This is a genomic window from Siphonobacter sp. SORGH_AS_0500 (assembly GCF_002838835.1).
Lineage (GTDB): Bacteria > Bacteroidota > Bacteroidia > Cytophagales > Spirosomataceae > Siphonobacter.
In genome coordinates this window covers 57,672-115,342 of the sequence record NZ_NHPP01000014.1, presented here as the reverse complement: position 1 = coordinate 115,342, position 57,671 = coordinate 57,672, and the positions used below count along the sequence as shown (strand labels likewise).

General features: G+C 45.8%; 45 protein-coding genes, 1 tRNA gene, 2 pseudogenes and 1 CRISPR repeat array (2 of these 49 cut by a window edge). Of the genes and pseudogenes, 21 read left to right on the top strand and 27 right to left on the bottom strand.

Annotated elements, in window-relative coordinates:
- From BWI96_RS16235 to BWI96_RS16195, 8 genes are all read right to left on the bottom strand, one after another.
- Nucleotides 1-641: the start of a M56 family metallopeptidase gene (locus BWI96_RS16235; protein WP_106637594.1), read on the bottom strand. It extends 724 nt beyond the left edge of the window; 641 of the gene's 1,365 nt are visible here — the first part of the coding sequence; it begins with the start codon at nucleotides 639-641; the stop codon falls past the left edge of the window.
- 11 nt (nucleotides 642-652) lie between these two features.
- A complete protein-coding gene (locus BWI96_RS16230; protein WP_106637605.1) occupies nucleotides 653-1,009 on the bottom strand; it encodes a BlaI/MecI/CopY family transcriptional regulator in 357 nt (118 codons plus the stop codon).
- Between the two features lie 430 nt (nucleotides 1,010-1,439).
- Nucleotides 1,440-1,886, bottom strand: coding sequence for a hypothetical protein (locus tag BWI96_RS16220; protein ID WP_157830399.1), 447 nt, complete (start codon nucleotides 1,884-1,886; stop codon nucleotides 1,440-1,442).
- Nucleotides 1,871-3,340 carry a M1 family metallopeptidase gene (locus BWI96_RS16215; protein ID WP_157830398.1) on the bottom strand — a complete coding sequence of 490 codons (1,470 nt, stop codon included), beginning with the start codon at nucleotides 3,338-3,340 and terminating at the stop codon, nucleotides 1,871-1,873. The genes BWI96_RS16220 and BWI96_RS16215 overlap by 16 nt, the downstream gene beginning before the upstream one ends.
- A gap of 231 nt (nucleotides 3,341-3,571) precedes the next feature.
- Complete coding sequence (locus BWI96_RS16210) at nucleotides 3,572-5,893, bottom strand: TonB-dependent siderophore receptor (protein WP_369804194.1); 2,322 nt, start codon at nucleotides 5,891-5,893, stop codon at nucleotides 3,572-3,574.
- A 133-nt stretch (nucleotides 5,894-6,026) separates the two neighbouring features.
- Nucleotides 6,027-7,532, bottom strand: a complete 1,506-nt coding sequence (locus BWI96_RS16205) for an oligosaccharide flippase family protein (RefSeq protein ID WP_106637589.1) — start codon at nucleotides 7,530-7,532, stop codon at nucleotides 6,027-6,029.
- A 292-nt stretch (nucleotides 7,533-7,824) separates the two neighbouring features.
- Nucleotides 7,825-8,772, bottom strand: a complete 948-nt coding sequence (locus BWI96_RS16200; RefSeq protein ID WP_106637588.1) for a glycosyltransferase — start codon at nucleotides 8,770-8,772, stop codon at nucleotides 7,825-7,827.
- Nucleotides 8,765-9,706 (bottom strand): glycosyltransferase family 2 protein, encoded by a 942-nt coding sequence (locus tag BWI96_RS16195; protein ID WP_106637587.1) that lies wholly within the window; start codon nucleotides 9,704-9,706, stop codon nucleotides 8,765-8,767. Before BWI96_RS16195 ends, BWI96_RS16200 begins: the two co-directional genes overlap by 8 nt.
- A gap of 358 nt (nucleotides 9,707-10,064) precedes the next feature.
- Here BWI96_RS16195 and BWI96_RS16190 point away from each other — a divergent pair, with 358 nt between their 5' ends.
- The 5 genes and pseudogenes from BWI96_RS16190 (at nucleotide 10,065) to BWI96_RS16165 (ending at nucleotide 15,110) form a co-directional block, all read left to right on the top strand.
- The gene (locus BWI96_RS16190; RefSeq protein WP_106637586.1) at nucleotides 10,065-10,442 is read left to right on the top strand and encodes a hypothetical protein; all 378 of its coding nucleotides are present in this window, start codon (nucleotides 10,065-10,067) and stop codon (nucleotides 10,440-10,442) included.
- The gene (locus tag BWI96_RS16185; protein WP_106637585.1) at nucleotides 10,397-10,849 is read left to right on the top strand and encodes a TylF/MycF/NovP-related O-methyltransferase; all 453 of its coding nucleotides are present in this window, start codon (nucleotides 10,397-10,399) and stop codon (nucleotides 10,847-10,849) included. Before BWI96_RS16190 ends, BWI96_RS16185 begins: the two co-directional genes overlap by 46 nt.
- Nucleotides 10,850-10,943: 94 nt before the next feature.
- Nucleotides 10,944-11,831 carry a glycosyltransferase gene (locus BWI96_RS16180; protein WP_106637584.1) on the top strand — a complete coding sequence of 296 codons (888 nt, stop codon included), beginning with the start codon at nucleotides 10,944-10,946 and terminating at the stop codon, nucleotides 11,829-11,831.
- Nucleotides 11,832-11,929: 98 nt separating this feature from the next.
- Nucleotides 11,930-13,183: pseudogene (locus BWI96_RS16175) on the top strand (glycosyltransferase family 4 protein); the annotation flags it as partial.
- A gap of 157 nt (nucleotides 13,184-13,340) precedes the next feature.
- Nucleotides 13,341-15,110 (top strand): DNA mismatch repair protein, encoded by a 1,770-nt coding sequence (locus BWI96_RS16165; RefSeq protein WP_106637581.1) that lies wholly within the window; start codon nucleotides 13,341-13,343, stop codon nucleotides 15,108-15,110.
- A gap of 253 nt (nucleotides 15,111-15,363) precedes the next feature.
- Here the strand turns inward: BWI96_RS16165 and BWI96_RS16160 are convergent, their stop codons facing one another.
- Together BWI96_RS16160 and BWI96_RS16155 are read right to left on the bottom strand one after the other, a co-directional pair.
- On the bottom strand, nucleotides 15,364-16,230 hold the full coding sequence (locus tag BWI96_RS16160) for a serine hydrolase (RefSeq protein ID WP_106637580.1): 867 nt from the start codon (nucleotides 16,228-16,230) through the stop codon (nucleotides 15,364-15,366).
- A gap of 63 nt (nucleotides 16,231-16,293) precedes the next feature.
- Nucleotides 16,294-17,103: an enoyl-ACP reductase gene (locus BWI96_RS16155; RefSeq protein WP_106637579.1), complete on the bottom strand. Its 810-nt coding sequence runs from the start codon at nucleotides 17,101-17,103 to the stop codon at nucleotides 16,294-16,296.
- 122 nt (nucleotides 17,104-17,225) lie between these two features.
- Between BWI96_RS16155 and BWI96_RS16150 the strand changes: the two genes are divergently transcribed.
- Nucleotides 17,226-17,684 carry a GNAT family N-acetyltransferase gene (locus BWI96_RS16150; protein ID WP_198555271.1) on the top strand — a complete coding sequence of 153 codons (459 nt, stop codon included), beginning with the start codon at nucleotides 17,226-17,228 and terminating at the stop codon, nucleotides 17,682-17,684.
- Nucleotides 17,685-17,687: 3 nt separating this feature from the next.
- Here BWI96_RS16150 and BWI96_RS16145 read toward each other — a convergent pair whose 3' ends face one another.
- From BWI96_RS16145 to BWI96_RS21675, 5 genes are all read right to left on the bottom strand, one after another.
- On the bottom strand, nucleotides 17,688-18,593 hold the full coding sequence (locus BWI96_RS16145; RefSeq protein ID WP_106637577.1) for a sterol desaturase family protein: 906 nt from the start codon (nucleotides 18,591-18,593) through the stop codon (nucleotides 17,688-17,690).
- 147 nt (nucleotides 18,594-18,740) lie between these two features.
- Entirely contained in the window at nucleotides 18,741-19,532 is a 792-nt protein-coding gene (locus BWI96_RS16140) for a DUF1080 domain-containing protein (protein ID WP_106637576.1), read from the bottom strand.
- A 48-nt stretch (nucleotides 19,533-19,580) separates the two neighbouring features.
- Entirely contained in the window at nucleotides 19,581-20,366 is a 786-nt protein-coding gene (locus BWI96_RS16135) for a bifunctional 2-polyprenyl-6-hydroxyphenol methylase/3-demethylubiquinol 3-O-methyltransferase UbiG (protein WP_106637575.1), read from the bottom strand.
- Nucleotides 20,367-20,611: 245 nt separating this feature from the next.
- Nucleotides 20,612-22,078 carry a DUF6345 domain-containing protein gene (locus tag BWI96_RS16130; RefSeq protein WP_232793768.1) on the bottom strand — a complete coding sequence of 489 codons (1,467 nt, stop codon included), beginning with the start codon at nucleotides 22,076-22,078 and terminating at the stop codon, nucleotides 20,612-20,614.
- Nucleotides 22,066-22,257 carry a hypothetical protein gene (locus BWI96_RS21675; RefSeq protein WP_157830396.1) on the bottom strand — a complete coding sequence of 64 codons (192 nt, stop codon included), beginning with the start codon at nucleotides 22,255-22,257 and terminating at the stop codon, nucleotides 22,066-22,068. The genes BWI96_RS16130 and BWI96_RS21675 overlap by 13 nt, the downstream gene beginning before the upstream one ends.
- Before the next feature lie 304 nt (nucleotides 22,258-22,561).
- On the opposite strand from BWI96_RS21675, the gene BWI96_RS16125 reads away from it, so the two are divergent.
- Nucleotides 22,562-23,437, top strand: a complete 876-nt coding sequence (locus BWI96_RS16125) for an aldo/keto reductase family oxidoreductase (protein WP_106637573.1) — start codon at nucleotides 22,562-22,564, stop codon at nucleotides 23,435-23,437.
- A gap of 134 nt (nucleotides 23,438-23,571) precedes the next feature.
- Complete coding sequence (locus BWI96_RS16120) at nucleotides 23,572-24,246, top strand: HAD family hydrolase (RefSeq protein ID WP_106637572.1); 675 nt, start codon at nucleotides 23,572-23,574, stop codon at nucleotides 24,244-24,246.
- Between the two features lie 212 nt (nucleotides 24,247-24,458).
- Nucleotides 24,459-25,995: direct repeats of the CRISPR family, unit length 30 nt; unit sequence GTTGTAATCGTACCTAGTTGGAATTGAAAT.
- A 58-nt stretch (nucleotides 25,996-26,053) separates the two neighbouring features.
- Here the strand turns inward: BWI96_RS16120 and BWI96_RS16115 are convergent.
- Genes BWI96_RS16115 through BWI96_RS16100 form a run of 4 tightly spaced genes read right to left on the bottom strand, consistent with a single transcriptional unit; the run spans nucleotide 26,054 to nucleotide 33,032 of the window.
- Nucleotides 26,054-28,348 (bottom strand): hypothetical protein, encoded by a 2,295-nt coding sequence (locus BWI96_RS16115; RefSeq protein ID WP_106637571.1) that lies wholly within the window; start codon nucleotides 28,346-28,348, stop codon nucleotides 26,054-26,056.
- A gap of 12 nt (nucleotides 28,349-28,360) precedes the next feature.
- Complete coding sequence (locus BWI96_RS16110; protein WP_106637570.1) at nucleotides 28,361-29,497, bottom strand: DUF4249 domain-containing protein; 1,137 nt, start codon at nucleotides 29,495-29,497, stop codon at nucleotides 28,361-28,363.
- Nucleotides 29,498-29,547: 50 nt separating this feature from the next.
- Nucleotides 29,548-32,313 carry a TonB-dependent receptor gene (locus BWI96_RS16105; protein WP_106637569.1) on the bottom strand — a complete coding sequence of 922 codons (2,766 nt, stop codon included), beginning with the start codon at nucleotides 32,311-32,313 and terminating at the stop codon, nucleotides 29,548-29,550.
- Entirely contained in the window at nucleotides 32,310-33,032 is a 723-nt protein-coding gene (locus tag BWI96_RS16100; protein WP_106637568.1) for a hypothetical protein, read from the bottom strand. The genes BWI96_RS16105 and BWI96_RS16100 overlap by 4 nt, the downstream gene beginning before the upstream one ends.
- A gap of 345 nt (nucleotides 33,033-33,377) precedes the next feature.
- Here BWI96_RS16100 and BWI96_RS22975 point away from each other — a divergent pair, with 345 nt between their 5' ends.
- The 3 genes from BWI96_RS22975 (at nucleotide 33,378) to BWI96_RS16090 (ending at nucleotide 37,758) form a co-directional block, all read left to right on the top strand.
- Nucleotides 33,378-34,835, top strand: a complete 1,458-nt coding sequence (locus tag BWI96_RS22975) for a ThuA domain-containing protein (protein ID WP_255400704.1) — start codon at nucleotides 33,378-33,380, stop codon at nucleotides 34,833-34,835.
- Nucleotides 34,832-36,766 carry a PKD domain-containing protein gene (locus BWI96_RS22970; RefSeq protein WP_255400703.1) on the top strand — a complete coding sequence of 645 codons (1,935 nt, stop codon included), beginning with the start codon at nucleotides 34,832-34,834 and terminating at the stop codon, nucleotides 36,764-36,766. Before BWI96_RS22975 ends, BWI96_RS22970 begins: the two co-directional genes overlap by 4 nt.
- A gap of 296 nt (nucleotides 36,767-37,062) precedes the next feature.
- Complete coding sequence (locus BWI96_RS16090) at nucleotides 37,063-37,758, top strand: porin family protein (RefSeq protein ID WP_106637567.1); 696 nt, start codon at nucleotides 37,063-37,065, stop codon at nucleotides 37,756-37,758.
- Nucleotides 37,759-38,149: 391 nt separating this feature from the next.
- Here the strand turns inward: BWI96_RS16090 and BWI96_RS16085 are convergent.
- The 5 genes and pseudogenes from BWI96_RS16085 to BWI96_RS16065 all read right to left on the bottom strand — a co-directional run bounded on the left by BWI96_RS16085 (nucleotide 38,150) and on the right by BWI96_RS16065 (nucleotide 43,717).
- Nucleotides 38,150-38,223 (bottom strand) — tRNA-Asp (locus tag BWI96_RS16085).
- Between the two features lie 158 nt (nucleotides 38,224-38,381).
- Nucleotides 38,382-39,359: a Gfo/Idh/MocA family protein gene (locus BWI96_RS16080; protein WP_106637566.1), complete on the bottom strand. Its 978-nt coding sequence runs from the start codon at nucleotides 39,357-39,359 to the stop codon at nucleotides 38,382-38,384.
- Between the two features lie 186 nt (nucleotides 39,360-39,545).
- Complete coding sequence (locus BWI96_RS16075; RefSeq protein ID WP_106637565.1) at nucleotides 39,546-40,667, bottom strand: aminotransferase class V-fold PLP-dependent enzyme; 1,122 nt, start codon at nucleotides 40,665-40,667, stop codon at nucleotides 39,546-39,548.
- A 69-nt stretch (nucleotides 40,668-40,736) separates the two neighbouring features.
- A pseudogene (gene serA / locus BWI96_RS16070) lies at nucleotides 40,737-42,640 on the bottom strand (phosphoglycerate dehydrogenase).
- 93 nt (nucleotides 42,641-42,733) lie between these two features.
- Entirely contained in the window at nucleotides 42,734-43,717 is a 984-nt protein-coding gene (locus BWI96_RS16065; RefSeq protein ID WP_106637604.1) for a YheT family hydrolase, read from the bottom strand.
- A 125-nt stretch (nucleotides 43,718-43,842) separates the two neighbouring features.
- Here BWI96_RS16065 and BWI96_RS16060 point away from each other — a divergent pair, with 125 nt between their 5' ends.
- Both BWI96_RS16060 and BWI96_RS16055 read left to right on the top strand, forming a co-directional pair.
- Nucleotides 43,843-44,415, top strand: a complete 573-nt coding sequence (locus BWI96_RS16060) for a hypothetical protein (protein ID WP_106637564.1) — start codon at nucleotides 43,843-43,845, stop codon at nucleotides 44,413-44,415.
- A gap of 34 nt (nucleotides 44,416-44,449) precedes the next feature.
- Entirely contained in the window at nucleotides 44,450-45,058 is a 609-nt protein-coding gene (locus tag BWI96_RS16055) for a trimeric intracellular cation channel family protein (protein ID WP_106637563.1), read from the top strand.
- Between the two features lie 424 nt (nucleotides 45,059-45,482).
- On the opposite strand, the gene BWI96_RS16050 is transcribed toward BWI96_RS16055, so the two are convergent.
- Genes BWI96_RS16050 through BWI96_RS16040 form a run of 3 tightly spaced genes read right to left on the bottom strand, consistent with a single transcriptional unit; the run spans nucleotide 45,483 to nucleotide 49,271 of the window.
- Nucleotides 45,483-46,820, bottom strand: a complete 1,338-nt coding sequence (locus BWI96_RS16050; RefSeq protein ID WP_106637562.1) for a PAS domain-containing sensor histidine kinase — start codon at nucleotides 46,818-46,820, stop codon at nucleotides 45,483-45,485.
- 24 nt (nucleotides 46,821-46,844) lie between these two features.
- Complete coding sequence (locus BWI96_RS16045) at nucleotides 46,845-47,846, bottom strand: phosphotransferase enzyme family protein (RefSeq protein ID WP_106637561.1); 1,002 nt, start codon at nucleotides 47,844-47,846, stop codon at nucleotides 46,845-46,847.
- A gap of 30 nt (nucleotides 47,847-47,876) precedes the next feature.
- Nucleotides 47,877-49,271: a sigma-54 dependent transcriptional regulator gene (locus tag BWI96_RS16040; protein WP_106637560.1), complete on the bottom strand. Its 1,395-nt coding sequence runs from the start codon at nucleotides 49,269-49,271 to the stop codon at nucleotides 47,877-47,879.
- A 196-nt stretch (nucleotides 49,272-49,467) separates the two neighbouring features.
- Between BWI96_RS16040 and BWI96_RS16035 the strand changes: the two genes are divergently transcribed.
- The 8 genes from BWI96_RS16035 to BWI96_RS16005 form a co-directional block, all read left to right on the top strand.
- On the top strand, nucleotides 49,468-50,100 hold the full coding sequence (locus BWI96_RS16035) for an RNA polymerase sigma factor (RefSeq protein WP_369804193.1): 633 nt from the start codon (nucleotides 49,468-49,470) through the stop codon (nucleotides 50,098-50,100).
- A 100-nt stretch (nucleotides 50,101-50,200) separates the two neighbouring features.
- The gene (locus BWI96_RS22535; RefSeq protein ID WP_232793766.1) at nucleotides 50,201-50,617 is read left to right on the top strand and encodes a biotin/lipoyl-binding protein; all 417 of its coding nucleotides are present in this window, start codon (nucleotides 50,201-50,203) and stop codon (nucleotides 50,615-50,617) included.
- Nucleotides 50,618-50,673: 56 nt separating this feature from the next.
- Nucleotides 50,674-51,465, top strand: a complete 792-nt coding sequence (locus tag BWI96_RS22530; protein ID WP_232793765.1) for an efflux RND transporter periplasmic adaptor subunit — start codon at nucleotides 50,674-50,676, stop codon at nucleotides 51,463-51,465.
- Nucleotides 51,466-51,721: 256 nt separating this feature from the next.
- Complete coding sequence (locus tag BWI96_RS16025; protein ID WP_094813994.1) at nucleotides 51,722-52,411, top strand: ABC transporter ATP-binding protein; 690 nt, start codon at nucleotides 51,722-51,724, stop codon at nucleotides 52,409-52,411.
- A gap of 116 nt (nucleotides 52,412-52,527) precedes the next feature.
- Nucleotides 52,528-54,900 carry an ABC transporter permease gene (locus BWI96_RS16020; RefSeq protein WP_106637559.1) on the top strand — a complete coding sequence of 791 codons (2,373 nt, stop codon included), beginning with the start codon at nucleotides 52,528-52,530 and terminating at the stop codon, nucleotides 54,898-54,900.
- Nucleotides 54,901-55,037: 137 nt separating this feature from the next.
- Nucleotides 55,038-56,237, top strand: a complete 1,200-nt coding sequence (locus BWI96_RS16015; protein ID WP_106637558.1) for an ABC transporter permease — start codon at nucleotides 55,038-55,040, stop codon at nucleotides 56,235-56,237.
- A complete protein-coding gene (locus BWI96_RS16010) occupies nucleotides 56,153-57,442 on the top strand; it encodes an ABC transporter permease (protein WP_369804196.1) in 1,290 nt (429 codons plus the stop codon). Before BWI96_RS16015 ends, BWI96_RS16010 begins: the two co-directional genes overlap by 85 nt.
- Before the next feature lie 122 nt (nucleotides 57,443-57,564).
- Nucleotides 57,565-57,671 carry the 5' portion of an ABC transporter permease gene (locus BWI96_RS16005; protein WP_106637602.1) on the top strand. It continues 2,311 nt past the right edge of the window, so 107 of the gene's 2,418 nt are visible here — the first part of the coding sequence; the start codon lies at nucleotides 57,565-57,567; the stop codon falls past the right edge of the window.

Here is a 57,671-nt window from a genome sequence, read left to right as displayed (position 1 = left end):
GCATACGGTTTGGCTCCGTATTGATGAGCCAGCGACGCATCTACTTCGTATTCATGAATCTGGATCAACGAACGACGTAACCAGTATACGACCGGGTGAAACCACAAGAAGCAGCGAACGATTTCCACCAACAGCAAATCCAGCGAATGCAAGCGACGGAAATGTTCGTATTCATGCGTGAGTACGATTTCCTTTTCTTTAGGTGATACTATAGAGTCATCCACAAACACCCAATGAAAGAAAGAAGCCGTCGTATACCCGGTCGGCAATACGTGTAGTTGCTTCCAGCGGATGGCCTTTGCGTTGCGTATTCGCAGGGATACGCGGATGATTCCCCCCAGCAACTGCAACAGAAACAACCCCACTCCTATTCCATATGCATAACCCACCGTTTTGAGCCATTTAGCTGTAGTGAATCCCATAAAGGTTTCAGGTTCAACTTGTTCCATTGGCAAAAGGAACGAATCGTTGATTACGCTGGCAACCGGAACTCCGGGCATAACCGGAATCACGATACTGGCGATCAGGGCAAATAGCAGATAAAATCGATTGTACGTATGAAACGTGAGTGTTCGCAAACAGAACCAGTACACGGCATAAAAACTAATCAGCATGACGGAGGAATACAGCAAATGAGTCATGGCCTGAGTGATTAGTTTTCGTCAATTAGTTTCCGTAATTGCTCGATTTGTTCGGGCGTAATCTGCTCCTCTTTCGCCATAAATGACAATAATCCCATAGCCGAGCCATCGAAATAGTCGCTCAGCAATTTCTGAAATCCGCTTTTTCGATAGTCAGCTTTCGCGATTTTCGGGAAATATTCATACGTCCGTCCGTACGCCTTGTATCCCAGAAATCCTTTCGATTCCAGAATACGCACCACTGACGCGATGGTATTATACGGCGGTTTTTCGGGCATCCGCTCCACCAGATCTTTCACAAAAAAAGGCTCCTTCAGCTCCCAAATCGCCTGCATCACACGTTCTTCCGTTCGGGTTAATTCTTCCATCGGTTTCGTATTAATATTTTCATTTCCCTGACTTCCCAACAAAGATTAAACGTATTTTTCAATTATACAACTGATAAATACGTTTAATAACTAATTTTTTAATTTTAAATAATAAAAGTCAAGTAATAGGAAACAAGAGTTTAGCTGTTTGTTGAAAGAAAAGTGCTCGTCTGCGTCGCAGGCGAGCACTTTTCTTTCTTTATCTTCCTGAACGAAGAGCGGGATTTGCTCTCGGTTGAAGCGGAGTTTGCCGTTGGGCTCTTGGGCTTCGGCGGGTTTGCATTTCCAAGTGAGGCTCCTCTCTGCATTCGGAATGACCATAGGAAGTGGGTGTGTTACTCCCCTATGAAGCAGTAACTAAAAACTGCCAACCAAAAGAAAGCCCCGACTGGAAATTCCAGTCGGGGCTTTCTTTTGATGAACAATGGAGTTACTTCCCAGCTTCCCAAACGTTATCCTTGCGGTTTACGTCAGGAATCATCAAGCCACTCAGGGTAATTTTCTGAATGGGCTTGCTGAATTTCTTTTCTACTTCAAAAGTCTTCGCTCCGTTCTTCCAGTAACGTGCCGTTTCGTTGATTTCCTCCGTAGAGTTATCCGTAAACAGTACAATCAGGCGAATCGGAATGGGTAATGAGCCTTTTTGCGTAACTACGATTTTGGCCTTGCCTTTTTTGTCAATCGCTACTTCTGAAAGAGCCAGATCAGGATACCCCTTTTCGAAGAACCAAGGCTTCCAATACCAGGACAAATCTTCTTTCAACGCATCATTGAAAGAGAAGAAGAAATCATAAGGCATGGGGTGTTTGCCATTCCAGCGAGCCATATACTCCTGTAACGTTGCTTTGAACTTCTCCTGCCCTAGCATATCCCGCAAAAGGTATACGCCTGCGAAGGACGCATGTAGGTGGCAAACGTGTAAGCCGTTCCCGTTAACAGGTTTGTGGGAACCATCATGGGTTGCTCCTGCTCTTTTCCGGCAAACTGATCAAAATACGCGGCATTGGTTTGTTGAGGCATAAACTTCTTCGGCATGCCGTCAATCTGAAATTCCATCCAGTTTGGTAAGGTCTGAGCCCAGCCTTCATCCATCCAGGCGTATTTACGCTCATTGATTCCCATGTAAAACGGGAAATACGTGTGAGCAATCTCATGAGCCGTTACCTCAGCCGCAAAAGCCGGAGGATACGAGCCATCATTCACAAACATTGGGAATTCCATTCCACCCGATCCGTTAAATACGGTTTCGTTGGGGTAAGGAAAAGGCACACCGGGCAGGTATGTAGAGAAGTATTCAACGCACTGTTTGGCATAACGGCATACATCGTAAAAGTCTTTGCTGCTCGGATGATACACCGCAGCTACCGCCGTGCGACGGCCCGTTTTACTGTCAGCAACCGCACTGGAACCGTCCCAGAGATAGGTATCCGAAGAAGCAAACACGAAATCAGGAACGTGTTCGGCTTTGAAGTGATAGGTATGTTTACCCGATTTTGCAATGGTAATTCCACCCTTTTCGCGGTCCTCAGCAGTGACAATTCTCACCACCTGATCAGAAGTACGAGAGCCCTTGTAACGATCCAGAATTTCAGGAGAAAGAATTTTCTCAGGGTTCTGCCATTCGCCCGTAGCCCACACCAGATGACTGGCCGGAACGGTAATGTCCACGTCGTAATTATTGAAATCGTTATAAAACTCTTTCTGTCCGGTATAATCCTGTCTATCCCAGCCGTCGATATCATCATACACGGCAATTTGGGGATACCAGTACGCCACCATGTATGAAGACTTAAAGTATAAGCCTTCCCGGATATGCGTTTTGGCTGGAATCAGGTAACTCCATTTCACGTCCAGCGTTAACTTCTGCCCCGTTTCCAAACCACTTTTCAACGTTACGAACATATTTGTTCCGTTGCGTTGGGTCTTTACTTCATTTCCATTAACGGTTACGCTTTCAATCGTTACGCCTTCATCGTTCAGATCGGAAGGATCAATTTCCCGCTCATCCCGGTTGGCATCTTTCTTGAAAATGTCAGGATATAACCGGATTACCAGGCTTGACAAACGGTTAGGGCTGTTGTTAGTGTAAACGACCTGTTCCGTGCCGCTCAACTGACGCGTAGCCGGGTTGAGTTCGACCTGAATTTTATAATCGGAATGGTTCTGCCAGTATTTCGCACCGGGTTTGCCATTGGTCGCCCGGGTTTCATTGGAATACGCTTTCTGAATTTCCAGAGGTACGGGTAAGTTCTGGATATTCTGACTCATTCCCGCAAAAGAAGCCAGCAATGCCGCCGTCAGTAAGCCGGATTTTTTACTCAATAAACGCATGATGAAGGATTTAATGTGAAAATCTGATCCTAATGTACACAAGTAAGTTAATAGTTTACAAGTTTTCAGTTTTCCGTTTTTCGTTTTCAATTATTGTTACAAAGGCTCTCGGTTTTAGCTGATCTTTAGTTCTTTCTTTTGCACAAAGACTCTATGTTACCAAGGCTCACAACGGAAAAAGAAAAGGCTCCTGGTTTCCCAAGAGCCTTTCTAATACCTAACAACCAGTAACTAGAACTTATACGTTACACCGATCCGCGAATTGCGGCCAGGCTCTGCCTGCCAGTAATAATAAGTCCCGTAAGCTGCACCCGTATACAAGTACGTATCCAGAACGTTGAAGACGTTAGCGGTTACGTTAAAGCGATCATTTTCCCAATAGATACCGCCGTCAAGCTTGAAATAATTAGGTAATTCTCCATAACTCGTAGCTGACCAGTTCCAAGTAGTACGATTTCCCTGATAATTGAAGCCCGCGGAGAAACCCGTGCCCTTCAGTACACCTTTCTGAATTTTGTAGGTTACCCATGCATTGGCGTTGTGTTTGGCATACCCTGGAATCTTATCACCCACTTTCGCGTCCGACGTTTCTTTCGTCACTTTTGAATCCGTTAAAGCATAGTTGGCAATCAGGCTTAAACCGGGAGCAATCTCACCACGTAAGTCAAACTCAATGCCTTGGGTCTGCGTTTGTCCTAACTGTAACACAAAGTTTTGACCAGCCGCATTGCTTGGATCGGGCGAAAGTTGGTTGTTTTTCAGGATGCGATAAATCGCCAGCGTTGTATTCCACTTACCACCAAACCAGTCACGTTTAAAACCTACTTCAAGGTTATTACCTGAAATGGGTTTGATGCGACCTCCACTACGGAGAATACCCGTTTGAGGAAGGAATGTCTGATCATACAATGCGTAAACGCTTGTATTCTTATCAATTGAGCCACTCAACCCAAACCGGGGTGTTACTTTCTTATCAGACGTGATGGTATTGTACTGGTTGTCTTTCGCATAAGTAAAGCGACCCGCAATGGTCAGGCGTAAACGATTTTCGAAGAATCCTAACTCGTCCTGTAAGTACAGCCCCGTATAGCTCTGAGAAAGCGTTCCGTAAATTCCCGCCCGTTCAGCCAGAGGTTTTGAACGATCAAAATTTGGATATCCATTCGCAGGCGAACCGTAAGTAGGACGGTAGATATTAAAAGATTTCGATGTATCCAGGTTATGAGACTGATTCCAGTCGGCCAGGTATTGTTTGCTACCCAAGTCCAGACCAGCCAGAATGCGGTGGTGAACTTTTCCGGTTTGTTCTTCACCATTCAGGAATAACTGACCGAATTTGGAAACATTGGAAGCATCCCAAAGACTAACGCTACGGATAATATTACCAGCGGCATCAGGTTCGCCTACTCCATAAGCAGGCCACATTGAGCTGCCCTTCTGCATATAATTGAAATAGGCTACCTGAGCAGTTAATTTCCAACGATCATTCAGCTGATGCTGAAGATTGACTGTCAAGTTATGATCATCAATGTTGGTAGGTTCCAACCCAGGATCAGATAGTGTAAAGTTGCGGGGTAATACCGCATAGCCGTCTTTCGCAAATACATAATAACTACCTACGTTTGACATTTTGGCGTGCTGATACACGTACTCTGTAGTCAAAGTAGTTTTATCATCAAGTTTATACGTGATAACGGGGGCAATGCTGAAACGGTTGTTATACTCGTAAGGACGGAAGGAGTTTTTAGTCTGACCCATGACGTTAAAACGGTACAGCACTTTATCCGAGAATTTTCCATCCAGATCCAGCGAGGTCCGGTAAAAATCATAACTGCCCAAGAGCAGGCTCGCTTCGCCTTTAGTTACCCCGGTGGGACGTTTGGTTACCACGTTGTACATACCGGCAGGCTCGCCGTTTGACATCATAAATCCCGCAGGACCTTTCACAAATTCAATGTGATCCACGAAGCTCATGTCTTCGGTTAAAGGTCCCCAGGTAGACGTAATGTTCATGCCATTCCGAAATGCCGAAGCCCGTGAGCCACGCATGTTTACCCGAGCATAGGTATCTCCCCAGTGTTCCAGACGAGTGGCCCCGCTGACGTTACGGATCAACCCGTCGCTTAGGCTTGTAATTTGCTGAATACCTAATACTTTACCCGTAATCACCTGAATGTTCTGAGGAGCTTCCAGAATAGGTTCACTGATGCGTAAGGTCGAAGAAACCTGATTGCTATGGTAAGGATTCTGAGCCGAACGGACCACTACTTCCTGAAGTTCATTAGATGATTCATGAAGCATGAAAGAAACAGTAGTCGTTTCATTTTCAAGCACTTCAATAGCCTGCTCCTGGGATTTCAACCCAACGAAACTAGCCACAAGCGTATATTTCCCAGCCCGTACTTTGGGAATAGTGAAATTACCCTGCTCATCCGTCATGGCACCAATGGCCCGACCTTTCAGGCTTACGGTAACACTAAAAGCGGGTTTGTTATCGGAAGTAAGTACCTGTCCGGTGATTTTGCCATTCTGAGCGAAGGCACAGATGCTCAATAGAAGAAGAAAGCTAGTGTGTAGAAACCTCACGGCCATATTTTTAAATATTGGGAAACAAACATAGAATGGCCGCAAATCTAAGTCTATTTAGATTAATTAAAAATAAATTATTTCTTTTTTTAATCTTATCTTAAGGATTGGTTTTCCTGACCTTTTTGATCACATTATCCACGATTCCATTAATCTCTGGAGAAATACGTAAGCCTACCACCAGAGAAGCAAAAACGACGGTGGTCACCGTTCCGCGAAGAGCGATGTTAATTACCTGGCTAAGAAAAGATTCACCAAAATCAGGAATGGCCCAGGTAATGAGATAGGTTACCAAACCAATGCCAAACGCTCCCAGTGTTTGCTGCGTGAAGGGTAATATTTTAAATTTCCAATAAACAAAAGCCGCCCGCATGGTGCTGTAAATCAGAATAGTAATGGTAGTAGCCATCGCGGAGCCGTTGATACCGAAGCGAGGGATTAGCAGATGGTTCGTCCAGATGGTTAAGCCCCCTAAAATCAGTACGAAAACCGTTGAAACGCGGTAATACTGGGAATAACCCATAATCTCGCTACTCATCCCTCCCGCCATGTCCAGCAGGCGAGTAATCAGGAATAGAAAAACGACCGTTGTCCCCGAAGCAAATTCGGCTCCTTTGGGTAAAATCTTGAAGAGATCATCAATGTTTGACCAGATACCAATGAATAGAAAAAGTCCCGCAAGTAACTGGTGCAGAGCCACTTTCTGGTGCATTTGCTGAACGGTTTCGTACTTCTTCTCCCGCAGCGACTGAGCTACTAATGGAATTGCAATCTGCGTTAATGATTTTTTTGGAATCTCAATGAGCGAGGCAATGAGGGTGGCCGTAGCAAAAATTCCGGCCCAACTCTGGCCTTTATAGGAGCCAATTAATAGAATATCCAGGTAGGTACAAAGGGTCGTTCCGATGGCTCCGATGGAGGCAACAAAGCCGAATCTCATCATCTCACCGATCACCGGGTTTACCAGTTTCCAGGAAATGGGGGCCAGATAGAGCTTGCCCATGTATCGCAGATAAATCAGCAAACCAATGCCTACAAAAGCATTGGAAAATACAAACAACTGCACGAACTGATCGAGCGTCACAAGCTTGAATCCATACAGCAGAATCACCGCCATATTGGCCAGTTTCAGTCCTACTTCGCGTAAAAAAGCAGGGATGGCAATGCGTTGCAAATTGCGACAGTACGCCTCCAGAATGCCCTGTAACAGGTTAAAGCCCGTCAGCCAAATCAACAGGTAATAGTACCTCACTAACTCCGGCGATTGGTCTTCGTAGAAATCAGTAAACCAGGGCTTGGCAGCCAGGAATACCGCGATAAAGACTACGAAATAAAAGGCGGCATACCCCAGCAGAAAGGTTAGGAAACCGTTATGCTTTAATTCTTCATTTCGGAAATGACTGAAGAATCGATCGGCGATGGCTGGGCCGCCGAAGGTGAAAATGCCGTAAAGTAATAAACTGAAACTCAATAATGAACGAGTCAATCCGATTTCCTGGGTTTCCAGAAAATACAGGGCAACGACCATCTGATTGAGCGTGCCGATCACAACGCCCAGATAGGTTACCCCCGTGGCTTTCAAACTCTGCCGAATAACTATTCCCAAGGTATAATGCTGTTTATTTTTTTATTTGATTATAGGGTGTTTGAGTTTTGTCTGATGTATGAGAGTTTGAATGTTTGATTAGCCATCTGCGGGGAATGTATAAAATTTCCGATTTGCTCTTTCGGATTTGTAATCCGAAAGCCATCTGTAAGGGATTTATAATCCCCAATCCACCCTTTCCCCCGGATTTCATCCGGGGCTATCCAGCCCGGGGCTATTCATATTCAACCCCTCCGGGGTTGATTTCTTCCTCAAGCTTTTCAAACCCTAATCAAACATTCAAACTCTCCATCTACTTCAAACCATCTTTCCCATGCTGAATGCTTTCATCCGAAAAGCCTTTCAGGTACGCCAGCGTTTGTCGGTATTTAATCCATTCCGTTTTTCTGAGGTTTTTACTGGAAATCAAGGCCTGCATGAAGCGAAACGTTGATTTCACTCCGAAAGCCATCACCCGCCAATATCCCACAGAAAAAGGTTTTACTCCCATCATCCAGGCCCTGGCAGCTCCGCTGGCGTGACTGCGTTGCATTCGGTACGGCACCTGCCAGTTTCGGGCGGGTGTCCAGTGTTGAATGCGGGCCGCTGGTTCAAACCAGAAAATTCGGTCGGCCTCGGCCTGATGATCTTTATAAATTCGGAAAAACAAATCGGTTTCTTCTCCCATACGGGGCATATGATCGCCCCCACCCCCTAGTTCTTCCTGAAAACCTTTGTATTTTTCAAGTAAGCTTCTGGCAATTCCCATGTTACCCCCGGCAAAACCAAACGGAGCTCGATGAGCCGGAATGTAACCCGCTTTTTCTCCCCAACTCCGTAACTCAAATTCGGGAATGAACCATTTGGGAGGCGTTTCCGCGTACCAGGGTTCTACCAGTCCCCCCACGGCCAGGGGCTGTGGCTGTTGTCGCAAAGCTCCTAACATGGCCATCGCCCATTGGGGATCTACCCGAATATCATCATCCAGATAAGCCACAAAGGTGCCTTTGGCTTCCCGCCAACCCCGGTTTCGGGCAATGCTACGACCGGGTTTACCTTCAAAAAAATAATGAATATGCGGATACTTTTCCGTAAAGATTCGAACGACTTCGGAGGTATTATCTTTGGAGTTATTATCAATGACTATAATCTCAAACTGACTGGTTTCCAGGGTCTGTTTTGTTAGATCTTCCAAAGCCAGACCAATCAGGTCGGCCCGGTTATAGGTACAGATGACGACCGAAAGGGGTAACTCATTCATGTAAATCCTTTCGTTTGAGTTTCAGGATACGATACTTCACGAACATTACCAGTTTGATATAGCGATGACGCATGCCGTACTTCCAGGAACTTCGGATAACCGCTTCGGTGCCCTTCGGTAATGGACCCACATAACCCGCTTTTCTAATTTCATCCACTGTTTTGACCTTCAGTCGCCAGCACCAGTAACCGTACGCTCCGGCATAGGGTTCTCGACGGAGGTCAATACCAAATTTTTCGGCTACCGTAAAGTATTCAAACAGTAATAAGTTCTTGTTTTTGGTAACCGAAGCGGTGACCTGCTTTTCATGAATGGCGACTCCCACTAACGCTTCAGGGATGTAAGCCGCCACCGGACAGTATCGCAGACAACGCACGTAAAAGTCTACATCAACGAGCCATTTCAGTTGAGAATCAAAGAAAATCCCCGTTGATTTTCGGAACATAACGGTACTGGGCACCCCAACAAAATCTGCCGTAATTAATACTTCCGGCTCGGTTTTAAGTTCCTCTAACTGCTTTTCTGAAGGTCGATTGAGGCGAATGCGTTCATCGGTTTCCAACCGGCGAATATCCGTATTGGCGAAAGCAAAAACGGCTTCCGGCTGATCGTCGAGAGCTTTTACGAATAAAGCCAGACTATCGGGACGTAGTAACCAGTCGTCGTGATGATGAACGAGGACATACTCGCCCTGAGCCAACCGCAGCCCCGCATTCCAGTTTTCGGGTGTTCCTAGTGAAGGTCGGTGCGACTGGTAGGTAATGGGTAATCGATCCTGCCAGAGTTCCGCCAGTTTCCGAACGGAATCATCGGGGGTGTCGTCCGTCAGGATTAGTTCAAAATCGCGAAACGTTTGTGTTTCCAGTGCCCGCAGTGCTTTTTCCAGCAAGTCAGGTTCTTTATACGCAGGAATACAAACCGAAAGTTTCGGCATAAATCAGGGACTTTTTTGACCACGAAGGTAAGGCCACTTCGGTAGTTTTCTGTTTCCGGTTTTCAGTTTTCAATGGAGCGATTGTGGTTTAGAGGGTTACGTTTTGAGTTTTGAGTTTCGGGTTTTGAGTTTTTGACCTATTTCGTCTTGCTGTTATTTACTAGTAATCAGTCAGTTACCTGCTTCATCTACCCTTCTATTTTCGTTCAGTATTCATTAACCCTCCATCATTTTCAAGAACGAAATCGAAAGTAATCCTGATGAAGTGGTTATTTTACATGAATTTTGCAGTCAAAAGTCAGTTTGGATTTTCGGTAATAAACTGAAAACTACCCACTGTCAACAGTCAACTCAAAAAATGGCATTAACCTTTCTATCAAAAGTTGTCCCCGAATCCTGGATTCCTTACCTGAAGTTTGTTCGGGCTCCGTGGAATTTTCACCTGCTCCAGAAAGACAAGTTTCACTACGCCACGGACAAGCTTTATACCGAAGTCAATACAGAATTTAAGCAAGACCCTCGTTTCGCCAGAGCTTACCAGTGGGTTACCAAACTCGGCGGTTCGCTGGTGCCTAAAAACGGCATGGAGTGGCGAATTTATATGCTTTGCTGGGCGGCAGATCAGGTTAAAAACCTCCCCGGCGACTTTGTGCCTGCGGCGTATTCAGTGGTTTCTGCGACCGGGCCATTATGGAATACATCGACTTCCAGAAAACAGATAAGCGGTATTACCTGATGGATACCTTTCAGGGCCTGGACCCACGGTACAGTTCTGATTACGAAATCAAGCGAAACCATACGATGGGTTACGAGAAAAGTCAGAATTTATACGAGCAGGTCAAGCAGACTTTTCAGGGTTTCAACGTTCGTATTATCAAAGGAGCTATTCCAGATACCTTACCCCAGGCCGACACCGAGCAGATCTGCTTTCTATCCATTGATATGAATGCTGTCGTTCCCGAAGTCGCAGCACTGGAATATTTCTGGCCCAAACTGGTCAAAGGAGCCGTGGTTATTTTCGATGATTACGGATTCCCCACTTGCGAAGCCCAGAAACACGGCCACGACGCTTTCGCCCAAAAGGTAGGTCACAGCATTTTCACCTCCCCCACGGGACAGGGTATTTTGATTAAACAATTTTAATACAGTTTTCAGTGGTTAGTTTACAGTTTTCAGTTAGGATAAAATTTAAACTAACGGCAAACTGAAAACTGAAGACTGGAAACTGGAAACTATCATGTTTGCACCGATTGCTTTGTTTTGTTACAATCGTCCGGAACACCTCCGACAAACGGTTCGAAGTTTGCTTCGCTGTCCTGAATCGGAGTTTAGTCCTCTGTATATTTTTTCGGACGGCCCTCGAACGGCGGAAGATGAGGAAAAGGTAAAGGCCGTTCGGGAATTTGCCCAAAGCATTCGAGGGTTTGGAAGTATTGAACTGAATTTCAGTGAAAATAATCGAGGACTGGCCGCTTCGATCATTCGGGGCGTTACGCAGGTCTTGTCCATGCATGATAAAATCATCGTGATGGAAGACGATCTGCTCTGCACCCGGGACTACCTGCGATTCATGAACGAATCGCTGCAATATTACCGGAATGACGTAAGAGTCTTTTCTGTTTCGGGGTACCTCTATCCCATTACCATTCCCGACGAATATCCGCACGAGGTGTTATTACTCGCACGAGGCTGTTCATACGGCTGGGGGACCTGGCCCGATCGCTGGCAAAAGGTAGACTGGGAGGTAAAGGACTTCCCGGAATTCATGAAGAACAAACCCGCTCAACGGGAATTTATGCGGGGCGGGGAAGATTTGTTACCCATGCTGAAGAAGCAGCAAGTGGGCGATCTGAATTCCTGGGCCATCCGCTGGACCTACGCTCATTACAAACATCAGGCGTATAACCTGCACCCGCGATTTTCAAAACTGGAGAGTACAGGTATGGACGGCTCAGGCACCAATTTTGGGAAAGGAACGCACCGCTGGGATGTGCAACGCGTGGAACGATTAACCCGCCTGACCAAGGCCGTTTCTCCCGACGAAGCCATTCATAAAAACCTTCGCCGGCACTTCCGCCTCAGCCTGATTCGAAAGCTTATTAATCGATTTAAATACGGAATTTGATTAGTTTTCAGTTTCCTGTTTACCGTTTTCAGTTACTCTTTCATTAGATATGAGCGTTTGTCCAATTTGAAAACTACCCACTGAAAACTACGAGAGTTATGCCTACATCCGTTACGCTTTTTAGTACTTCTGATAACATGGGCGGAGCTTCTATGGGAGCTCTCCGTCTGCAGCAGGCCTTAAGTCGGTATACTCCTTTATTTTCCCAGATTCTAGTCCAGCAAAAACAGACTTCCAGCGAAGCAGTAGTAGCGTATGATGACTCCTGGTGGGGAAAGAAAAAGGCCCTGACCCGCTTTGCGGGCGAGCGATTATATCTGAAAGCATACGAAAAATCTAAAGAGCAGCACTGGGCTTTCGACCCGGCCTTATTCGGAGAAGATGTAACCGATCATCCATTTGTGCAAAAAGCTCATATTCTGCATTTACACTGGATTAATCATGGTTTTCTTTCTACCAAATCATTTCAGAAACTAGCTGATTTAAAGAAACCTATCGTCTGGACGATGCATGACATGTGGCCCTTCACGGGCGGTTGTCATCACAGCGGCGACTGTAATCATTACCAGGTAGCGTGTGGCAATTGTAAATTTTTACGATACCCTTCCGAAATCGACTTGTCCCACGAAATTTGGGAACGTAAGAAAAAAGTGATGGACCCGGCTGCGTTAACGATGGTAGCCTGTAGCGACTGGCTCGCCGATCGGGCTCGTCAAAGCAGTTTACTGAAAGACCATACCGTAGTCAGCATTCCGAACCCCATTGATACGGACGTTTTCAAACCGATTGACAAAAAAGAAGCTCGCTGGAAATTGAACGTCCCGCAACATAAACATCTCATTCTCTTCGCAGCCATGCGGGTAGATGCTCCGATGAAGGGCTTTTCTTACTTTAAGGAAGCTCTGGAAAAAATGGCGGCACTGTACCCGGAAACGAAAGACCAGGTTGAGTTATTAATCTTTGGACAAACGCAGGGATTGCCTGCTCTGCCCTATCGGTCGCATCATCTCGGTCGCCTGTCCGATCCTGAACGTATTGCCCGGGCCTATTCGGCAGCTTCCGTTTTCGTGATTCCTTCGCTGGAAGAAAACCTGCCTTATACCATCATGGAGCTATGTCTTGCGGCACCCCTTCGGTAGGTTTTCGCATTGGTGGCATTCCAGAGTTAATTGATGATGGCATTAATGGAGCTCTGGCTGACTATCGTTCTTCCGATGATCTCATGCGGGCGATGCATCAGACCCTTTACGCCCCCAACGCGAAACAACTTCAGCAAAACGCCCGAACCAAGGTACTGGAAAATTACGCGGAACCTGTCATTGCCCGGCGTTATGAAGACTTATATAAACATCTAAAAATGTAGAGACGCGACTTCATCGCGTCTGGCTGGCGAATGGAGATCATTGGAATGGGGACCTAAACAGTCTCTACCCAGACGCGATTGATCGCGTCTCTACTTTATTTCGTCCAGCCGTTGATTACTGAGATAACGGCCAACTGAAAATTACCATGTCCTTTTATAATCAACGTTTAGTCCATTTTCAGGAAGAATTAACGAATCTGAATCGTCGTTATAACCTCGTTGGAACCTTTCGATTTTTAACAGTTCTATTAGCAGGATTTATCATTTACCTGACGCAAACATCCACCGAAGGCTGGATCTGGTTTTTACTCATTATTCCCCTAGGGCTGTTTCGTTACTTGATGAGTCTGCATGAAAAACTGTCCAGTCAAATGGCCATTACCCAAAGACTCATCCAGATCAATCAAAATGAAATTGATTATTTAACTGGAGGGAAACTTCCCTTCGCAAACGGCATTCAACACCAGCAAGTCTCCCATCCCTACGCTTTTGACCTGGATTTATTCGGAGAAAAATCGCTCTATCAACACCTGAACCGAACCGCCACTTCCATTGGACAGGAAGCTTTAGCTCAACAATTATTAAACCGACTACCAGACCATAAAATTAACGCCCGACAAAGGGCTATTCAGGAGTTGGCAGGCTGTGCGGAGTGGCGACAGGAGTTTTACGCTCTGGCTCAAATTGGTCAGGATACTTCGGAAGAATACCGGGCTATTCTGGACTGGGCTGAGCGAAAAAGTCCGCCCGTCAAACCCATTTTTAGAGTTTTGGCTTTTGCGGTTCCTGCCTTATTAGTCATTTGCCTGCTCTTTTTCGTATTAACCTGGGACACTGATTTATTAACCCTCGCCGGAATTGTAGGAGTTATTAACCTATTCCTGGTTTCCAGAAACTTAAAACAGATTCAATCGGAAACCGTTGATTCGGAACGCATCGGCATTATTATAAAAAAATACAGTACGCTCATTCAATCCATTGAAAAACAGGATTTTAAAAGCGAAGAATTACAAGCCTTAAAACAGATTTACCAGTCCCAAAATCAGGCGGCCAGTTTGAGCGTTCGACAACTTTCCTCGTTATTAGCGGCCATGAATGGTATTAATCATGCCTTAGCTGCAATTATTACTAATGGTTTCTACCAATCGCACGTTCATACCCTGCATCAGTTATTAAACTGGAAAGCCAAATACGCCGCTTCGATCAAAGACTGGCTAGCTACTTTAGGTACTTTCGAAACCCTGAACAGCTTTGCCAATTTCGCCTATAATAATCCCGATTTTGCCTACCCGACCCTAAGCCAATCCGGCGAAGTTTCATTCAAAAGCCTGGCTCACCCTTTGTTACGTCGGGAGAAACGGGTGGCTAATGACGTAACTTTTCATCCGCAATTCATTATCCTTACGGGTTCGAATATGTCAGGAAAAAGTACGTTTTTACGGACGCTCGGAATCAATCTTTTGTTAACCAATGTAGGCTCCTGCGTATGTGCAACGGCAGCTACCGTTCAGCCCATGGATATTCTGGTTTCCATGCGATTAAGTGATTCGCTGGCGGATAGTGAATCGTATTTTTTCGCCGAAGTAAAGCGTTTGAAAGAGATCATCACTACTCTGAATGAAAAGGTATGTTTTGTCTTACTGGACGAAATTTTCCGGGGAACGAATTCCGACGATAAACGCAGCGGAACGATTGAAGTAATTAAAAAACTGATCGAAAAACGAGCGATTGGCGTCATTGCTACGCACGATCTGGAAGTCTGTGATATTACTGCCGATTATCCCGAAATGCTGAGTAACAAGTGCTTCGAAGCCGAGATTATTAACGATGAACTTTTCTTCAGTTATCAATTACTAGAAGGCATCTGCCAAAACCGAAGTGCGACGTTCCTGATGCGAAAGATGGGCGTTATTTAGTGCCGTTTGTAAACGTTTGATTTTTTGTTTGAGTAAGTTTCTACTATCTGTTATACGGTAGAGACGCGACTTCATCGCGTCTGGGTAGAGGCTGCTTTAGTTAGGATTTCCCCTGTCATGGCTGGTGTCTCACCAGCCATTTGTACGCAAACAGTGGTTGGTGAGACACCAACCACGGCGTAAGAACCGCTCTTTCGGATTTGCAATCCGAAAGACCTCTGTCAGGGATTTGTAATCCCAATCAGCAACGATTCTACCTTTTCAAACCCTGATAAACCATTTCAGAAATCGTTGCCATCGTTTGAATGGCATTTTCGCGGGTATCCCAATCCCGGGAGAGTAAGACGATTACATATGAACGACCGTCGGGGAGATAGACAATGCCCGAGTCGTGGTAAATGTTGGTGATAGAGCCGGTTTTGTGAGCAACCTTCGTTCCAGCAGGGAGTTTAGCAGGAATAATATCGTTGAATTTCTGATCCAGTAGAATCTGAATCATGGCCTTTGAAGACTCTTTATTAACTGCTTTTCCTTTGGCTATCTTCTCGAATAACTCCGCTAAATCATAAGCCGTTACTTCATTATTCAGTCCTTTCTGATACGCCTTCTGATCTTCCACCCCACGTCTGATCTGACTATTCTTTGCTCCTAATTGATGAAAAGTTTTGGTAACCTTTTCCGCACCAACCAGATCAATAATAATATTCGTAGCCAGGTTACTGCTTACGATAATCATCTGATACATCAAATCATAAATCGACTTTTTCTGATCCACTTCGGTATATAACTTCTGTTCGCTATCCGTTTCGGGAGTTAAGCGGTACGTACTTCCATCTACAATACTCTTAAACTCATTCTTTACCAGAATGGAATCCCTTACAGCAAACTTCCCGGCTGCTGCCTGTTTGTATACTTCCACCATCACTGGCGTTTTCATGGTACTGGCCGCGTGGAACAACTCGTGTTCATTGATATACACGGTCTGCTTCGATTGCAGATTTTTAAATGCAACCGCATAGGTTCCTTTTTTATCAGCGAGGTACTGCGTAATCTGATCTTTTAAGGTCATTTGCTGGGCGGAACTGATCAGCGGAAAAAGAAGGCAAAAGAACCATTTCATAGCGTTTGGGAAAGAAGCATGTTTTTGCCAAGTTACGCTTGGATACGTTAGAAATCAATAGCGTCACTTGATTCGGTCCATTAGTTCAGGTGTCATTCCAACAGCGGAAAAACCACCGTCGTGGTACAGATTCTGCATGGTAACTGAACGCGTCAAATCCGAGAAAAGCGTAACGATATAATCGGCACAGGCTTCTGCGGAAGCGTTACCTAACGGTGACAGGTGTTCAGCGTATGCAAAGAACGCATCGAAGTCTCCTACACCCGTTCCCGCAGTAGTTTTGGTCGGCGATTGCGAAACCGTATTCACCCGAACTTTTCTAAGTTTCCCGTATCGGTAGCCATAACTTCGGGCGATGCTTTCGAGCATGGCCTTGGCCTGCGACATGTCTGTGTATTCAGGAAAAGATCGTTGGGCAGCGATGTAACTCAGGGCTACAACGGAGCCGTATTCGGCAATAGCATCCTGTTTTTCAGCCGTTTGAAGGAGTTTATGAAAAGATAATGCCGAAATATCCAGCGTCTTCAGAAACCAGTCGTAATTCAAATCTCCGTAAGAACGGCCTTTGCGAATATTGGGACTCATCCCGATGGAATGAAGCACAAAATCGATCTTCCCTCCCAACACCCTTTGCGATTCGCTCCAGAGGTTTTCCAGATCGTTTACGTTGGTAGCATCCGCAGCGATAATCGGAGCCTGGCAAGCCTCCGATAACCTTGGCATGTCGCCCACTCGCAGAGCAACGGGAGCATTCGTCAACACCAATGTGGCTCCTTCTTCGTAACATTTCAACGCTACTTTCCAGGCGATAGAATGTTCATCTAAGGCTCCAGAAATAATTCCTCGTTTTCCTTTTAATAAACCGTAAGCCATTCGTTTTTTGTGACGGAGTGAAGGGCCAAAGTAACTGAAAGATTAGCGGTCTTTGCTAAGTGAGGGCTGCTTTTCCCATTCGTTCCAGCAAATACTCATTCATTTACCAGAATCTAATCCTCATGAAACGTATGCACACCTTATTACCCGAGATCAGACCAGCCGTATCGAATGACCTTTTTTCGATTTTATTACTGTATAAAGATGCTTTGCAGGACGATAAAATTTTGTCGGAAGCAGAGGCTATGCACATTTTCAAAACCATGCAGAGCTACCCTTCTTATACTATATACGTGGCCTTGGTACAGGGGAGAATCATCGGAACGTTTGCCTTACTCATCATGGACAATCTGGGTCATAACGGAGCCAAATCAGCCGTTATAGAAGATGTGGCCGTAGGTTCAGAATTTCAGGGACAGGGCATTGGCAAACGCATGATGCAGTTTGCCATGGAGAAATGTCGGGAAGAAAAGTGCTATAAAGTGAGTCTTTCCAGCAACCTTATTCGCGAAAAAACCCATGCTTTTTACGAATCGCTGGGATTTCGAAAGCATGGGTTTAGTTTCTGGGTTGACCTCTAATGATCAGTGAAATACCTCTTTCCCCATCGATGATTTTTCACCGATTTGCCGAAGCTGATTTGAGGTTAACGTACTGCCATCATGCGACCAGCCGGGTGGAGCAAAGATGTAGTTGAATTTATCCTTCCAGTCCAGTCCGGGTTTGCTCAGGTCTTCGGCGAGGTGTCGCCATTCATCAAAAGCAACGTCCGTAAATTTCTGGCTGGGCAGGGGTTTGGTTAGTCCAAAATACGTTGGATCGTTAGGATCTTCTTCGGCATATGTTCCGAAGATTTTATCCCAGATAATGAGCACCTGACCCATGTTTTTGTCGAGGTAATTCACATTGGAGGCGTGATGTACGCGGTGATGCGATGGGGTTACCATGAATTTTTCCAGGAAGCCAAGCTTTCCTACCGTTTCGGTATGCAGAAAAAACTGATAGGTCTGATTTACTGCATAGATGAACATGATATGCAGGGCATCAAAACCCAGCAAAGCCGCCGGGACATAAAACAAGTACCGGTAAAGGGGTTGAAACATTGACGAACGCAGGGCTACCGTCAGGTTATACCGTTCGGCGGAATGGTGCGTAGAATGCACCGCCCACAAGACGCGGCAGTAATGTTCGGCCCGGTGTAACCAGTAAAAGCAAAAGTCCTGAGCAAAGAAAACGCCTGCCCAGGCCGCCAGGGGATGTTGCTGCCAGAAATCCCAAAGTGGAGAAAACCGGGCCAGCCCATCAAGCACAAAAAAGGTAAGCCCTTTCATGAGCACGTCCATGAGCAAACCGCCCAGGCCCAGCAGCAGACTATTACGGGTTTCCTTGAAATTATACAATCCAAGGCGTTCGCGATGCGAGATGTAAAGCTCCAGTACAATAAAAATAATGTACACTGGAGTAGTGATGAAGGTAAATATACGTTCCATGGCAATCAAGGTGTTACTCTAAGCACCTTGCAAAAATGCAACAAATCGTTTTTATTTTTCCTTCAAAATATTAAAACGGAATTAGAATTAAGAACGATGCCCGCTTTCTATTTCCGTTTTAATGCAACTTGACTATATCCTGAATCCTTACTTGCGTTTGGCTTTCGCAGGAGTTAAATCCATGATTTCTACCTTCCTGAAGTCAATAGGCTGCCCTTCGCTTTGCAGAGCGATAAAACCCGAACTCAAGATTTTACCATCTATTTTCTGCTTGGGATCATATCGATTAGCTACGTCGCCGCCAATCTGGGGCTTGGAATACTCCAAAACGACTTTCCCATTGATGATGTGCTGAATCAACGAGTCTCCAAGCACAATCAACTCCGCCCGAACCCACTCATCTTTACCATAGGTCTTAGAGTCAGAATCGATGCAGTGGCGGGTATCCAGCTTGCCTTTGTAGACAATGTTAGTTCCGGGCGAACACATATTACCCGTAGGACGGGCTTTGCCGTCACCTAAGCCTGCAAGAAATTGCATTTCAATGGAAATGGGCCAGTCCTGCTCTTTGGGCATGGTTCGGGGGTCTTGCGAATGGAACATCACTCCACTGTTTAATTCCGTATACGAGGGAGCATCCTTCCGCCAGGGATCAACAAAACGATACTCAACCACCAGATGGTAATGCGAGAATGGCGTCTTGTAATACAGGTGACCATACTGTTCGTTGAATTTGTCGTACTGATCGTAACGAACTTTGATCACCCCATCTTCCACCCGAAAGGTATTCCCGTAATTCACCCCCACATCGTGATGGTGAATCTTTACGATCCAGTCCTTAATGTCTTTGCCATTGAACAGAGGAACCCATTTTTTCTGCTGAGCCTGCGTGGACTGTAGGGCAAGCAGAAGGAATAAACCAACTAGAAAACGCTTCATTTACTGGGGATTAAGAGGTAAAAAGGAGTATTTAAAACAGAAAAGTCGTTAGATTTTAATCGCTTTCAGAGCATAAACCAGCGGAATTTTTCCTTCATAAGGCTGAATCTGAAACTTTCCGGGTTCTACTTCAACGGTTTCAGAGAAGCAGTTATAAGGGGAATAATCAAACTCTTCAAAAGACTGAATTTGCAGCCCATGCTTCAGCAGGTTTCCCATCACTTCCGATAAGGAATGATTCCAGCCCACAGTTTCGGTGGTAATGGGAGCTTCGGGATCGGCATAAGTGCCGGAAATGACTTCCTCGATGGCTTCTTTATTGAAGTAAGAATATTGCAGGTAACGAAAGTTCTCATTGAACATCCAGACAACGGGATGAAATTCAACAAAAACGAGCTTGCCGCCGGGTTTTAAATGTCGGGCAATGACCTCAGCCCAACGATCCATATCAGGTAACCAGCCAATGACACCATAACTGGTAAAAACTACATCAAATTGCTGATTAAGCCGCAAATCGTACACATCAGAACAGATGAATTCGGCATTGAGCAGGTTCATTTGAACAGCCAGCGACTGAGCCGAATAAATGGCTATATCTGATAAATCTACGCCCGTAACCCAGGCTCCCATGCGGGCTAAGGAGAGCGAATCCTGTCCGAAATGACACTGTAGATGCAAAATACTCTGGTCCTGAACGTCGCCTAAAAGATCAAGTTCAATGGATTTTAGCGAGGAGGCTCCCTTCAAAAAACCTTCTAAATCGTAAAAATCAGACTTCAGATGATACAGGGTTCGCTGGTTCCAGCTATTTCGGTTTTTCTCCAGATAATCCATTGGAATCGGTCATTTGAAAAATCAAGTTAGGAAAAAACTGGATAAAGCAGTTCTTCAGATGTATTAAGTAGTTAATAGTTTAGGGTGGTCCATTGATCGACTGATGTTCAGTATTTTTCAACTGAACCATCTATTGTTAACTAATGACAAGTACTTACCTCTTTTTTTAGCGATTCCTATACCCATAAAAAATTCCCGAAAGCCTTGAGCCTTCGGGAAATAAAGCGTAAGTATTATTCTGATAATCAAGCAAAAAGAGGCACCCGAACTTTATACCTTTTAGCGGTTAACGTACCGCTGGCTCTTTCATAATCCCGTTGTACAACGATTCCGGCGGATTGAGCACCCGAGAAATCGTATCCCGTTTTAGACTCCAGTAAGGTCGCATCCAGCGTCTTGCTGGTTTCACGCAGCACTCCTTCCGAAGTTAGTTTTTGCTGGAACTGTTGGTTCAGTAAGGCTTCGTCAGACCATAAGGCAGAAGCAGCGTTTTTAGGAATCCCGGGCATCAAACGTGGCACGGAAGACGTTCCTTCCACCACTCGGGTGGAGTTATGCAGGTGCGTCACCGTTCCGTCATTATCAACGGTCACCATCACAAGTCCATGATTCGCATTTACGCTATCCAGACCATTGGCTGTCTGACGAAAAACCACCGTTGTATCCGAGACAAAGGGCTCTTCCAGCCGACCACTTCCTTCCCGCGTACCGGCCTGCATCATTGTAGGTCGAAGACTGTCAAATTTCAGCGTAATCCCCTCCCGCTCAAAGTTTAAGTCCTTGATCCATTTTTGGGCAATCGTTATGGCCCTGTCTTTTGCTATGGCTCTGGTATTTCCCAGATTTGCCGTGGCTAGGGTCGCCTGGAAACGGCCTTCCTCGTCCACCAGCAATCGGCCTTTCCCATTCAGAACGGCTAAACTACCATCCTTGAGAAAACCCATATTTTCTACTTCTTTCCGGGAAAAGCCTAGTTCCGAAGCCAGTGCTGCGACTCTTTTTTCATCAAACTGACGGGCTCCCAATAGTAATACCTCCAGTTGCGTGGGCTTCTGTAATTCAGCCATCATCGGAAAGGGCTGGGTAAAGCCTCCGGTCCAACTCCAGGCCCACCAGTTTCGGGCCACAGACGACCATTGAAACAAACGTTCCGTGTTCAGACGCTGGAGAGCTTCCTGCTGATTACTGCCCGAAGTAGCAACCGTTGCAATCTGATTATGAGCGATGGCCCAGGAAGCATTAATCCAGGCATTTCGGAAGGTTTGTCCTGCATTGTAATTTTTACCAAAGTTTTTCCCGTAGTCTGCGTGATCGTAACTGTTGGTATGAAACCCAAAAATCATCCGCAACCCCTGATTGGTGGGACTATCCCAGGTACTCCAGGGAGCCAGGTGATTCGGATTGTCGGGAACTACATCGGGCACCTTCAGGGACTGGCAGGTAGACCAGAATAAATATTTAGCCGTTTCATTCCCCACCCGCATCCGGGTAGAGGCCGCCTCATTCCGATTGTCCCACGTGCCACCCATCGGCACAAAGTAGTTACCATTGCTGAAATCCATCCCGCCATGTCCCGAATGATAGAAGATCAATACCGCATCCTGACCATACGTATCCTGCCAGTTATCAAAGGTTTCCTCGTAGGCCCAAACGTTGACACCCCCATCTTGATACCAGAAATTTCCCCGATTCCAGGTGCCTAACCAGTCCAGAAAACCTCTGCGTCGGCGTGGGTGCGAGTAAGATTGGCATTTTGAACGCCGCTGGCATCCACATATTGCGGAAAAATCTGGATGCTGTTCGCTCCATATACATCATCAGAACCGCCCAGGTTGAGGCTCTGGAAATGCTCGGCCAAGGGGGTAGGTAATTGCATTCTAACTAATTTCATTGAAGTCGGTCTTAAAGGTTGAATCTTTGGTTAAACCCCATGCTTTTGTTTCTGCATCAAGGGTCAGTCAAAGTTCGCTGCCCTCCTCCGACTGATCAATCCCTTATTTAGGTGATCACCGAGCCGTGGTCTAGTCTTTTTCGGGCCTTCTTACGTTCACTTCGTTACCGCTCCGGCAAAAGCCCGAAGGTTTGCCGGAGTAATATGCTTTCTACATTGTTCTCTTTTGAGAAAATACTACTTTTGACATTATGACCTGGCGTATACCCCACGCCAGGCCCATCCAATCAATTTCGACCACAGTATGCAAAGAGTTTATTTAAGTGATTCTGGCCCGAAGGTTTCCGAAGCGATTTACGGATTCTGGCGTTGGGAAGACCAGGGAAATGAAACCCTCAAAACGATGGAGCAGGTCGTAAACCTGTGTCTGGAGTTAGGTATCAATACATTCGATCACGCGGACCGCTACGGTAACTATACCAGCGAGGAATACTTCGGTAAGATTATTCAGCAAAAATCGGTTAAACGCGAAGACCTCGTTTTGTTTAGTAAATGTGGCATTCGCCGTTCCAATCGTGGTTTTTCATATTTCGATAACTCTCGGGATTACATCATAGAAAGCGTAGAAAACTCGCTTCGCCGCCTGAAAACAGATTACCTCGATATTTTCCTGCTGGATCAGTTGGATCGCTTAGGCCATCCTGAAGAAACCGCCCGTTTATTAATGGAACTGGCTAAATCTGGCAAAATCAAGCATATTGGGGTCAGTAACTTCACGGTTTTTCAGCATCAGTTACTGGAATCAAACCTGAAACGTCCCATTGTGACGAATCACATTGAACTCAGTCTCTCGAACACTTCAGCCATCGAAGACGGACGGCTGGATTTCATCAAACAACGTTTCAGTAAACCACTGGTTTGGGCTCCGCTGGCGGGTGGGGAAATCCTGAACGGAACGGATCATAAATCGGCAGTATTACGGGCGAAACTGGAAGAAATTGGTCGGAAATACGACGCCAACATCGAGCAAATAGCCGTAGCCTGGTTGTATCAACTGGGAACGCTGCCCATTATTGGCTCACTATCCGAAGCCCGGATTCGTAATGCCGTAAGTGCCTCGGCTATCAAGCTTTCGCACGAAGACTGGTATGAGCTTTACAACACAACGCTGTTGAAATAACTATTCCGGTGGCTCAGGGTAACCTGGCCACCTTTTTTGTGCCCATTGCTTTTTAAAATCATTTATACCGCCGACATTTTAATCTCTAGATTCTACGGTTTCTATCCTTAAACCTTTCTTCTCTTTCCCTTACTATGAAACCCTATTCCCTCATTTTATTTGATTATGACGGTACCCTTTGCGACTCACGTGAGGCTATTTTAGCGACGTTTGAGCGTACATTCCAATACTACCAGGAGCCTACTCCCCCGCTGGAAAAATTACATCAGGTGGTAAGTCATGGACTCATTATGCCCGAAGCTTTTAAAGTTTTAAAGCCAGAATTAACTCCTGAGGGCATTACGGAGTGGGTAAAATCTTACCGGGATCTTTACGATCAGAATGCGTATCATTTAGTGAAGCCTTTTCCGGGAGCCAAAGCGTTATTAATGAATTTAAAAGCACGCGGAAAAACTTTATTGGTGATGAGTAATAAGGGCATTCGTTCCATCGAAATGTCGCTGGATTATCTGGGCTTTACGCCCTACATTACCCTTTCGCTGGGAGATGGTAGTCCTTTATTGGCCGGACTGGATAAAAAGCCTAATCCCATTAGTTATACGAAGGTCATTCAGCCTGCTTTTGCCCATACTACCTCCGCTCAGACGTTGATGGTAGGCGATACGACGATGGACATTCAATACGCTCATAACTGCGAAATTGATTCCTGCTGGGCTGCTTACGGATTTGGTTCTGCCGAGGCCATTCGCCCGCTAAAACCCACGTACGAAGTGAACGCATTGAGTGAACTGGAGAAGATTATTGAGTAATTCAAAAGCGTCGATCGGTTCATTACCAGCGTCAAGTAATGACTAAAACAGTCCAAATGGTCTTCTAAATGCTGATTTCCAGCCTTAAAGACAGTCGTCGATCGCCCAGCAAAATCTTATCATTACAGATCGACGATTTTTAAAGCTTATTTCTGAGAGAATACCCTCTTTTACTTAGCTTGGAAGGCCGTTTTTTGAGTAGCTTACGATGGGTTGTAATCGTACCTAGTTGGAATTGAAATAATAGTATGTTTTCCTAGTGAGGTGACACATGAAAAGTTGTAATCGTACCTAGTTGGAATTGAAATGTTTATTCATTTGAATTTTTCAGGAAAAAGAACGCGTTGTAATCGTACCTAGTTGGAATTGAAATGGAATTCAATCAGGAAGTACTTTCTGAAGTCCAAAAGTTGTAATCGTACCTAGTTGGAATTGAAATAAGTTTCTGATCTGACGATAAACGATGCCGGTTCGTGTTGTAATCGTACCTAGTTGGAATTGAAATTCAACTCATTCAATCATTCAACTCAAGTTAACTTTTGTTGTAATCGTACCTAGTTGGAATTGAAATTCGCCGGAATGGCTACCCAGGCCGTGCAGTTTTTAGTTGTAATCGTACCTAGTTGGAATTGAAATATGCCGCCCAGCCAAATGACCGGCTTTGCTTTTTGTTGTAATCGTACCTAGTTGGAATTGAAATCCGTGTCCCCCAGGTGAGTGGCTGACTCTTGGTTAGTTGTAATCGTACCTAGTTGGAATTGAAATTGAGCCTCTAAAACAGCAGCGAATAATTCGTACATGGGTTGTAATCGTACCTAGTTGGAATTGAAATAGATAGGCGAGGCACTAGGAATACCTACGGACGCAAGTTGTAATCGTACCTAGTTGGAATTGAAATGCATTATACGTAACAGGTACTTTAGCGGGGAGTGTTGTTGTAATCGTACCTAGTTGGAATTGAAATTGGATATGCTGCGTGAACTAACGTATGTACAATCGTTGTAATCGTACCTAGTTGGAATTGAAATTTAGAGAGCTTACATTCTCAGTGTTATCAACGATTTGTTGTAATCGTACCTAGTTGGAATTGAAATATCCTAATCTTGGCGTCAGCGTGAAAGCGGCCTATGTTGTAATCGTACCTAGTTGGAATTGAAATACGGCAACTTACTTGCTTTGGGCACGAATGGTGCAGGTTGTAATCGTACCTAGTTGGAATTGAAATATAACTTTTCAGAGAACATCAAGGCCCTGATCGGCGTTGTAATCGTACCTAGTTGGAATTGAAATAACATCCCTCTGAGAGCAGATTACGCTGGTGTTCGGTTGTAATCGTACCTAGTTGGAATTGAAATGCAAAAAGGGGTTTGGCTAACTGATGCTCTTGTTATGGTTGTAATCGTACCTAGTTGGAATTGAAATGAGGATGATGCAAGGGTGTCGAAAATTCGGATTATGTTGTAATCGTACCTAGTTGGAATTGAAATGAAATCGCTTGAAGTAGGCTACCTGCCTAGTTCCGGTTGTAATCGTACCTAGTTGGAATTGAAATCTATCCACATACGGTTCCGGTTGGGCTGGTTTATAAGTTGTAATCGTACCTAGTTGGAATTGAAATTAATGAAAACGTAGATGCGGGCCAACACTGCCCCAGTTGTAATCGTACCTAGTTGGAATTGAAATAAGCAGAGCGGGTGGGTTCTGGCTTTAAGAACGGATTTATAATAGCACCTGGCAGGGAATTGAAATAATAACCAAGTCAAAGCCCCTAGTTTTTACTACGCCCCATCTCTACTTTACCCCTGCCCTAATTAACCTCATTTTTCTTCACCTCGAACGTATACGTCTGGCTACCGCTTAGGCCAGACTGGCTGATGCCCTGTACGACCACGCGGTAATGCCCCGACAGATCGGAAGTGAAGAACTGTAACTTTTGCTGGCCGTGGGCCTGCGGTTCCCAGAAGAGTAAGGAACGAAAATCGGCGATGCGGCTCTCGCGTTGGGCGGGCGTGTCGTAACGGGGTGAGTAAAAATCTCTTCCGGCCTGAACCCCTTCGTACGAAGTGACCAGTCCTTCGGGCTGATAGCCAGCAATATCGCCTTTGTAGCTCATGAAACTAACGATTCCACTAAATACCGCAGAACCTAATACATACCGCTTGTTGACAATGTCCAGCCGCTTGATTTTCAATGGGTCGATAGCCAATAACTTGTTCAGGTCGAACATGGGTACGCCATCGAGCAGTACCATCGGCGGCGTGGTAAAGTTATATTCCGTACGCCCCACCATCAGGAAACGGAAACGTCCCTGCGAGCGTCGCACGTCCACTTCGGGCACGTATTCCCGCATGACTTCTTCCAGCACTGGAAACCGCGTGTAGGCATCGAGGTAATAGGTACGATCTGCTTTGCCATAAAAATAAGCGGTGTCGGAAGCAACGGCATTGGTATAAATCGGCATATAGGCATTGCGAACCTGCATGTCGATACTACGATTCAGTAAGGATTCCTGCTCTTTAGGATTGAAGGCAAAGCCGGGTAAGCTCCGGGAAGAATACTGATCCGAAAACGAACTTTCCAGTTCCACCTGATGCAGACTATCCGCTGGTTGAACAACGACTTCGTTCAGGCCCGAAAAATGACGCATTTCAAAAAATACCCGCCCTGCGGAGTCACTAATGGCGGGATAAAGCCACAAATCCCGACCCGGAGCATTCATAAACACTGCCGCTCCCTTCACGGGGTTTCGGTTCATATCCGTTACTTTTCCAAAAACAATATGTTCCTCATGTTCAGGAACGTACTTCATCTGCGGCCCCTGAACAATAGTTTCCCAGCGGAATCGGCTCCAGCCATGCGTCAACATCACCAGATCAGTCTCGGCGGCGGGATTATTCACGTAATAGGCCGGAGATTCAACCGTTCCTTTCAAATCCGAACTGAGCCAGAGGTAACTATACACGTCTTCGGATTCGCCCTGATCCAACGAATCCAGTCGATAAACTGATACCGATAAATCACTGGAATCAGCGGCTTGCAAGGCCAATGAAACTGCCTGACGAGTGGCATACACCGGCTTATCCGTCTGCACCTGAATGGCTAGTTTCTGCTTCGGACGTTTGAAGTAAAGTCGCTCGCAAACGGGCTGCTGCTGGGCGTTAAATAGGGTAATGTGCGAAATGCCTTCGTCTAACTGAGCCAGCGGCACCTGAAAACGAGCTTTCCCATTTTGTAACCGCTGACGTTCGCTGAATTTCACGGATTGCCGCGTATGAACCAATGCATACACGGACTCTTCCATTCCTGAAGACTCCACCTCAAGGGTTAAGTCCTGATTTTGAGAGTGCTGAACGTGGAGAACGTATCCTTTTTCCTGAACCGCAGGGAGGGAAACGGACTGCTCATTTTTTCCGGCATACGTCAACACGGCGTGGTAACTCTCTCCCGCTTTCGGGGTAAACTCAAACGTTCCCATTCCCATTTGTCGCGGCTGAAAGCGAACAATCGTGTCATTACGCTCATTCACAAGGGCTCCCGAAAAATGTACGCCCTTCCCCGACTCATTAATCCCCCGAAAGGCAACGGTACTTTTCAGATTCTGAACCAGATGCCCGCCTTCTGGAAAAAACTGAAGATCCAGCTCGGACGTACCCGCTTCAGCAGGAATTTTAGTGAAGGTATTAACAATGCTAATCGTCTTCTCGAAGTAAAGTTCCGGGCTGAAATTCTTCATCCAGTGGGTATAAGCCCGCAGGGTATAATGCCCCGACTGAATGGTGGCTGGTAATACCAGCATGCCATTACCCGATCCTTTTTTCAGCGAAACTTTGCTTTGCAGAACAACGCCGTGACTTAAATCCAGCAGCTCCACGTAGGCCACTTTACTTAAATCCATTGACTGATGCGTTTGCCCATTCAGGGCGTACACTTTAAACCATACACTTTCGCCCACGACGTAATATGAACGGTCGGTATGAACGTATAATTTTTCCTGAACGGCCTGACGGTTGTACGCATCGAAAGCCTGACGTACAGATTCCTGAGCCAGAAGCTGTGGAGCCCAAAGCCCCATACCAAGCAAAATAAATAATCGTAGCTTCATCGAATAAGGATATTAAAACCAGACAGGCTTTTTCAGTCCGCCACCCAGAAACCGACAATCCGCACAGGTAGCAGGAGCCATAATATAGGATAAAGGCGTACCGGGTTCGTCAATGATTTGAATCAGTTTCTGGCTTAAATCAGAAGTCATCATGACCTCCGTGGCATCCAGCGTATCGAAAGGAGCACTACAGCTAGGGTACGTTCCGGGATACCAGCCACCCAACTGATAAGGAGTAACCGTGAGCCGTTTTTGCTGCTCGGTACCGGCACTAAAGAAACCGAACACCAACTCGCTGGCATCGTTAGTGCAATGAATATTGCCCGTTAACACCGAAGGTTGCGGGTCGAAGAGGCCCCCTGTCGTCTCGGTTGTTCGGGCCAGCATATCCCAATATTCATAAGCCTCCTGCGATAAGGCATATTGTTTCACCAACAAACTATACTTGATTAACAACTTGTCACTAGCGTTATCAACCAAAACCAAATTCTGATTCATGATCCGATCCTGAGCCAGCTTCGCCGAGGTTCCAATGAAAATTTTCGACGAAAGATCCGTTCGCCAGCAACGGTAAGGGATCAGTACCCGGGGATTGATTTTCTTTAATCCCCCCGCAACTGAATCCTTACTGTACAAAGCACTCGTGTACTCCCAGGTTTCCTCCGTCTTCCAGCGGTAGAACCAGGTATTGTTATTCGGGTCATGCGTATTCACTCGAAAACGCATGATTCTATTGGCCCGATCGGCCTGAAAGGTAATACTGTCAATGGCCGGAGCCTGCTTCACCTGTACCAAATCCGAGGCGTATTCCTTCCCATCGCGGGTGTTAATCTGAAGACTAAATTTCTCGGAAGTAAGGTAATTCCGTGGGGCCAGGGTATAACGTCCCGGCTTAACTTCATTCAATTGTAGCGTTGTTCCCTTGTCACCCACGATGCGAACCCTTGCTCCCGTTTCGTTCGTAGAAGATTCCAAACTATTCAGCGACTGTGTGCGTGACAACAGAATCGTAGTCGTGTCGCTACCCACATTGAGGAAGCCGCTGACGACCAGATAACGGCCATCGGCGAAATCCTGAGATGGCTTGAACGGATCGATACACCCAGCTACCAGTAATCCCAGAAAAAAGAGTAAAAGCCCGTATTTCATTTGAATATCGTCAAGATTTACACCCTGCTAACCAGCGTAAAATCTGTGTTTTAGAATTTAAAATTGTAAGTAATGCTCGGAATGGGCTGACCGAAAATGGAAAGCTTATAGCCTTTTATCTGCCTGCCTTCGGTTAAGAAAAACACCGAATACGGATTCTTGCGACCCAGCAGGTTATACACCGAGAACGTCCAGGAACTGTGAGCCAGCTTTCTGACCTTATGATTGCCTTCAATGTTAATACCCACGTCCGCCCGAATGTAATCTGGAATGCGAGCCTGATTTCGTTCGGCGTAGTAAATCCGTAGCACGCCATCCATGTAATACTGCCCGCGAGGCGGCGTGTAGGGTCGGCCCGTGCTATAGGTGAAATTCATGGAAAAGCTCAGCCGACGATTGACCCGGTAGTTACTGATCAAGGAAAAATCGTGCGGTTTATCGTAGTTGGCAGGATAATAATTACCATGGTTCGGAGCATCCGCAAGCGTCGGATCGCTGGCTTTCAGTAAGGTTCGGGAATAGGTATAACTGGCCCAACCATTGAGTTTCCCGGTTAACTTTTTCAGTAATACTTCCACGCCATAAGCCTTACCAATGGCAGAAATAACAGCCGTTTCAATCTGCTTATTCAGGATTAATGAATCTCCACTTTTATAATCCAGCACGTTACGTAAGTGCTTGTAATAACCTTCCACCGAAAGTTCAATTGAACCCGAACGCAGGTTTTTATACAAGCCTAAAGAAAACTGCTGTCCTACTTGCGGTTTCAGGTAAGGATCGCTCAATTTCCAAACGTCCGTGGGCGAAATAGCCGCGGTATTGGAAAGCATCTGAATGTATTGGCGGGTGGTATTAAATCCAGCCTTGACCGATAACGTAGACGAAGCCATATACCGGAGCGATAAACGATATTCCGGTCCCATGTAATTCTGAATAACATTACCCGAACCATAGGAGCGGAAACCAGTCGTATATAACTTATCAATAGGTAATCCTTCGGCGTATTGAGCTACGTTTCTAGGACCTAAATATTGAAACATGGAAAGGCGAATACCACCGGTAATAGCGAGGGCTCGATTGACATCATACCGCTCCGAAAAGTACACCGCACTTTCTACGCCTTGCTCCGGTTCCATCAATTCTGGTTTTACAAGAGATCCTTCGCCTCGGGGGTAAAAAGAACCCGGCTGAACCTTGTAGTGAATCGAACTAATCCCAAAATCCATGGTATGCTTTGTATTCGGGATGTAACTAAAATCAGCTTTTATATTCGCCTGATTAATACCAAACTTCAGGTTATACGCATTAATGGGGAATTGCTCTCCCTGAATATCATACCGATAACGGGTATAAGCTCCGGTAAAGGTTCCGAATAATTTAGGATTAAAGATTCGCTTCCATTTAATCGAGGCTAACTGGCTTTCGTACCGATAGGTAGTATCTGAATTAAACTTGAAGTGATCGTTACTGATATATCCCATAATCATCAGACTACTTTTCTGATTGATTTCGTGATTCACCTGAACATTCACGTCATAAAAAGAGGCCCGGCTTTTGTTGTAGCGTTCGTCGGTTACCTGCTTTAAAATCCAGTTGGAGTAAGACGAGCGGCCACTCACCATAATCGACGTCCGGTCTTTGATAATCGGTCCTTCAAGCGTTAATCGCCCGGTTAATAATCCGATGCCACCCGATCCCGAAAATTTCTTTTTATTCCCTTCCCGAGTTGTTATATCCAGCACCGACGATAAGCGACCGCCCAGTCGAGCCGGAATATCGCTTTTGTATAATTCAATTTCCTTTAGAATATCAGGATTAAAGGCTGAGAAAAAGCCGAATAAGTGCGAAGGATTATAGACGGTCGCATCGTTAAATAAAATCAGGTTCTGATCGGTAGAGCCACCCCGTACGTTCAGCCCCGTGCTGCTCTCCCCTACTGATTTCACGCCGGGCAGAGTTAATACTACCCGCAAGGCATCCGTTTCGCCAAAGGCCGTCGGTACCTGCTTCATCGTCTTAATGGTCAGTTTTGACACGCCCATCTGGTTACTCGAAACGCTGGCATCCAGGTCTGATTTGACCAGAATTTCCTTCAAAGCGGTAATACTTTCAACCATTTCGATATTTAGCGTACCATTAGAATACAACACAATCTGCCGTTGCGATTCCCGCATTCCAATGCTTCGCACCCTGAGCGTATGGCGACCTCGCGGCAGGGTTAGACTGTAATTGCCAAAGGCATCCGTAGAGGTTCCGGCTGTAGATTTTTCTACCGTAATGTAAGCCCCAATCACGGGTTCACCCGTAACGATATTTCGGACGGAACCGCTAACGGTCGCGTTGCCGGGTTTGATTCGGTACGTTTTTATGCCAATATCATACACCTTGCTTTCAGCCGTTGAAAGCAGTCGGGCGGTTAATTCTTTATCGTGAAAATCGTAGGAAATGGTAGTATCTAATTCTCGATTGGCATCAAAAACACCCTTGGGTAAGGTCGTGATAATGGGTCGATCTTTGGTAATAAAAATATGATGCTGAGCATCAATCGCATATTTCAAATCGGTATCCTGAAAAACCTGATTCAAAAAAGCGGGTAAAGACTTTTGGGTGACGGATGCGGTCACAAATACACTATCCGTATCGGTCTGATTATAATAGAAGTAGTAGTCAGAGTTACTTTCAATCACTTTTACGAAGTTCCGAAAGCTTAATCCGGTTACGCTTCCGCTCACGGTTTTTCCATCAAAAGAAAGTTGAGCCGAAACCTGAAAACTAAATAAACCTGACAAAAAGAAAAGAAGGAGAAGTTTTTTCATCTGATTTGATCGTAGTATGCCGCCATTTCACCGATAGACTTTTCCCGGTTTTCTTTGTATAATTTGCCTCGCATAAATCGCCTGACTTCCCGTTTTTTATCACCCAATAGTTGAAGTACCGATTTTTTACTTTTGACCTGATGGTATTTCTGATCTTTAAGAATGTAATACCGATCATCAATATTGTAGATAATCTGAACGGTCCTGTCCGAAAGGTCTTCCGTACGGGTTTTGAATCGCTTGCAGTATACTTTCGTTTTTCCGTCGTAAATAACTTCGTAATAACCCGGATTGATTCCTTTGCTAAGTCTGGTAAAACGATGTCCATGAATGGTGAAACCCGATAAGTCTTCTGGACTTAACATGATTCGATTTAGCCCGTCATGATTCTGAATGACATAAATATCCCGATGAATATCATAGACTGCATGTACGCCATCGTAAGAATATCCATTGTAAACAATAGAGGTAGTATCCCAGTCTAATGATTCAAAAAACTGGTGACCTATAGGACGGAATTCCTGAATCGTATATTCTCTACCGTTAAAGTAACGGGCATTCAGGAACGTAGCTTTGTGGTAGTGTTGAATGGCAGATTCTTGAGGTGTTAATACGGCTAGTGAATCCGTCTTTTGTGCAGATGCTAAAGTAATACCCCCGAACAAATAAATGAAGTACAGAAACCTGAATAGGCTTTTTCGGAGGGGTACGAGCGACATAATTTTCAGATAGGCTTTAAATAGATGGAAGTATATTCAGAATTCGAAGGTATAAAAATAAAAGTCAATTCAATGGGTTTACTACTTCTTTGAGATATAGATTTCTTTTTTAGCGACCAGCTTCAACGTTAAGCCTACTGATTTTCGAGAAACATACCCTTTTTTCTAAATCAAGTCCATGCTGGGCAGGGGTTCGTGGTTTTCCTGCGGCTAAAACAAATCTGCCTTCCTGATGGTCTATTCGAAATATTCGGTTCATTTTTATAGTCCAGAACCAGCTTAAATTGTCAACTATACACTTAAAACTCCTTATCTTTGAGTACGATCTCTAAACTATTAATTCTTATGCGTCTCTCCGCGTGGCAACGAGCCCTCTGGCTTTGCCTCTTGCTATTGCCAGCTCTGGTTAAAGCTCAGGTTACCGAAAATCCCCTGAAGGGTAAAAAAGTATTAGTCTTTTCAAAAACGGTTAAGTTCCGACACAGCTCCATTCCGCAGGGTATTCGCTGCATTGAAGCCTTAGGTCGCAAGCACGATTTTACGGTAGATGCCACCGAAAATTCCGCAGCCTTTACCGAGGACAACCTTAAAAAATACAAGGCAGTCATTTTCCTCAGCACGACGGGAGATGTTCTGAACGATAGCCAGCAGGCAGCCTTCGAACGTTACATTCAGGCTGGTGGGGGCTATGTAGGCATCCACGCCGCCGCCGATACCGAATACGACTGGCCCTGGTACGGGAAGCTGGTGGGTGGCTGGTTTCTCTCCCACCCCGGTAATCCCAACGTTCGGACAGGAGACATGACTGTTCGCGACAAGAACCATCCCGCAACGGCAGAATTACCCACGACTTTCAAGCGTACCGACGAATTCTACGACTATAAGAATGTAAATCCTGACATTAAGGTGCTCATTACCGTCGATGAAAAGTCATACGGCGATTCAAAAATGAACGCTGGCGAAAACCACCCGATGGTCTGGTATCATGAATTTGATGGCGGTCGGATGTTCTACACGGCTTATGGTCACACCGATGAGACGTTCATGGAACCGCTTTTCCTGCAACACCTTTGGGGAGGTTTACGCTGGGCCTCAGCCGGAGCATCGCTCGACTACAAAAAAGCTAAAACGCAACGGGCACCCGAAGAGAACCGTTTTTCTCGTCAAACCATCGACGAAAAATTATACGAACCTACGGAGTTAGCCGTTCGGGACGGGAAGGTTTTTTATACCCAGCGTCGCGGTGAAATTCGGTATTACGATCCAAAGAAAAGCTCGAAAGTAAAGTCGCTGGATACGGTTAAGGTTTACAAGGAATTTGAATATGGTTTGATGGGCATTAACCTGGATCCGAAATTTGAAGATAATCACTGGATGTATTTGTATTATTCTCCTTCCGCGGCGAAATACGGAGCAGACACGGCCAACCGACTGGTGCGGGTGAAGTTTGATCCAGCGAACGAAAAGATTAACTGGAACACCGAACAGGTTTTACTTCGTGTACCTGTCAAACGCGACGGTTGCTGCCATACCGGTGGTTCAATTGAGTTCGACAAAGCAGGTAACTTATACCTTTCTACGGGTGACGACACCAATCCTTTCGACTCGGAAGGCTTCTCGCCAAGCGATGGCCGGGAAGGCCGCCGGGGGTATGATGCCCGGGCTACCTCCTCAAACACCAATGATTATCGGGGTAAAATTTTAAGAATTAACCTAACGATGACGGAACGGCGGGTTACAGCATTCCCGAGGGAAACCTCTTCAAAAAAGGAACGGCCAAGGCCTTACCCGAAATTTACGTGATGGGTAACCGCAACCCTTACCGCATTTCGGTCGATCAGCACAACGGTTACCTGTACTGGGGCGAAGTAGGCCCGGATGCCGGTAATGACATTGAAGGTCGCGGGCCACGCGGACACGATGAGGTAAACCAGGCCCGGCAGGCGGGTTATTTTGGCTGGCCCTTGTTTGTGGCGGATAACCGGGCGTATAACAGATACGATTTCGAAAAGAAGAAATCAGGTGAAAAATACGATCCGGCGAAGCCCATTAACGACTCGCCTCATAACACGGGTTTGAAGGAGTTACCCCCGGCTCAGAAACCAATGATTTATTACCCCTACGCCGATTCGCCAGAGTTTGGGGAAATCGTGGGTAAAGGTGGACGTAATGCCATGGCAGGGCCCGTTTATTACTGGGAAGATTATGACGCCGATTCGAAGGTGAAATTTCCGGAATTCTATCAGGGTAAATTTTTCAGTTACGACTGGATTCGGGATTACATCAATATCGTAACGATGAAGCCTAACGGCGATTTACAGAGTATTGAACGCTTCCTGCCCGATTGGAAATTCTCGCACCCCATTGATATGCAATTTGATCGGGATGGATCGCTGTACATGCTTGAATACGGACCGAATTGGTTCGCTCAAAACGACGAGGCCCGCCTGACTCGCATTACGTATAATGCCGGAAATCGTCCGCCGGTAGCGGTAGCCCAGGCAAACAAAGAAGCCGGAGCGGTTCCTCTACAGGTAACGTTTTCGTCCAAAGGTTCGATGGATTATGAAGGTGATGCCTTGAGTTATGAATGGACCATTGCGGGTAAAAAATTCAAAACGCCAACGGCGACTTATACCTTCACCAAGCCCGGTACCTATAAGGCGACCCTGAAAGTTACGGACGCGGCAGGCCATACTAGCCAGCAAGCCTTGGAAGTAACGGCAGGCAATGAGTTACCCAAAGTGGAACTGGCCGTTAAAGGCAATCAGACTTTCTACTTTAATAACCAGCCCGTTACTTACGAAGTGAAGGTTTCGGATAAAGAAGACGGTTCGCTGGCTACGAAGAAAATCCCCGAAGAAGATGTAATGGTAAATATCAACTTCCTGGAAGGTTTCGATAAAACCATTATCGCTCAGGGGCACCAGATGAATACGAGCTTCTCGACGGGCAAACGCCTCATGGAACTTTCGGATTGTAAAGCCTGCCACTCCATCGATAAGAAATCCATTGGGCCTTCTTACCGCGACGTCGCGAAAAAGTACAAAGGCCAGGATGTACAGAACCGGCTGATTACAAAGGTCATTAACGGCGGAGCGGGCGTTTGGGGTGAACAGCCCATGAGTGCTCACCCCCAACTCAGCAGAGCTGACGTCGGCGAAATGGTGAAGTACATTCTAAGCCTGAGCGACCAGAAGAAAATGAGCCAGCCCGTGAAAGGTAATTACGTTCCGCAGGATAATGGCAAGAATGGAACGTACATTTTTGCGGCCAGCTATACCGACCGGGGAAAAGGTGCCATTGCTCCTCAAACGGTTCAGAAGACGGCTACGTTGCGTAGCTCTAAAGTTCCGGCGTTGAGTAACGATGTGTCGAAATACATTCAGACGATGAACTCCCGGGAACTGAAGAAAAACCTGGCAGTAGCTACTACTACTGGCAGTTACATCGGCTTTAAAGCAATTGACCTGACCAATATTGGGGCATTAGTTTTCAACGCCGTAACGGTTCCTGGCAAAGCCGCAGGGGGCACAGTGGAAGTTCGTTTGGGCTCTCCGACCGGAAAAGTCATTGGTCAGGCGACCATTCGTGAAACGGGTGAAACAAAGGCTACCCTTGCTAGTATCCCAGTCACTCGTTCCAGCGATCTTTATCTGGTATTCATCAATCCAGAGGTTAAGGATAATCAGGATTTATTTGCACTGGATACCATCGAATTCCAGAAAAAATAAATTCAAATCTGTATTTCATTACTCAAAAATCCGGGCCTTTACAGACCCGGATTTTTATTTGGGTTACGGATCTGATTTTTCCTAATCAGGCTTGTTCGCTTTAAACGCGAACGCATTTCCAGGCCATACGCGATGAATCGCATCTCCACATGGAAAATTTGAAAGTCTATTTAACCCTAGTATGACCGTTATTCTTCCGTCGAAATAATCATAAGTACTTACCATCACAAAATACTTATTTATCAAACCTTTTGGCATTATTTTTTAAGTACAATGAGTTTTAAAACAACTCACGTATGAAACGCTTATCCATTGTACTTGCCCTTTTACTGGGAATTGTCGCTACAAGTCAGGCTCAGTATCGTTACTATCGCTATCCTAGCTCGTCCAAAAAATCTACTCATCGATATAATCATCACGATGAGTTCAAACGTCAAAGCTATTTGGGTTTTAAAGTTGGCGGCACACACACGGCATTAATCAACAACAACCGTCCGATTGAACTAGGACTTGCTCCCGACTTTCAGGGAGGTCTGGCCGCTAAACTAGCCTTAGGTGGTTTTTTAGCCTTACAACCTGAGATTCTTTATACCCAAAGTACAACCAAGTATTTCGGGCAAAATCAGAATTCCAGAATAACCCGTTCCAGTGTAGATGTACCGATTCTTTTTCGTTTTTCATTCGGTAACACGACGCAGTTTTTTATCAATGCCGGTGCCCAGGCGAGTTATGCCCTAGATACCAAAACCAAATATCCTGGACAGCCCGAAGAAACGCTGGAATATGAAAAAGACGACTTCAACCATCGTACGGGTTATGGAGCTGCGGGAGGCATGGGTGTAGCCATTAACAGTCATTATGGTCAATTCTTGATTGAAGCCCGGGGATATTACCCCATGGGTGACTTCGCCAACGGCTGGTTAAATCAACCCGAAAATCGAATGCTAAATGTAGGTTTATCGATTGGGTACTTGGGAAGATTAGGACGGTAACTCACTTATCTGTTAAAAAAGCTTCTGGGTAGTCCAGAAGCTTTTTTTATTGACCTATCATTCCGCGGCATGGTAAAGGAAAGTACTCCTAAGCCTAGGCAAGGTCCTTCGCTTCGCTCTGGATGACAGAAGAGGAGAATAAAAGCCTATTCTAGAAGTAAAAAAAGACCTCGCCTCTGTCATTTCGAACGCAGTGAGAAACCTTACTAGGTAATGCGTACTAGTTTGAAGTAAGCAGTTATTTTTTGATTGAGAAAGTTTTCTTAAAGTCAAGCAAGTTCCTTCGCTCTCGATAGAATAAGGAAAAGAACTAAACTAATAATAATCCTAGAAAGAATGCTGCTAAAGCCCTAATGCAAAAAGCCTGATAACTTGCGTTACCAGGCTTTTGCGGTCCGGACGGGGCTCGAACCCGCGACCCCCTGCGTGACAGGCAGGTATTCTAACCAACTGAACTACCGGACCATTCTCTTTGTTCTGACGACTTATCCGTCGAACTGGGTTGCAAATATAGGGGTTTAAAAACGCCTTTGGCAAGTCCCAGAGCAAAGAAAATTCATTTTTTACGATATTTTTTTCACCAGGATTGATTACCAATCACTTACCAGCGAAAAATTTTTTAACTATTTTTCGTCACCAGGATACACAACTCCAATTTGTCTTCGAATGTCAACCAGACTCTCCATTAATTCAATACTAAACGAATGCGGTAATAAGGGACTTTCGGTTAATCCTTCGCTGATGCAATTTTGCACGTGCTCGGCTTCATACGCATAACCCCAGCCTATACGTTCCGTAGAGATACTTTGTGGCATGGCATCTTCAGGGTATAACGTCAGCCCGGTCGTTTCGTGAAAACGGCTTTGAATGAATAACTGACCTTTAGTCCCGTAGATCGTACAGGTCGTATCCGTCTTTGCTGCAAACGTAGAGAACAGGCTGGCGGTAGCTCCTGAGTCGTAACGCAGGGCCATCGAGCAGTTCATATCTACCCCTGTTTCGGTGATTGTGCCTAAGGCTTTGATCTCGGCGGGAACACCCAGTAATAACTTGCTAATGAAAAGTGGATACAAACCGATGTCATACAACGAACCACCCGCCAGATCGCGGTTAAATAAGCGTTTGGTAACGTCATATTCCGCTTTAAAGCCAAAATCTGCCTGCACGTGGACAATCTCTCCTATTTGTCCCGACTGAACGATTTCCAGCGTTTGCAGAATGGCTGGGTGAAACCGGGACCAGATCGCCTCCATCAGAAAAAGCTCCTTCTCTTTGGCCAGTGCCGTCATTTCCCGCACCTGCTCGGTGTTCAAAGCAAAGGCTTTCTCACAAAGCACGTGTTTTCCAGCATTTAGACACAACAGTGTATGTTCATAGTGTTCAGAGTGTGGCGAGGCCACATACACCACCTGCACATCGGGGTCATTGACCAGTTCCTGATACGAACCATAGGCTTTGGCTACGCCGAATTCTTCAGCAAAGCCAATGGCCCGATCCAGGCTACGCGAGCCTACGGCAACCATTTTTGATCCGGCAACGTACTGTAAGTCCTCGGCAAATTTGCGGGCAATGTGTCCGGGTGCAAGAATTCCCCAATTCATGGATTAAATAGATTTAGGATATACGTTGATAAGTGTAAAACTTCAGGCATGAAGAAGGCTGGTGCAAAGCCAGCCTTCTTTCATCATCTTTCAAAACTACAAGTTAAATTATTATAGTTATTTAGCCATACAGGGTTCGGTTGTCAAACGTTGACTATCAACTAACAACCCAAAACGATCAACTACTTATACGGGCTTCATCGCCTGTAAAAGTCGTTCTACCTGTTCCATCGAAACAGCCGGGAAATTAGCAATTCGAATTTGGCTATCTTTCGCTTTTCCGTATCCACTTCCCACAATCATTCCTTCTTTCTTGATACGTTCAATCAGTTCTTTCGAAGATTCGATGGTGTTCGCTACGGCCACGGTTGGGCTGCGATGATCCGGGTTTTTAACGTAGGGCTCATACCCTTCCGTTTTTTCCAGAAAATCATAAATCTTCTTGGCTTTCGCATCCGTTTCTCTTCGAATGGTTTCGATACCGACGCGATTCATGTCTTCGGCCACTTTTCCTAACAGGTAAATATTCCAGACGTTAGGTGTTTCCGGCGTTTCAAAGTTTTTGTAATTTTTCCAGAGACTGGGTAAGCTGTGATACGAGCCAATTACGTTGTCCTTGGCTTTGAGCGATTCTGCCTTCGCCAGGCATTTTTCGTTCACAATCCATACCCCTAAACCGGCGGGTAACCCAAATGACTTTTGCACGGAGAAAAAGGCAGAGTCAACCTCCTCAAAATCAAGCGAGTGATAGGGAGCTGACGACACCATATCAACACAGAATAGTTTAGAACGGTAACTCCGCTTTAACTTATTGATATCTACGCCACGCATCTGAACGCCCGTTGAGGTTTCATTGGCAGTTAAACCAACCAGTTCGACGTAATCAGGAATTTTCACTTTTCCGCTAGTATCCTCCGTCGTGCCGTCAGTTACTTTCACGAAATCATCATAATCAAAACCCTGTCCCAGTGGCTTTTCAAACAAATGGGTGAACTTCTTCAGATCATTAGCTGTATCATAGAATTTTTGCGAGAAAGACCCATTGACACAGTGAAAACTTTCAAATTCTACGCAGTTCTGAATGACTCGTTCCCAGATTTCCGTTGCCGAGCCAGTAAATAAAATCGCGTGCGAAGAAGGGATATTCAGTAATGCCCGCAATTGTTCATCCGTATGCTGATAAATTTTGCGAAAAGCAGCCGAACGGTGCGAAATTGAACCCACCTGTTCAGCAAGAGCCGTTTGAATATGTTGAGCAACCGTAGGATATAATTCCGCCGGACCAGGGGTAAAGTACAATTGAGACATGGCTATAAACAGCAAGATAAGAAAGCCAGTAAGCTCTAGTACAACCTAAAGCGTACTGGCTTTCATTCATTAATATAACATCCGGAATTTGATGGTTTCTTCAATTTCCTTCAATTCCTGCACAATTTCCTTGGAGTAATTTTTAGCCACGTCGGTAATTACGTAACCAATTTTTTCGGACGTTTTCAGATACTGCCCTACAATGTTAACCCCGTATTTCGCGAAAATTCCATTCACTTTGGACATCACACCGGGTACGTTCTGGTGAATGTGCAGCAACCGGTGGGCATCGTGTAAAGGCGGCAGGGTTACTTCGGGGAAGTTTACCACGCCATACGTACTACCCGTATTTACATACCCCAGCAATTTATTGGGCACGAATTCGCCGATACTGGCCTGAGCTTCCTCGGTACTTCCTCCGATGTGTGGAGTCAGAATTACGTTGGGTAATCCTCTCAGTTCGCTTTCGAAAATTTCGTCGTTGGTTTTGGGTTCCTGAGGGAATACATCTACTCCGGCTCCACGAATTTTACCCGATTTGACGGCATTTGCCATGGCCTTTACATCGACCACGTGCCCACGCGACAGGTTCAGGAAAACCACGCCATCTTTCATTTGGTTGAATTCCTTCTCTCCAATGAGCATCGAGTTGGTTTTACGGCCATCCACGTGCAGCGTTACCACGTCTGACTGGTTGAGTAATTCCTCCAGCGTGTGGCACTGACGAGCGTTCGAAAGCGGTAATTTTTCAACCAGATCGAAGAATAATACTTCCATCCCCAGAGCTTCAGCCACCACGGAAAGCTGGATACCGATGTTACCGTAGCCAATCATCCCGATTTTCTTCCCACGTACTTCGTTCGAGTTTTTCGCTGACTTGTCCCAGATGCCTTCGTGCATTTTAACGGACTTGTCATAAATACCCCGCATGAGCAGAATCATCTCGCCCACGGCCATTTCTACGACGGAACGGGTGTTCGAGTAAGGAGCATTAAAGACAGCCACGCCCCGCTCTTCAGCGGTAGTGAGGTCAATCTGGTTCGTACCGATGCAGAACGCACCGATTACCATCAGACGGGGAGCATTTTCGAGCACTCGTTTGGTAACCATTGTTTTCGAACGGATTCCAAGGATGCTGATATCTTTAATTTTTTCGATCAGTTCGTCTTCGTCCAGAGCTCCTTTCAATAACTCTACCTGAAACCCTTCACGGCTGAACATTTCCACGGCACGGGCGTGCACATTTTCCAGCAATAATACTTTCAGTTTACTTTTAGGATACGACTGACTCCGGCTTAACTGATTGATATATAAGAATTCGTCGAGCGAGTTTACAATATGGTCGGCTTTCTCGACTACTTTCTGACGTTCAATATTTTCGGTAAAGGCAAAGAATTTATTGGCTAAACCAGATTCGCGAAGCTCATAATCGGTATATCCATCGCCAATCACGTAGACATCGCCGGGTAGACTCAGTTGTCTGAGCAGACTTACCTTACCCCCATTTTTGATAACACGTTTGTGTCGTCATACCCTACAATCGTTCCGGCTTCGTCGAAGCGGAAGGTATTGGCAAACACGTGATCTTCGCGAACGCCCATTTCCGTTACGATGGGTTCGATAAACTCCCGAAAACCGCTGGAGACAATATAAATCTGATCGCGATATTCGCTGATAAATTCCTTGTTACGGAGGAACGAATCGGATACTTTACCCCGTAGAAATTCTACCAGCAGGTCCACGTGTTCGCGACTGGCACTCAGCAATTCAATTCGTTGCTGCAAGGCTTGCTCGAACGACAATTCGCCAGCCATTCCACGATCCGTTAACTCCTTAATTTTACCCACGACTTCATCGCGGTTTTTCTGGCTGGCCAGGCTAATGGCTGCCAATTCATCGAGTCCTTCAACCTTCGTAAACGTCGAATCGAAATCGATCACGAAGTAGGTTTGTTCCAGGGTTTTTGTCAACATATTCAGATTGACCGCTACTTATTACGGATTATTAACAATGGTCGCACTTACTTCATTGGAAGCAAATTACGAGTAGGTTTCGTTCAAATACGTTTATGATGGTTCGAGGAGGTACCTTAACGCCAATTCCTCCGACCACAACACCCCCTTGTATCCGGCCTGATAAAAACCACAATGCCCGCCTTGCGGTGGCGTTTGTAACCAGACGTATTTCAGTGGTTTGCAGCGGTCGTACGGGTAACAGTCGCTGGACAGGAACGGATCGTTCTGTGCATTGACAATTCTGGTAGGAAGGCGGATTTTTTCGATGAAGTACAACGAAGAATTTGCTTCGTAGTACGTTTCCGCATCCGGATACCCGTGTAGTTGTGAAGTGTAGTAATTATCAAAATCCCGGATGGTACGCACCTGATCAATGTGGCTGGCATCAATTAAATCGGGTAATAGGGCCGCTTTCTGCCGAATCTTATTCTTCAGCGAACGATTAAAACGATCCGAATACACCCAGGCCTGCCAGCGTTCGAGGTGCGTGCTTCCGCTTGATAGATGCAAAGGTACGGAGAAGACTAACGCTTTTCGGAGTTCGGGGTAAGCATTTTCAGCCAATTCTCCTAAATATTTGAGCGTCAGGTTACCACCGAGGCTAAAACCCATCAAATATACCTCTTTATAACCCTTCGTCAGGGCGTATTTTACCACAAAATCCAGATCGTCGGTTGCTCCACTGTGATAAAAACGCGGCAGGCGGTTCATTTCTCCCGAGCAACTTCTGAAATTCCAGGCCAGGGTATCGTAGCCATGAGCATTGAGGTGTTTCACCATTCCCAATATATACTGACTCGAAGAATTCCCTTCCAGGCCATGACTCAGAATAACCAGAGGACGCAAACCGCTCTTGCTCAGATCGGTATTCATTCGCCAGTCTAAATCCAGGAAATCGTCATCGGGGGTAGAAATGCGTTCGCGTTCGTACACAACACCCGTCACTTTTCGGAACAAAGCGGGGAAGATACTTTGGGCATGCCCGTCAGGCAGCCAAAACGGGGGACGGTAATCGGATTGCTCAAGTAATGGCATGGGAAACGCCGACCAAATCATTCAATATTCTACAAAGGTAGTAGCTTATTCCAAATCAACCCTACTGAACTTACCTGGCATGCCCTTTTCTGACTTATCTACCTTACAACCAATTTGTTACTATCTTGAAAAAATTACTGTCACTTCTGGTTCTGTGCCTCGGCACTCCTCGTCAGGGCTTAACTCAAACCTCCAGCGAGTTCGATCAAAACCGTATCGCCCTCACTAGAAAGGGTTTGTACGTATTAGGTGGCTGGGCCGTGGGTAATCTGGCCTACAGTGGGTCGAAACTAGCCCAAAGCTCTGGCGAGGCGAAAGCTTTACACCAAATGAATATGGGCTGGGGAGCCGTCAATCTTTTACTAGCGGGTATCGGTACCTTAACCAGCTCACCTCGACCTCGCACGCCTTACGAAGTCTTGCAGCAACAGGAAAAATTCGAAAAAATATTTCTGGTCAATACCGCTCTCGATGTAGCTTACGTAGCGGGGGGAGCCTACCTCAATGAAAAAGGAAAGAACAGAGGAAATGCTAGAAATCAGGGTTTTGGCAAATCTGTTATGCTACAGGGGGCTTTCCTATTCGCTTTTGATGGCCTAATGTATCTCGTTCATCGACAACATTTTCGAAAGCATGAACACCTCTGGAAAACGTTGGGACCGGCTGATAAAGGGATTGGAGTGAACATGAGCTTCTGAAATCCCTACTTTTGCCCCAATCTATTAAATATGTATGCTGGAATATAGCTGGCTTTTGGATTGGGGCGGAACCATTTCCTTCGCCGTTTCCGGGGCCTTTGCGGCCATGCAACGCCGTTTGGATCCTTTTGGAGTATTAATCATTGCCTTCGTCACTGCCGTAGGCGGCGGAACCGTTCGGGATGTGTTATTAGGGAATACGCCCGTGTCCTGGATGCGAACGACTACCACTCCCCTCTTAATTCTCGGTGCCACTGTGGTATCCATGTTTCTTCGTCGCGGAACGGAACGTTTACAGAAACCTCTTTTGCTTTTTGACTCCCTGGGTTTGGGCTTCTTTACCATTGTAGGTATTGAACAAGCAAGCCGTTATGGATTACCTCCAGGCATCTGTATTGCTTTGGGCGTGATTACGGGCTGTTTTGGTGGTGTCATTCGGGATATTCTTTTGAATGATATTCCCATCGTTTTCCAAAAGGAAATCTACGCGACGGCCAGTATCATCGGTGGCGGATTGTATTACCTGATGCTGGAACTTCCCGTGGCAGCTCCCTGGGCGAAAGCGGTAGCCATTGGATTCATTTTTGTTTTTCGGTTACTCGTAGTAAGATACCAATGGGCCTTGCCCCGGTTTTATGAGTAATCTTTAATTACCTAAAAACTTTTCCCATAACTTCTTGAAAATTCTGGGATGTATTAAAAGCTGTCTAAAATTTATAATCGAAGACTTTAATACCATCAGGGCTTTGGCAATCTTCTGCGATTGTGAATCGGAATGCGTTTCTTCGCTTTGCTTTGGAGGAAAGACTCTGAAGATAAAGTAATGATGCATGCTTCAGGCATGAAATAAATTATCATTACCAACCTTATCTCCCCGGATTTCATCCGAGGCTACTCATATTGAACCCCTCCGGGGTTATTTTTCGTAAACCTATTTAACAATTTTAACAACAACCCCAGCGGGGTTAAACACGAATAGCCCCAGGCTGGATAGCCCCAGATGTAATCAGGGGACGCAACGTTCACGCCAGTTACATTCCCCAGGCCAAGTAAAATTCTGGGATGTATTAAAACCGTAACGTAAACACCGTCTTTACCCCCGGTTCAGATTCTACTCTTAGGATGCCCCGATGCTGAAGCATAATCTGTCGGGAAAGGCTTAGTCCAATACCTGAACCACCCTGCTTTGTTGAGAAAAACGGAACGAAAATCTTATCCATGGCTTCGGGAATAATACCTTTTCCATTATCAACCACATGAATGGAAACCCGCTGGCTTTTGTCCAGCTCGCCAATCAATTCCAGCCGGGCATCGGGCACACCTTCCATTGCCTGAATGGCATTTTTGACGAGATTGATCAATACAAATTCAATTAACTGAGGATCAGCGGTTACTTCGAGCGTTTCTGGTTCCACCCTGACGCTTAGCTCAATTCCTTTTTCGGCTACTTCACCCCGGTATAAGCTGACGAGATTCTGGAGAACCGTACTGATGGAGACCATCTTAAAGTCAGGTTTCGGTAGTCTTGAAAAGCGTCGATACGCGTCGATTAACTGCATTAAGCTCTGGCTTCGTCGCTCCATAACGGCTAGCGAATCCATCAAATCGCCGTACGTTTCTTCGGTTAATCGCTGGTCATTTTCCCACTCCGCTTCGAGCAATCCCTTCAATGAACCAGAGAGCGAATGAATCGGTGTGATGGAATTCACGATTTCATGCGTCAATACCCGCGTCAGGTTTCGCCAGGAATCAAATTCCTGATTTTGTAACTCCGACTGTATGTCTTTCAGCGAAACCAGTTTCAGCTTCTGGTCTTTACGGATGAACTCCGTTACCGCATAGGCCACGGTGCGTTCCTCGCCAGTTAAGTCAATTCTTAACAAACCCGTATCGCCGGAAGAAGCCGTTTCCAAGGCCTCCACCAACGCCGGAATGTCTGCTTTCAAATCCTGAATGTTTCGAATAACCACTTGGTTTACTAACCGTTTGGTCGCGGTATTCACCGTCTCAACGTGCCCGTCTTTTCCAAAAACAATCAGTCCGACACTCAGGTGCTGCACGATGGTTTCGAGGTAACGAACGAGTTCTTCTTTTTCCGTCCGGTTTTTCCGGTAGGAATCGATCACCTCCTTCACCAGAAAATCATACTCCGGCGAGCCACCCAGGTAACGGGTAGTATAGGAACGGGTAAAGTCAGCATAACGAATGGCTTCGAATAAATCCATAACCCGGCGATTGGCCTTTTTTACGTAGGAAACCAGATCAAAGCTCAGATAGCACAGGACAAGGATTAAAACGCCTTTGGTAACAATCAGGCGGGAGTTAAACCAGAGGTAGGCCAGTAATAAACTGACCAGCACTAAAATGAGAATACGTATGTAAATCTGAGCCGAAAAATTCCTCATGCCATTTGCTAAAGCGTCGCTTATTTAAAGGGGACAATACCGACCCATGTATTTTTTAATAATAGAAACTCGATCCTGTAAATACCTGGAACTAAAGAAAGTATTCGACCAGTCGTCAAAATTTTCGCACTGAAAACCTAGGTAAAATAACCAGAATCCAAAGCCTAAATACGGCATTAACTCCAACTCCTGATCTGAGATAGCTTTTACTTTTCGATAGGATTCAATAAAAAGAGTAAAGTGCCGATCTCCTTCTTCATAACTAATGCGATTGAGTGTGGTATGAAAGAAATAATGCATCATAAAAGTCATGATGTCATTCATCAAAAGCCCTTTTCCCGCGAAATCGTAATCAAAAACGGTGATTGTATTATGCTCGTCGAAATGAAAATTTTTAGGTAAATAGTCGTAGTGACAATAGCCATAACTAAACGACTGAAGGTCATAACTATTGATCTTTTGTTTTACCCGTTTCGCCGTCTCTTCCAGATATTGATACTCTTCCTGAAAATCCAGTAAAAAGGGTTTAATTACTTCCAGAGGCCTGTCAATCGTGGTTTCAATAGTATATTCCTGACGAGGGTAATGCAATTGAGTCTGGCTGGTAATCTTATGATTAAAAGCCATTTCGCGTCCGAGCACCTCCAGTTGTTCATATGTGAAGTCATAGACGTTCTTTCCCAAGGCATACCTGAATACGACGCCATTACGGATTCCTTCCGCTGCCTGAAAGGATTGAACGGTATTACCTTCCAAGTCGATCAGGGCTTCCGCCACTTTTCCACCTCCTGATTTTAAAATAGCTAATAATTCTACCTCCCCTTTTATTTCATCTAGGCTTCGATGGGACTCCCGGTAGATTTTTAAAATTGCTTTTCCTTCCGCATGTTCAATAACGTACGTATCGCTCACACCCCTTAGCAAAAAGCGGCATGAGACCTTCAAAAACCCGTATTTTTCTCCGATATACGTTCCTAGATGTTTAGAAGATAAGGTAGAATACTGGGTTGGAAAAAGAGTTAACATAAGAAAAGGGTAAGAAGGAAATTAACAGTTTTACAACCCGTATTTTTCAAGTCTTCGGTATAAAGAAGCACGGGTTAATCCTAACTCCGTCGCGGCCTTGGAAATATTACCACTATGCTTGTTCAATACTTTTCGAATGATGGCTTTTTCCAGTTCATCCAGATTAAACTGATCGAGCGATAAGGTTTCTGCCGAAGCTTGCTTTTCGGGCGTTTTCTGAGCCGTTGAAATGAATAAATCTTCGGGTTGCAGCATATCCTTTTCGCACATAATCACGGCCCGTTCGATGGCGTGCTGTAACTCCCGCACATTTCCCGGCCAACCGTATTTTGTCATCCGTTGAATAGCCGGTGGACTTACGTCCCGAATGCGTTTGCGGTACTTTTGCGTGTAGACCCGCAGGTAATGATGAGCCAGTAACTCAATGTCTTCGGGCCGCTCCCGCAGAGCCGGAATCCGTATTTCAATGGTGTTAATGCGGTATAATAAATCCTGCCGAAACTCCCCTTTGGTGATCATTTCGGCCAAAGGCATGTTGGTCGCACAAATCAATCGAATATCAATAGATTTAGGCCGATTGGACCCTACCCGTGTGACCTGACGGCTTTGCAGAACGGTCAGTAACTTGGCCTGCATTGGCAGAGAAAGATTCCCGATTTCATCCAGGAAAATGGTTCCTCCATCGGCGGCTTCAAAGCGTCCGGCCCGGTCTTCGCGGGCGTCGGTAAAGGCTCCTTTGACGTGGCCAAATAACTCACTTTCAAAAAGATTCTCGCTAATTGCTCCTAAATCAACGCTAATAAATGCCTGACGAGCTCGGTTCGAATTCTGATGTAAGGATCTAGCTATCAATTCCTTACCCGTTCCATTTTCACCCAAAATCAAGACATTGGCATCAGTAGCGGCTACTTTCTGAATGGTGCCGAAAACCTCGTGCATGGCCGGACTGACGCCCACCATTTCGCCGAAACGAGCGTGCTGGTCTCTTGAAATAATGGCATTTTGAGACTTGAGCTTTTCAATTTCCAGTTTGGATTTCCGAAGGGACAGGGCCGAAAACAGCGTTGCGAGTAACTTCTCATTACTCCAGGGTTTCAGGATAAAATCAGTCGCCCCGGATTTCACGGCCCGTACGGCCATTTCCACGTCGCCATAAGCGGTAATTAGTAAGACAATAGCTGCCGGGTCGATTTTCAGAATTTTATCCAGCCAGAAAAATCCTTCCGTCCCCGAAGTCACGTCCTGGGTGAAATTCATGTCCAGCATAATCACGTCATATCCTTCCTGACGTAATAAAGTCGGTAGATTTTCGGGATTTTTCTCAGTATCAACGCGGGTAAAATGTTGCTTTAACAACAACCGAGCCGCTTTTAGCAGGTCTTCGTTATCATCAACGACCAGAATACGGGCAGAGGTTAATGGCATTGGGTTGTATTTTCTAAAATTTCAGGTCCTGAAAAATGATTTCAGAGTTACCTAGTACTGATCAAAACTGTACCATTCACAGATAACACCAGAAAGCTACTAAAAAGTGTTCGATTCCGTACAGTAGCTGTACGCCAGCGAACACTATTTTATTAAAAAATGCCCTTTTTGAGCTCCTGAGGGCCTTTTTCAAACTTTGGCACAGCTTTGGAAAGTTAAGGCATCAGGGTTTAGTTTCGATTACCGTCGGACGGCCTCATTAACGCCGTTCGACGGCCTTTTAACAACTGAGATTATGGAAACGCTTTGTAAAACTGATCGTACTGCTCTGGTAGAAGCTTGTCGCCGCGGTGACCGCTCTGCCCAGTACGAACTGTATCGGCTGTATTCCAAATCAATGTATAACGTTTGTTACCGAATCCTGAATCACACCGCCGAAGCCGAAGATGTGTTACAGGACGCTTTCGTCAAGTTCTTTCAGCGAATTAATGATTTTCGTCAGGAAAGTACCGTCGGAGCGTATCTAAAACAAATCGTTGTGAACGAAGCTCTCAATCGGCTTCGCCAGCGGCGGGTACAGTTGGTAGAGGTGGAAGAAGGCATAGAAGCAGCCTTTGTACAGGCCACAGAACCCGACGATTGGGAGGTTTCGGAAGTTAGAACGGCCCTGATGAAGTTACCCGATGGCTTTCGTACCGTATTAACCCTGCATTTGCTGGAGGATTACAGCCATGAAGAAATTGCCGAATTATTAAATATCTCTCCCTCTACTTCACGCTCCCAGTTCATGCGGGCGAAGTTGAAGCTGAAGGAATTACTCATGAATTAGTTGATGGTTGTTCGTCACTAGCGGCTAGTTTAAGTCTACCACGAACTACCTTCCATCAACCGACAACCATTAACTAACAACTTAAAACCATATTTTCCCCGTGGATAAGAAAATTGAAAAAAAATTCTGGAACTCGAAGCGTGTGTTTTTCATCATTGGTGGCTTGCTCCTGGTCTCACTCACACTATGGGCGGTGGTCTTTCGGGACAAACGCAGTCAGCTTCGGGTAGAGTCCGAAAAACAGACCATTTCAACGGTTTCGCAGGGGGCTTTTAACGAGTTCATCCCCGTAAACGGAACGGTTATTCCGATTCAAAGTGTGCAGTTAGATGCGGTAGAGGGAGGGTCCATTGAGAAGATTTTCAAGCAGTCGGGTGATATGGTAAAAGCGGGTGACGTCATTCTTCAACTTTCCAATACGGAATTAAAACTGAATGTATTAACGCGTGAAACGGCTCTGTACGATCAGTTAAATACGCCCGGACTTCGCGTCTGCAACTGCAACAAAACACCTTAGCCTTACAAAATACGCTGGCTGAAATTGATTATCAGGTAAAAATCAAGGAGCAGCAATTGAATCGTAACGATCGGGCATCCAAGTATTTGTCTGAAAAAGAACAACAGGATGTACGGGAAGAAGTATCCTATCAGAAACGCCGCCGGAACGTTACCCAGCGTTCGTACATGCAGGATTCGCTTATTCGTATTCAACAAAATGCTCAGCTAACGCAATCTGAAAAACGGATTTGGGAAAGCATTCAGAATGTCGGTCAAATGCTGGATAACCTGTTGGTACGTGCTCCCATTTCAGGACAACTCTCAACCGCTACCGACTTACAGATTGGTCAGTTAATCAGCAAAGGAACCAAGATTGGACAGGTCGATATTCTGGATAAATTTAAGGTTCGCGTGCCCATTGACGAATTATACCTGCCTCGCATTGTGAAAGGGCTGGAAGGTTACGCAGATCTAGACGGTAAAGAGTATAAACTGATCGTCGATAAGGTTTTCCCGACGGTAACCAACGGTCGTTTTGAAGTGGATATGTTGTTTGCTCAAACGGCTCCAACGGATATTCGTCGCGGTCAGACCCTCCGCATTCGTCTGGAACTGGGTAAACCTGAGCAGGCAGTTCTGCTGCCTACGGGTGGTTTCTATCAGCAAACGGGCGGTAACTGGGTATTCGTAGTTGAAGCCAATGGCGAGCGGGCGGTGAAACGTCAGATTCAGTTAGGCCGTAAAAACCCAACGTATTACGAAGTATTGGATGGCCTGAAACCCGGTGAAAAAGTAATTACGTCCAGTTATGAAACCTTCGGTGATAACGAAGTGCTCAACCTGAAGGAAAATAAGCAACCCCAGTAAATATTAACCACAGAGTTACGCTGAGCTTTGCACAGAGTAACCCATGAGTAAAGGACTGCGAACACCAACTCTTTTGCCACAAAGGCTCAAAGGCACTAGGTTTCACCACACTTTAATCCTTTTGAACCCTCGTGCGTTTGTGGACAGAAAATCAAGTACTCGTATTTAAAAGCTTAATCTGATAAAAAGTACCCTGAGAACTCTGTGCCGAAACCCTGAGTAACTCTGTGGTTAAAACAACCTGAAGCTCCAAACCATGATTCAAATCAAAAACCTCCGCAAAGTTTACCGTACTGAAGAAATTGAAACAACGGCTCTGGATCACGTCAATGTAGAAATTGCTGACGGCGAATTTGTTGCCATCATGGGACCTTCGGGTTGCGGCAAATCAACTTTACTGAACGTATTAGGAATGCTCGATAACCCTTCCACGGGCGAGTATAACTTCTGGGGTGAAGAAATCTCGAAATATTCGGAACGTCAGCGGGCTAAACTTCGCAAGGGAAACATCGGATTCGTATTCCAGAGCTTTAACCTGATTGACGAACTGACGGTGTATGAGAACGTAGAGTTACCCCTGCTTTACCTCGGCAAGTCAGCTTCCGAACGCAAGGAACTCGTGGAAACGGTACTAACCCGCATGAACATCATGCACCGGAAAGACCACTTCCCGCAACAACTTTCGGGTGGTCAGCAGCAACGGGTAGCCATTGCTCGGGCGGTTGTTGCCAAGCCGAAGCTAATCCTCGCCGATGAGCCGACGGGTAACCTTGATTCGACTAACGGGGAAGAGGTCATGAAACTTTTACAGCAGCTCAACGAAGAAGGGACGACGATCATCATGGTAACCCACTCCCCTTACGACGCCAACTACAGCCACCGGATCATTAACCTCTTCGATGGCCACGTCGTTACGGAAAACGTAAATACGAAATTTCACATCTAGTTTTCAGTTTACGGTTTTCTGTTTTCAGTTCTCTTATAGTCATCATTTGAGTTGCTTTGAATAAACTGACAACAGAAAACCGACAACGGTAAACAGAAATAAACTCAAGACTACCCATGTTCACCAACTATCTTAAAATTGCTTTTCGTAATTTGATACGGAATGGTGTGTTTTCGCTCATTAATATTGTTGGGCTAGCCTTGGGCGTCTCCTGTAGTTTGCTGATTGGGCTCTGGGTGCAGGATGAGCTGGCAATGGATAGTTTCCACGAAAAAAGCCCGGTGTTGTATCGGGTCATGCAGCGACAGACTTTTAACGGAGAAACCAATGCCGGATCTCATACACCCGGAATGCTCAGTTATGAGTTGAAAAAGAAATTTCCAGAGATTGTACACGCTTCTGGTTTTACCTGGGAAGATCAGTTGAATTTTACCGTTGGTGAGAAATTCAATAAACAGAAGGTTCGCTGGGCCGGTGAAGACTGGTTCAAAATGCTTTCCATACCGTTACTGGCAGGGACCAAAGCTACCGCACTAAAAACACCAGAAAGCGTAGCTATTTCCCGAAAACTGGCGGATAATTACTTTGGCAGCCCCGAAAAAGCCCTCGGAAAAACGGTGGAGGTAGCTGGTAGTACCACTCCGTATAAAGTTACCGCCGTATTCGAAAATCTTCCTCCCCAGGCTTCTGAGAAATATGATTTCCTGTTAACATGGGAGGACTTCCGTAAACGGAATTCATGGATTGAAAACTGGGGCAACAACGGCCCTCGGCTCATTTTTGAAGTTCGTCCGGATGCGAATCTGGCTAACGTGGAAAAACGCCTTAAAAAATTTCTGAATAATTACCGGAAAGAAGAATACCCCAACGATCTTTTCATGCAGAAACTAAGCGAGTCATATCTGTATAATGACTGGCGGGGTGGATTTCAGAATGGCGGTCGTATCGAATACGTCCGGCTGTTTAGTATTGTTGCCATTTTTATATTACTGATTGCCTGTATCAACTTCATGAATTTAAGTACGGCCCGTTCGGAGCGTCGGAGTCGCGAAGTGGGCGTTCGGAAAGTGATGGGAGCCGTTCGTGAATCACTCATTGGGCAGTTTCTTTCAGAATCCTTATTGATTTCTTTTCTAGCCGTATTACTGGCCATTGGGGTGATTGAACTGGTGTTACCCAGTTTCAACGAACTTACCGAAAAACAACTGGATTTACAGTATACCCGTGCGTCTACGTATGTGCTTCTGCTCGGCGTTACGCTACTGACTGGTGTCATTGCAGGAAGTTACCCGGCGTTTTATCTGTCTGGATTTAATCCTGCCCGCGTATTGAAAGGCCGACTGAAATTTTCCAGAGGCAGCAAACTGTTCCGTCAGGGATTGGTCGTCTTTCAGTTTACCCTTTCCATTTTATTGATCATCGGAACGATCATTATTTATCGGCAGGTGCATTTCATCCAGAACAAAAACCTGGGATACAATCGCGAAAACCTGATTTACGTCCCCCTGGAAGGCGAGTTATCAACCAAATTTCCCGTGGCTCAGCAGCAGTTGTTACGCAAGCCGGGCATCCTGGCCGTGAGTTCCATTAATCAGGCACTAGGCGAATTTGGGAGCAATACCACGGGCGTATCCTGGCCCGGTAAAGACCCTGAAAGTCGTCCACTTTTTGAGGCATCGGCTATTGGATACGACGGACTGAAAACACTGGGCATTAAACTACTAGCCGGACGGGAATTTTCTCCCAAATACGCCACCGATTCGGGGGCCGTATTAGTAAATCGGGCCGCTGCCCAACTGATGGGATACAAAGATCCGGTGGGTAAACCCATCACTTTTTGGGATCGTCCCGGCACCATTGTTGGACTGGTCGATGATTTCCATTTTCATTCCCTTCATGAACAAATCAGACCGCTGATTCTGCGACTGAACGTCGGTTGGTCTCCCACCTACTACGGCCAGATGATGGTGCGTACGCAGCCGGGCCAGACCCAACAGGCCCTTGCCAGTTTGGAATCCGTATGCAAAGAGGTAAATCCCCGATTCCCTTTCACGTACAATTTCGCCGATGTGGAATACGGAAAACTCTACCGTACGGAACAAGTCGCAGGTGCACTGGCCCGCATCTTCGCCGGGCTGGGCATTTTCATTTCCTGTTTAGGACTCTTAGGGCTGGCGGCCTTTACAGCTGAACAACGTACGAAAGAAATTGGCATACGAAAAGTACTGGGAGCCAGTATAATCAGCGTCATTACGCTTTTATCTAAAGATTTTGTGAAGCTAGTCGGTATTGCCTTTGTACTAGCCTCACCAATTGCGTGGTGGGCCTTGAATGGTTATCTCGAAAAATTCTACTACCACGTTTCGCTCAGTTGGTGGGTGTTTGTTGGAGCGGGCTTGCTGGCTCTTATCGTTGCTGTATTTACGGTGAGTTCACAGGCATTCCGGGCAGCAACCGCCAATCCTGTGAAAAGTCTGAAAAGTGAGTAACGGGTAGTTGATGGTTGGTCCTTGTTTTGAAGGGTATTTTCAGAAAATACTTCAAAATCGACGCTGATTAAACGTATTCTCCTCAGCAACCGTCAACGAACAACTAATAACCATCAAAGCCTAAGACCCTAGCAGTCATGTTACAGAACTATCTGAAAATTGCCTGGCGAAGTCTGTGGAAGAACAGACTGTTTTCCACAGTGAATTTAACCGGTCTGGCATTGGGGTTAACGGCCTCACTTCTCATTCTGGAGTACGTTAGTTTTGAGCGGAGTTTTAATACCTTCCACCCTAAGCTGGCTCGTCTGTACCGAGTCCTGATGCAGCCGCAGTCGGGCTCAACGCAGTCTTCTTCAGCTCCCGGGGTAATACTCCGGGCTAATTTCCCGGAACTAGAATCCTACTGCCGGATTGCCGAAGGCCTGGGAAATGGCATGGTCAGGGTTGCGGAAAAAACCATTCGGGAAGATAAGACCATTTATGCCGACGCTTCACTGTTTCATCTCTTTCAGTTTCCGGTTCAATCGGGGTCTGTTTCTGAGCTGAACAAGCCCAGAACCGTCGGCCTTTCCCTACGCGAAGCTGAAAAATTATTTGGTAACGCAGCGGCGGTAGGCCAACCGATTACGGTTGATAATCAGTTTGGAAAAACGGAATACACCGTAGCTTTGGTTTATGAGAATATGCTAGAAAATTCTGATATCCAGGCAGATATTATCTTTTCAATGGCTACGCTGGCGAATCCTTCGGTCATTAAAGACAATAGCTGGGTAGACCCCGCTGGCGTTGGAGCTCAGTTTGTAACCACCTATGTGTTACTCACCCCTCAGGCCGAAGCATTAAGGGCAGAACAGAAATTCAATCAGTTACTCAAGACGTTGCCTACCGGAAGCACGGATCAAATCCGGTTACAAGCCGTTCAATTTCAACACCTGGGAGCTTCGCTAACCGATTCGTTCACCACCTTCGGAAATTTGGGCTTTGTGTACCTGATGAGTGGCATTGCCTCGCTCATCTTACTCATTGCCTGGTTCAATTACGTCAACCTAAGTACGGCTCTGGTTTCCAAAAGATCCAAAGAAGTGGGCGTAAGAAAAGTAATCGGAGCCCATCGATTTCAAATCATTGGTCAATTTCTGGGCGAATCTATCATACTGAATATCATCGCTTTACTAATTGCTTTTGTAGTAGTCGATGTACTTCAGTCTCCTTTCAACGCACTGATCCAGAAGAACCTTTCCCTGTCCGTTTTATTCGACTCTCATTACTGGTTCTACGCTTTCATTTTCTTTCTGGCCGGCATCGGTGTCTCTGGTTTTTATACGGCTTTTGCCTGAGTGGTATTAATCCCCTACTTAGCTTAAAAGGCGGCTGGCTCAAGTCCGGCAAAAGCTGGTTACGCCAGTCACTGGTTCTTTTTCAGTTTAGTATCTCCATCACCCTTATTGCGGCGACTTTCATTGTCTACCAGCAACTGCATTACATGCAACGGAAGAATCTGGGAGTTACCCTGCAGCAACGGCTGGTCATGCAGGGACCAGAAGTGGGTCGCGACAGCACGTTCCTGACCCGTACGGCTGGCTTCAGAAATGCCCTGAGTCAGCTTCCCTTTGTAACGGCCTTTAGTTCCTCTGGCAATGTACCGGGAAGTGGTTTTAATTTTTCCACGGAAAACGTCCTGCGAACGGATCAGTCTTCACCCGACCAGAAAACGAGCTTTGCCGTCTTAATCTGTGATGATCAGTTCTTCAAGACTTACGGAATCTCCCTGGCCAGTGGCCGTAGTTTCACAAAAAGCGAAACCGAAAAACCCTGGAGCGACGTTCATGCCTTTATGGTCAACGAAGCGACAGCGGCCAAGTTAGGCTATTCTCCCTCAGCCATTCTCGGCAAAACGGTTTTATTCAACGGACAGGCTGTTGAAGTGGTTGGCGTTGTAAAAAACTATCACCACCTGGGTCTGAAAGAGGCTATTCAGCCCATTGTTTACTGGCCCCAACAGAACACCACGTATCTGACCGCCGAAATTTCAACGGATCACGTTCATGAGCATATTCAGCAGTTAAAAGCTGCTTACGAACGTTACTTTCCGGGCAACCTCTTTAGTTTTTACTTCGCCGACGAGCATTATAACCGACAGTACCAGACCGAGCAGCAATACAGTTCACTCTTTACACTGGCTTCGGGCTTGTCCATTTTCATTGCCTGCCTGGGTCTGCTGGGGCTGGCTGCCTTCAGTGCCGAACAGCGAACCAAGGAAATCGGTATTCGTAAAGTATTGGGAGCCAGTGTCCTTCAAATTTCAACGCTCCTCACCAGAGACTATATCAAACTGGTGGTGATAGCTCTACTTATTTCGATTCCACTGGTCTGGGTAACGATGGATCGCTGGCTGGAGCAATTTGCCTATCACATTTCCGTACAATGGTGGGTATTTGCGGAAGCGGGGTTGTTAACCCTGCTGATTGCTCTGGGGACGGTGAGTTACCAGTCCATTCGGGCTGCTTTGACCAATCCGGTCAGGAGTTTAAAGAGTGAGTAAAGGGTGAGTGTTAGTTCTTAGTTGATGATTGTCTGTAAAGGGCGGTTGCTTGTAAAATGGCCATCAGCCTCTTCGGAAAGTCTCGTTTCCTAACAACCAAAAACGATCAATCAGCAATCGATATGCTATCTAATTATTTCAAAATCGCCCTCCGTAACCTCTGGCGAAACAAGACCTATTCGGCCATTAACCTTTTCGGTCTGGCCTTTGGTATTGCGACCTGTCTGCT

Excerpts from the sequence above, each read along its gene's own strand:
- BWI96_RS16050 (WP_106637562.1), bottom strand. The coding sequence starts at position 46,820 with ATGAGGAATTTTTCGGCTCAGATTTACATACGTATTCTCATTTTAGTG.
- BWI96_RS16045 (WP_106637561.1), bottom strand. The coding sequence starts at position 47,846 with ATGTTAACTCTTTTTCCAACCCAGTATTCTACCTTATCTTCTAAACAT.
- BWI96_RS16215 (WP_157830398.1), bottom strand. The coding sequence starts at position 3,340 with ATGCGTTTATTGAGTAAAAAATCCGGCTTACTGACGGCGGCATTGCTG.
- BWI96_RS16155 (WP_106637579.1), bottom strand. The coding sequence starts at position 17,103 with ATGGCTTACGGTTTATTAAAAGGAAAACGAGGAATTATTTCTGGAGCC.
- BWI96_RS16115 (WP_106637571.1), bottom strand. The coding sequence starts at position 28,348 with ATGAAGCTACGATTATTTATTTTGCTTGGTATGGGGCTTTGGGCTCCA.
- BWI96_RS16065 (WP_106637604.1), bottom strand. The coding sequence starts at position 43,717 with ATGCCATTACTTGAGCAATCCGATTACCGTCCCCCGTTTTGGCTGCCT.
- BWI96_RS16100 (WP_106637568.1), bottom strand. The coding sequence starts at position 33,032 with ATGTCGCTCGTACCCCTCCGAAAAAGCCTATTCAGGTTTCTGTACTTC.
- BWI96_RS16140 (WP_106637576.1), bottom strand. The coding sequence starts at position 19,532 with ATGAAGCGTTTTCTAGTTGGTTTATTCCTTCTGCTTGCCCTACAGTCC.
- BWI96_RS16150 (WP_198555271.1), top strand. The coding sequence starts at position 17,226 with ATGAAACGTATGCACACCTTATTACCCGAGATCAGACCAGCCGTATCG.
- BWI96_RS16195 (WP_106637587.1), bottom strand. The coding sequence starts at position 9,706 with ATGCCGAAACTTTCGGTTTGTATTCCTGCGTATAAAGAACCTGACTTG.
- BWI96_RS16025 (WP_094813994.1), top strand. The coding sequence starts at position 51,722 with ATGATTCAAATCAAAAACCTCCGCAAAGTTTACCGTACTGAAGAAATT.
- BWI96_RS16185 (WP_106637585.1), top strand. The coding sequence starts at position 10,397 with ATGGAATACATCGACTTCCAGAAAACAGATAAGCGGTATTACCTGATG.
- BWI96_RS16145 (WP_106637577.1), bottom strand. The coding sequence starts at position 18,593 with ATGGAACGTATATTTACCTTCATCACTACTCCAGTGTACATTATTTTT.
- BWI96_RS16160 (WP_106637580.1), bottom strand. The coding sequence starts at position 16,230 with ATGAAATGGTTCTTTTGCCTTCTTTTTCCGCTGATCAGTTCCGCCCAG.
- BWI96_RS16230 (WP_106637605.1), bottom strand. The coding sequence starts at position 1,009 with ATGGAAGAATTAACCCGAACGGAAGAACGTGTGATGCAGGCGATTTGG.
- BWI96_RS16015 (WP_106637558.1), top strand. The coding sequence starts at position 55,038 with ATGTTACAGAACTATCTGAAAATTGCCTGGCGAAGTCTGTGGAAGAAC.
- BWI96_RS16125 (WP_106637573.1), top strand. The coding sequence starts at position 22,562 with ATGCAAAGAGTTTATTTAAGTGATTCTGGCCCGAAGGTTTCCGAAGCG.
- BWI96_RS16090 (WP_106637567.1), top strand. The coding sequence starts at position 37,063 with ATGAAACGCTTATCCATTGTACTTGCCCTTTTACTGGGAATTGTCGCT.
- BWI96_RS16105 (WP_106637569.1), bottom strand. The coding sequence starts at position 32,313 with ATGAAAAAACTTCTCCTTCTTTTCTTTTTGTCAGGTTTATTTAGTTTT.
- BWI96_RS16080 (WP_106637566.1), bottom strand. The coding sequence starts at position 39,359 with ATGAATTGGGGAATTCTTGCACCCGGACACATTGCCCGCAAATTTGCC.
- BWI96_RS16120 (WP_106637572.1), top strand. The coding sequence starts at position 23,572 with ATGAAACCCTATTCCCTCATTTTATTTGATTATGACGGTACCCTTTGC.
- BWI96_RS16075 (WP_106637565.1), bottom strand. The coding sequence starts at position 40,667 with ATGTCTCAATTGTACTTTACCCCTGGTCCGGCGGAATTATATCCTACG.
- BWI96_RS16190 (WP_106637586.1), top strand. The coding sequence starts at position 10,065 with ATGGCATTAACCTTTCTATCAAAAGTTGTCCCCGAATCCTGGATTCCT.
- BWI96_RS16040 (WP_106637560.1), bottom strand. The coding sequence starts at position 49,271 with ATGCCATTAACCTCTGCCCGTATTCTGGTCGTTGATGATAACGAAGAC.
- BWI96_RS16020 (WP_106637559.1), top strand. The coding sequence starts at position 52,528 with ATGTTCACCAACTATCTTAAAATTGCTTTTCGTAATTTGATACGGAAT.
- BWI96_RS16135 (WP_106637575.1), bottom strand. The coding sequence starts at position 20,366 with ATGGATTATCTGGAGAAAAACCGAAATAGCTGGAACCAGCGAACCCTG.
- BWI96_RS16110 (WP_106637570.1), bottom strand. The coding sequence starts at position 29,497 with ATGAAATACGGGCTTTTACTCTTTTTTCTGGGATTACTGGTAGCTGGG.
- BWI96_RS16055 (WP_106637563.1), top strand. The coding sequence starts at position 44,450 with ATGCTGGAATATAGCTGGCTTTTGGATTGGGGCGGAACCATTTCCTTC.
- BWI96_RS16180 (WP_106637584.1), top strand. The coding sequence starts at position 10,944 with ATGTTTGCACCGATTGCTTTGTTTTGTTACAATCGTCCGGAACACCTC.
- BWI96_RS16200 (WP_106637588.1), bottom strand. The coding sequence starts at position 8,772 with ATGAATGAGTTACCCCTTTCGGTCGTCATCTGTACCTATAACCGGGCC.
- BWI96_RS21675 (WP_157830396.1), bottom strand. The coding sequence starts at position 22,257 with ATGAAATTAGTTAGAATGCAATTACCTACCCCCTTGGCCGAGCATTTC.
- BWI96_RS22975 (WP_255400704.1), top strand. The coding sequence starts at position 33,378 with ATGCGTCTCTCCGCGTGGCAACGAGCCCTCTGGCTTTGCCTCTTGCTA.
- BWI96_RS16165 (WP_106637581.1), top strand. The coding sequence starts at position 13,341 with ATGTCCTTTTATAATCAACGTTTAGTCCATTTTCAGGAAGAATTAACG.